Source organism: Pantoea sp. SM3 (assembly GCF_000963995.1).
In the GTDB taxonomy this organism is placed as follows: domain Bacteria; phylum Pseudomonadota; class Gammaproteobacteria; order Enterobacterales; family Enterobacteriaceae; genus Pantoea; species Pantoea rwandensis_B.
On the sequence record NZ_JZRD01000013.1, the window covers coordinates 173015 to 230685 of the forward strand.

Annotated in this window: 48 protein-coding genes, 1 tRNA gene and 1 pseudogene (2 of these 50 running past the window's edge); 18 read left to right on the forward strand and 32 right to left on the reverse strand. The window is 55.4% G+C overall.

All coding sequences use genetic code 11. The features are described from left to right. Together VI01_RS08255 and VI01_RS08260 are read left to right on the forward strand one after the other, a co-directional pair. Window positions 1-505: the 3' portion of a glutathione S-transferase family protein gene (locus VI01_RS08255; protein WP_369801869.1), read on the forward strand. It extends 116 nt beyond the left edge of the window; only the last 505 of its 621 coding nucleotides appear in the window; the start codon falls outside the window, past its left edge; the stop codon is at window positions 503-505. 10 nt (window positions 506-515) lie between these two features. Further along, the gene (locus VI01_RS08260; protein ID WP_045814761.1) at window positions 516-2558 is read left to right on the forward strand and encodes a pyridoxamine 5'-phosphate oxidase family protein; all 2043 of its coding nucleotides are present in this window, start codon (window positions 516-518) and stop codon (window positions 2556-2558) included. A gap of 216 nt (window positions 2559-2774) precedes the next feature. On the opposite strand, the gene VI01_RS24810 is transcribed toward VI01_RS08260, so the two are convergent. After that, window positions 2775-2987 carry a cold shock domain-containing protein gene (locus VI01_RS24810; protein ID WP_071845591.1) on the reverse strand — a complete coding sequence of 71 codons (213 nt, stop codon included), beginning with the start codon at window positions 2985-2987 and terminating at the stop codon, window positions 2775-2777. 359 nt (window positions 2988-3346) lie between these two features. After that, a complete protein-coding gene (locus tag VI01_RS24815; protein ID WP_071845640.1) occupies window positions 3347-3514 on the reverse strand; it encodes a YhfL family protein in 168 nt (55 codons plus the stop codon). An 890-nt stretch (window positions 3515-4404) separates the two neighbouring features. Here VI01_RS24815 and VI01_RS08270 point away from each other — a divergent pair. Then, a pseudogene (locus VI01_RS08270) lies at window positions 4405-4569 on the forward strand (type VI secretion system tube protein Hcp); the annotation flags it as partial. Window positions 4570-4716: 147 nt separating this feature from the next. Here VI01_RS08270 and VI01_RS08275 read toward each other — a convergent pair. After that, window positions 4717-4792 (reverse strand) — tRNA-Phe (locus VI01_RS08275). Between the two features lie 194 nt (window positions 4793-4986). Between VI01_RS08275 and VI01_RS08280 the strand changes: the two genes are divergently transcribed. From VI01_RS08280 to VI01_RS08300, 5 genes are all read left to right on the forward strand, one after another. Then, a complete protein-coding gene (locus tag VI01_RS08280) occupies window positions 4987-6309 on the forward strand; it encodes a PAS domain-containing methyl-accepting chemotaxis protein (protein WP_045814764.1) in 1323 nt (440 codons plus the stop codon). Between the two features lie 101 nt (window positions 6310-6410). Beyond that, window positions 6411-7634 (forward strand): SpoIIE family protein phosphatase, encoded by a 1224-nt coding sequence (locus tag VI01_RS08285; RefSeq protein ID WP_038644771.1) that lies wholly within the window; start codon window positions 6411-6413, stop codon window positions 7632-7634. 11 nt (window positions 7635-7645) lie between these two features. Beyond that, the gene (locus VI01_RS08290; protein WP_045814765.1) at window positions 7646-8197 is read left to right on the forward strand and encodes a SiaB family protein kinase; all 552 of its coding nucleotides are present in this window, start codon (window positions 7646-7648) and stop codon (window positions 8195-8197) included. A gap of 7 nt (window positions 8198-8204) precedes the next feature. Further along, a complete protein-coding gene (locus VI01_RS08295) occupies window positions 8205-8591 on the forward strand; it encodes a DUF1987 domain-containing protein (RefSeq protein WP_034828496.1) in 387 nt (128 codons plus the stop codon). After that, window positions 8588-9298: a GGDEF domain-containing protein gene (locus tag VI01_RS08300; protein ID WP_082082046.1), complete on the forward strand. Its 711-nt coding sequence runs from the start codon at window positions 8588-8590 to the stop codon at window positions 9296-9298. The genes VI01_RS08295 and VI01_RS08300 overlap by 4 nt, the downstream gene beginning before the upstream one ends. A gap of 101 nt (window positions 9299-9399) precedes the next feature. On the opposite strand, the gene mrdA is transcribed toward VI01_RS08300, so the two are convergent. The 11 genes from mrdA to VI01_RS08350 all read right to left on the reverse strand — a co-directional run bounded on the left by mrdA (window position 9400) and on the right by VI01_RS08350 (window position 22300). Then, the gene (gene mrdA, locus VI01_RS08305) at window positions 9400-11277 is read right to left on the reverse strand and encodes a penicillin-binding protein 2 (RefSeq protein WP_045814766.1); all 1878 of its coding nucleotides are present in this window, start codon (window positions 11275-11277) and stop codon (window positions 9400-9402) included. A gap of 272 nt (window positions 11278-11549) precedes the next feature. Then, window positions 11550-12263, reverse strand: coding sequence for a purine-nucleoside phosphorylase (deoD, locus tag VI01_RS25560; RefSeq protein WP_034828492.1), 714 nt, complete (start codon window positions 12261-12263; stop codon window positions 11550-11552). A gap of 33 nt (window positions 12264-12296) precedes the next feature. Then, a complete protein-coding gene (gene deoB / locus VI01_RS25565) occupies window positions 12297-13520 on the reverse strand; it encodes a phosphopentomutase (protein ID WP_045814767.1) in 1224 nt (407 codons plus the stop codon). A gap of 91 nt (window positions 13521-13611) precedes the next feature. Continuing rightward, the gene (deoA, locus tag VI01_RS08320; protein WP_045814768.1) at window positions 13612-14934 is read right to left on the reverse strand and encodes a thymidine phosphorylase; all 1323 of its coding nucleotides are present in this window, start codon (window positions 14932-14934) and stop codon (window positions 13612-13614) included. Window positions 14935-15013: 79 nt separating this feature from the next. After that, entirely contained in the window at window positions 15014-15793 is a 780-nt protein-coding gene (deoC, locus tag VI01_RS08325; RefSeq protein WP_045814853.1) for a deoxyribose-phosphate aldolase, read from the reverse strand. Window positions 15794-16084: 291 nt separating this feature from the next. Further along, the gene (locus VI01_RS08330) at window positions 16085-16861 is read right to left on the reverse strand and encodes a TatD family hydrolase (RefSeq protein ID WP_045814769.1); all 777 of its coding nucleotides are present in this window, start codon (window positions 16859-16861) and stop codon (window positions 16085-16087) included. After that, window positions 16858-17910 carry a patatin family protein gene (locus VI01_RS08335; RefSeq protein ID WP_045814770.1) on the reverse strand — a complete coding sequence of 351 codons (1053 nt, stop codon included), beginning with the start codon at window positions 17908-17910 and terminating at the stop codon, window positions 16858-16860. The genes VI01_RS08330 and VI01_RS08335 overlap by 4 nt, the downstream gene beginning before the upstream one ends. Before the next feature lie 178 nt (window positions 17911-18088). After that, entirely contained in the window at window positions 18089-18250 is a 162-nt protein-coding gene (locus tag VI01_RS24825) for a DUF1328 domain-containing protein (RefSeq protein WP_007893192.1), read from the reverse strand. Between the two features lie 95 nt (window positions 18251-18345). Beyond that, the gene (gene osmY, locus VI01_RS08340) at window positions 18346-18933 is read right to left on the reverse strand and encodes a molecular chaperone OsmY (RefSeq protein WP_045814771.1); all 588 of its coding nucleotides are present in this window, start codon (window positions 18931-18933) and stop codon (window positions 18346-18348) included. Between the two features lie 260 nt (window positions 18934-19193). Continuing rightward, window positions 19194-20783, reverse strand: coding sequence for a peptide chain release factor 3 (gene prfC / locus VI01_RS08345; protein WP_038644754.1), 1590 nt, complete (start codon window positions 20781-20783; stop codon window positions 19194-19196). A 413-nt stretch (window positions 20784-21196) separates the two neighbouring features. Then, complete coding sequence (locus tag VI01_RS08350; RefSeq protein WP_045814772.1) at window positions 21197-22300, reverse strand: M20 peptidase aminoacylase family protein; 1104 nt, start codon at window positions 22298-22300, stop codon at window positions 21197-21199. Window positions 22301-22538: 238 nt separating this feature from the next. Between VI01_RS08350 and ftnA the strand changes: the two genes are divergently transcribed. Beyond that, on the forward strand, window positions 22539-23048 hold the full coding sequence (gene ftnA, locus VI01_RS08355) for a non-heme ferritin (RefSeq protein ID WP_038644750.1): 510 nt from the start codon (window positions 22539-22541) through the stop codon (window positions 23046-23048). Between the two features lie 150 nt (window positions 23049-23198). Here ftnA and VI01_RS08360 read toward each other — a convergent pair whose 3' ends face one another. From VI01_RS08360 to VI01_RS08410, 11 genes are all read right to left on the reverse strand, one after another. Then, window positions 23199-26042, reverse strand: a complete 2844-nt coding sequence (locus VI01_RS08360; protein WP_045814773.1) for a bifunctional diguanylate cyclase/phosphodiesterase — start codon at window positions 26040-26042, stop codon at window positions 23199-23201. Window positions 26043-26208: 166 nt separating this feature from the next. Next, window positions 26209-27327 (reverse strand): MBL fold metallo-hydrolase, encoded by a 1119-nt coding sequence (locus VI01_RS08365; RefSeq protein WP_082082047.1) that lies wholly within the window; start codon window positions 27325-27327, stop codon window positions 26209-26211. Continuing rightward, window positions 27315-29057, reverse strand: coding sequence for an iron ABC transporter permease (locus VI01_RS08370; protein WP_045814774.1), 1743 nt, complete (start codon window positions 29055-29057; stop codon window positions 27315-27317). Before VI01_RS08370 ends, VI01_RS08365 begins: the two co-directional genes overlap by 13 nt. Before the next feature lie 2 nt (window positions 29058-29059). After that, complete coding sequence (locus tag VI01_RS08375; protein ID WP_045814775.1) at window positions 29060-30049, reverse strand: ABC transporter substrate-binding protein; 990 nt, start codon at window positions 30047-30049, stop codon at window positions 29060-29062. A gap of 25 nt (window positions 30050-30074) precedes the next feature. Further along, entirely contained in the window at window positions 30075-31142 is a 1068-nt protein-coding gene (locus tag VI01_RS08380) for an ABC transporter ATP-binding protein (protein ID WP_045814776.1), read from the reverse strand. Window positions 31143-31264: 122 nt separating this feature from the next. Next, window positions 31265-32983 (reverse strand): lysophospholipid acyltransferase family protein, encoded by a 1719-nt coding sequence (locus tag VI01_RS08385; RefSeq protein WP_034828463.1) that lies wholly within the window; start codon window positions 32981-32983, stop codon window positions 31265-31267. A gap of 270 nt (window positions 32984-33253) precedes the next feature. After that, window positions 33254-33958 (reverse strand): proteasome-type protease, encoded by a 705-nt coding sequence (locus VI01_RS08390; protein WP_038644739.1) that lies wholly within the window; start codon window positions 33956-33958, stop codon window positions 33254-33256. A gap of 21 nt (window positions 33959-33979) precedes the next feature. Beyond that, entirely contained in the window at window positions 33980-34780 is an 801-nt protein-coding gene (locus VI01_RS08395) for a transglutaminase family protein (protein WP_034828459.1), read from the reverse strand. Then, window positions 34777-35706 (reverse strand): alpha-E domain-containing protein, encoded by a 930-nt coding sequence (locus VI01_RS08400; RefSeq protein WP_045814777.1) that lies wholly within the window; start codon window positions 35704-35706, stop codon window positions 34777-34779. The genes VI01_RS08395 and VI01_RS08400 overlap by 4 nt, the downstream gene beginning before the upstream one ends. After that, window positions 35700-37139 (reverse strand): circularly permuted type 2 ATP-grasp protein, encoded by a 1440-nt coding sequence (locus tag VI01_RS08405; RefSeq protein ID WP_045814778.1) that lies wholly within the window; start codon window positions 37137-37139, stop codon window positions 35700-35702. The genes VI01_RS08400 and VI01_RS08405 overlap by 7 nt, the downstream gene beginning before the upstream one ends. Before the next feature lie 125 nt (window positions 37140-37264). Further along, window positions 37265-37879, reverse strand: coding sequence for a cupin domain-containing protein (locus VI01_RS08410; RefSeq protein WP_045814779.1), 615 nt, complete (start codon window positions 37877-37879; stop codon window positions 37265-37267). Between the two features lie 253 nt (window positions 37880-38132). On the opposite strand from VI01_RS08410, the gene VI01_RS08415 reads away from it, so the two are divergent. After that, the gene (locus tag VI01_RS08415; protein WP_045814780.1) at window positions 38133-38615 is read left to right on the forward strand and encodes a YlaC family protein; all 483 of its coding nucleotides are present in this window, start codon (window positions 38133-38135) and stop codon (window positions 38613-38615) included. Window positions 38616-38761: 146 nt separating this feature from the next. On the opposite strand, the gene VI01_RS08420 is transcribed toward VI01_RS08415, so the two are convergent. The 3 genes from VI01_RS08420 to VI01_RS08430 form a co-directional block, all read right to left on the reverse strand. After that, on the reverse strand, window positions 38762-40177 hold the full coding sequence (locus tag VI01_RS08420; RefSeq protein ID WP_045814781.1) for a PLP-dependent aminotransferase family protein: 1416 nt from the start codon (window positions 40175-40177) through the stop codon (window positions 38762-38764). Between the two features lie 269 nt (window positions 40178-40446). Then, on the reverse strand, window positions 40447-42537 hold the full coding sequence (locus VI01_RS08425; protein ID WP_045814782.1) for a bifunctional diguanylate cyclase/phosphodiesterase: 2091 nt from the start codon (window positions 42535-42537) through the stop codon (window positions 40447-40449). A 160-nt stretch (window positions 42538-42697) separates the two neighbouring features. Continuing rightward, entirely contained in the window at window positions 42698-44800 is a 2103-nt protein-coding gene (locus VI01_RS08430; RefSeq protein WP_045814783.1) for a bifunctional diguanylate cyclase/phosphodiesterase, read from the reverse strand. 548 nt (window positions 44801-45348) lie between these two features. On the opposite strand from VI01_RS08430, the gene VI01_RS08435 reads away from it, so the two are divergent. From VI01_RS08435 to VI01_RS08455, 5 genes are read left to right on the forward strand one after another with little or no spacing between them, the layout of a single operon-like run. Then, on the forward strand, window positions 45349-45918 hold the full coding sequence (locus VI01_RS08435) for a spore coat protein U domain-containing protein (protein WP_045814784.1): 570 nt from the start codon (window positions 45349-45351) through the stop codon (window positions 45916-45918). A 28-nt stretch (window positions 45919-45946) separates the two neighbouring features. Then, entirely contained in the window at window positions 45947-46456 is a 510-nt protein-coding gene (locus tag VI01_RS08440; RefSeq protein ID WP_369801871.1) for a spore coat U domain-containing protein, read from the forward strand. 25 nt (window positions 46457-46481) lie between these two features. Further along, the gene (locus VI01_RS08445; protein WP_197079578.1) at window positions 46482-47180 is read left to right on the forward strand and encodes a molecular chaperone; all 699 of its coding nucleotides are present in this window, start codon (window positions 46482-46484) and stop codon (window positions 47178-47180) included. Then, window positions 47177-49615: a fimbria/pilus outer membrane usher protein gene (locus tag VI01_RS08450; protein WP_197079575.1), complete on the forward strand. Its 2439-nt coding sequence runs from the start codon at window positions 47177-47179 to the stop codon at window positions 49613-49615. The genes VI01_RS08445 and VI01_RS08450 overlap by 4 nt, the downstream gene beginning before the upstream one ends. Continuing rightward, window positions 49612-50577, forward strand: coding sequence for a spore coat protein U domain-containing protein (locus VI01_RS08455; RefSeq protein WP_045814788.1), 966 nt, complete (start codon window positions 49612-49614; stop codon window positions 50575-50577). The genes VI01_RS08450 and VI01_RS08455 overlap by 4 nt, the downstream gene beginning before the upstream one ends. Before the next feature lie 150 nt (window positions 50578-50727). On the opposite strand, the gene VI01_RS08460 is transcribed toward VI01_RS08455, so the two are convergent. From VI01_RS08460 to exbB, 3 genes are all read right to left on the reverse strand, one after another. Beyond that, entirely contained in the window at window positions 50728-52050 is a 1323-nt protein-coding gene (locus VI01_RS08460) for an MFS transporter (RefSeq protein WP_045814789.1), read from the reverse strand. A 180-nt stretch (window positions 52051-52230) separates the two neighbouring features. Then, window positions 52231-52653 carry a TonB system transport protein ExbD gene (gene exbD, locus VI01_RS08465; RefSeq protein WP_034828432.1) on the reverse strand — a complete coding sequence of 141 codons (423 nt, stop codon included), beginning with the start codon at window positions 52651-52653 and terminating at the stop codon, window positions 52231-52233. A gap of 5 nt (window positions 52654-52658) precedes the next feature. Further along, the gene (gene exbB / locus VI01_RS08470; RefSeq protein WP_197079579.1) at window positions 52659-53387 is read right to left on the reverse strand and encodes a tol-pal system-associated acyl-CoA thioesterase; all 729 of its coding nucleotides are present in this window, start codon (window positions 53385-53387) and stop codon (window positions 52659-52661) included. A gap of 260 nt (window positions 53388-53647) precedes the next feature. Here exbB and metC point away from each other — a divergent pair, with 260 nt between their 5' ends. Beyond that, window positions 53648-54838, forward strand: coding sequence for a cystathionine beta-lyase (metC, locus tag VI01_RS08475; RefSeq protein ID WP_045814791.1), 1191 nt, complete (start codon window positions 53648-53650; stop codon window positions 54836-54838). Between the two features lie 105 nt (window positions 54839-54943). Beyond that, window positions 54944-55606, forward strand: coding sequence for a DedA family protein (locus tag VI01_RS08480; protein ID WP_038644709.1), 663 nt, complete (start codon window positions 54944-54946; stop codon window positions 55604-55606). A gap of 151 nt (window positions 55607-55757) precedes the next feature. Here VI01_RS08480 and VI01_RS08485 read toward each other — a convergent pair whose 3' ends face one another. Next, window positions 55758-56666: an AraC family transcriptional regulator gene (locus VI01_RS08485; RefSeq protein ID WP_038644707.1), complete on the reverse strand. Its 909-nt coding sequence runs from the start codon at window positions 56664-56666 to the stop codon at window positions 55758-55760. Between the two features lie 205 nt (window positions 56667-56871). Here VI01_RS08485 and dkgA point away from each other — a divergent pair, with 205 nt between their 5' ends. Continuing rightward, window positions 56872-57671 carry the 5' portion of a 2,5-didehydrogluconate reductase DkgA gene (gene dkgA, locus VI01_RS08490; RefSeq protein WP_045814792.1) on the forward strand. It continues 28 nt past the right edge of the window, so the window shows 800 of its 828 coding nt (coding positions 1-800); its start codon is at window positions 56872-56874; its stop codon lies beyond the right edge, outside the window.

The following is a 57671-nucleotide window of genomic DNA, read 5'->3' on the forward strand; positions in this document are numbered from 1 at the left end:
CAAATCCCCGGCGTTTCTCGCCATCAACCCGTTCGGCCAGGTGCCGGTGCTGGAAGATGAAGGCGCGTATATCTCCGACTCCAACGCCATTCTGGTTTATCTGGCGAAAAAATCAGGCCGCAGTGAGTGGTTACCTGAAGATGCGCTGGGTGCGGCGCAGATGCAGCGCTGGTTATCTGTCGCGGCAGGTGAACTGGCTTATGGCCCTTGCGCGGCACGCTTGATTACCGTGTTTGGCCGCTCGTTCAACCCTGACGAAGTGATCGCCCGTGCACACACCATTTTGGCGCTGATGGATCAACATCTTACCGGGCGTGAATGGCTGGTGGGCGATCGCCCGACCATCGCGGATATCGCGCAGTACAGCTACCTGATCGGCGCGCCGGAAGGCAATGTGGATCTCTCTGGCTATCCGGCGGTCAATGGGCTGTTGCGCCGTATCGAAGCGCTGCCGGGCTTTGTTCCCTTCCCGCAAACCGCTGCCGGTCTGCGCAGCATCGCGTGAGTTAACGATCATGGGCGAGAAACTTCCGGTATGGCATGCAGGTGAAATAGCCCTGCAACAACAGGCGGGCGTAGCCGAACGCATGGCGGAAGTCGGCCAGCGCGTGATTCGCGACTACATGCCCGATCAGCATCGTGACTTCTACGCGCAGCTGCCGTTTATCGTGGCAGGCAGCGTGGACGCGCAAGGCGATGTCTGGGCTACGCTGCTGGAAGGCCAACCCGGTTTTATTTTCTCGCCCAACGCCACCACGCTGGATATTGCCGCACAACCTGATCCCCGCGATCCAGCTGCTGCCGGGTTCACTGACGGCGCACCGGTTGGCCTGCTCGGCATCGAATTGCACACCCGCCGCCGTAACCGCATGAACGGCGTCCTGAGCGCAATTGGCGGTGGCTTTCGGGTACAGGTAGAGCAGAGTTTCGGCAACTGCCCGCGCTATATTCAGCTGCGCGACTTCCGCTTTGCTCGCTCGCCCGATGAGCCTGTGACAGGTGAGATTGAAGTACTCAGCACGCTGGATCAGTCGGCCCTCACCACAGTTACCAACGCAGATGCGTTTTACGTTGCCACCTACAATGAACAGCAGGTGGATGCCTCGCATCGCGGCGGCAAACCCGGCTTTGTGCGCGTGAATGACGATGGCCTGCTGACCATTCCCGATTTTAACGGCAACCTGTTTTTCTCCACGCTCGGCAACATCCACCAGAACGGTAAAGCCGGGCTGCTGTTTATCGATTACCGCAACGGCGATACGCTGCAAATGACCGGTGATGCCAGCGTGATCCTCGATTCGCCGGAGATCGCTGCATTCCAGGGTGCCGAACGGCTGTGGACCTTCCGCCCGCGCCGCATCGTGCGCCGTCATGCCGCCCTCGCCTTGCGCTGGGAAACGGAAGCGGGCGGTATCTCACCGGCTTCAGAAATGACCGGCGACTGGCAATCGGCTGCCGAACGCCTGCGCGCCAGCGAACTGGCCCAGCGCTGGCGGCCATTCAGAGTGACGAAGATTGTTGATGAGAGCGCGTCGATTCGCTCATTTCATCTGATGCCGGATGATGGAGCGGGTTTGCTGCCGCATAAGGCAGGACAACATCTGCCGATTCGTGTGCAGTTGCCCGATGATGAGAAACCACTTATTCGCCATTACACCCTGTCCGTCGCGCCGTCAGACGATTTTTATCGCATCAGCGTCAAACGCGATGGCGTGGTTTCGCGCTATCTGCACGATCATTTGCAGGTTGGCGATCGGCTTGAAACACGTGCACCAGCCGGTGATTTCACCATCGATGCACAAGAGACGCGCCCAGCCGTTTTGATGGCGGCGGGCGTCGGCATTACTCCGATGCTGGCGATGCTGCGTCATCTGGTTTATGAAGGACGCCGCAAACAGCGCATGCGCCCGACCTATTTTATTCAGTCCGCGCGCCATAAAGCTGAGCGCCCTTTTGTACGAGAGTTAGATTCGCTGCTGGCCGCTTCACAGGGCGCATTCAAGCTGGTGCGTGTGCTGAGCCAGACGGATGAGGCGGAACAGGATTTTGATTACGATATCGCCGGCCGCATCGATATGGCATTACTCTCCCAGGTGCTGCCGTTCAACGACTACGATTTTTACCTGTGCGGCCCGCCACAGTTTACGCAGGCAATATATGACGGTCTGTGCAGCTACAATATCGCCGACCAGCGCATTCACGCGGAGGCTTTTGGTCCCTCATCGCTGCAGCGCCACAAAGATGAAGCTGATCCCGAACTGGCGCTGCCAGCGGTTGCAACTCATGACGTGCCGATTAAATTTATGGCATCACTGAAAGAGGCGCGCTGGACACCGCAAAGTGGTTCACTGCTGGAACTGGCAGAAGCGCGTGGATTAAGCCCGGAGTACAGCTGTCGTGAAGGGCATTGTGGATCGTGCAAAACGCGGATTCTAAAGGGAGCAGTAACCTACACGACTGCGCCGAGTGCCAGTGTTGCAGAGGGGGAGATATTAATCTGCTGCGCGCAGCCGGCACAGCAGAATGGCGATATCGAGCCGATTCAGCTCGAGTTATAACGCGGGGTTATCGTTCAGATACAGCGTGAGGACGTTACACGAAAAGTTGTGCAAACCTGCGTTTATGCAGCGATATTTTTAAGCTCAATCATCGTGGACTTGCAGAAAATGCAAGTCGCACCGTGAGGATTTTTTTGGCTGACATCAAATACTGACTTACGGTATTGAGAGCCCTGACACTGAGGACATCTCATAAAATAGGTGAACAAATTAATATTAGAGACCTGTAACATTGATTGCTGAAGGGCCTTTCGGTCCATCTTGTACGGAGAATTCAACATGCTGACCCTCTTCAAGGGAGCGGAAATCACTACCATTGATAGCAGAGAAATGCACGAAGACATCTTTGCTACCATTTTCAGGGGTAATAAAACCGAAACCTTTTTCAGAATTAAACCACTTTACTGTACCGAGAATTTTATTAGACATAATTAATACCTTTTCTTTTGCCGTGAGGCTGAGTGAACTGAATCGCAGAGAAAAATCAGGACTGAGATAAAACTCAAAGAGAAAGGCTTATTTTCGGCACTGACGTAGATGAGAGATAAACTGTGAACTAACTTTGAAACTGTCTGCAAATCAGACTGGAGTTCATTTACGCATGTCTAATGCAACATTGCAAGACAAAAGAAGAATAAACTTTCCATCTTTAAAGTTAACACTCTCAAAAATAAAATAAAACCACTTTAAAACAACACGATAGGAATTTATCTTTCAGATTTTTCAGGGTTGTTAAAGGTGTTGCGACCAGTTAACTGGCGTGACTGGCCGCTAATCTTCAATACTGATTATTTATCTACTGGCCCACAACCGCCAATAATTTTCGAGATAGAAACAGCCGGATGAAGCAGGTAATCGTAATCACAGTTCTTTTCTTTGTTGTACACGCTTCCAGTACATCCAGACAGCAGAGTCACTACCGCAGCGGCAATTGAAAACTTAATGAGCTTATTCATAATAACGCGTCCATTTGTTAAAAGTGTTTTGAAGGAGTTTATCGCTATTTACGTGCACTTAAAAATCAAGTCATCACTGAGAATAGCGAGCAACAGAACATAAGAACCTTACAGCGCTTATGCGATAAATTATTAATTAAACACATAACTAAAGACAATATTACCAACCATCTTATAATTACCATGATTTGATGAAATCTTCGTAGTAAAAACCTGACAGGCTCCATTAATGTCAGGATATCCTTCAGGTTGACAATATCAATCGTCAGCTTAATAGTTAATTACCACCTCAGGAAAACGGCTACGCAAGTGTTTATTTTTTCGCGATTAAAAATTATTCGGTACTCATACCGAATCTGGCCTTCAGACGATTATAACGTGGGCGACTATGCAAAAATGAAAACACGTTATTATTCTCACTGACTCTAAAAATTCATCATATGTAACATTACCCACAGTTATTACATGATTGTTAATTAGGGACAGGTAATGGCACTTCAGGGAACATTGATCCCAAATAGCGCAGACTACGCTCGTATCCGCCAGGCGTTTATGAACACTGCAATGGTGTCCGTAACAAGCCAGCTTTCTTTTATGGCCCGAGGATTAATTGAGGTTGTGGCCAATGGCTCAATTACTTGCCCTTAGAATCGCAAAATGCGTTTTCTTTATACTTATAACGCTTGTTGTGGGCAGATCGATCGGTTGTGCTGATACGTATATCTCTCAAGATTTCGCCCATAAGGTCGCCGTTTTTATCAGTGGCGAATCCAACATTGAAACCCTCTACGACGCCTATTTCTATATTGATTTTTCCATCGTGATGTCCAGCTCTACAGCTGTTTACTTAACAATCATGAAGTTAATTAAAAAAACAAAGAGAAAGTAGAATGCTATTCCCTCCGTATATGTGGCTGAAAGACGATAGTGGAGAAGATATTCGAGGATCTGTTGATGTTCAAGATCGTGAAGGCAGCATTGACATTATCGGCATGAGCCACGGCATTAACCTGCCGGTCGATGGTTCTGGCGGTAGAATTATCGTCAGCCGCAAAGCGCTCTGTATCTGGTGAGCTACTGCTGTGCATACCGTTAAAGCGAAGGAATCAAGATTAACGCTTTTGATGGAGTGAGTACGTGAAGGTGTTTTAGAAACCCACAAAAGCAAAAACCCAGCCATAAAGGCTGGGTTTTCAGAATGTTGGTGCCCGGACGCGGAATCGAACCACGGACACGGGGATTTTCAATCCCCTGCTCTACCGACTGAGCTATCCGGGCAACGGGGCGCATTAAACCCTACTCAGGCCGCACCGTCAAACGCTTTTCAGCAAAAATCCGCTGACTGCTGGCTTTTACAGCAACCTTCAGACCATCCGGTAAAAAATTTCTGCAATTACCAACTTTAGTGGTGAATTTTTAACCGCACCCGCCGATAACCGATGTGACGACAAATACCAATAATAAGGTCCACCATGTTTAGCACAATTACATCGGGAATCCTGTCACGCCTGGCGTGGCAGAAGCGCGCTCGCAGCAATGCAACGCTCAGTTCGTTGCAGGATGCGATTGCGATGGTTGAATTTACGCCGGAAGGCCACATTCTCACCGCCAATGAACTGTTCCTTGAACGGATGGGATACACGCTGAAGGAGATTGTTGGCCAGCATCACAGCATGTTTTGCACGGCTGATTTAGTCCAGTCCCCGCAGTATCGCGATTTCTGGCGCCGCCTGAACCGTGGCGAAGGCTTTAGCGACAAATTCCTGCGCGTGGCAAAACACAGCCGTCCAATCTGGCTGGAAGCCAACTATGTGCCGGTGCAGGACCGCAGCGGCCGGGTGATCAAAATCGTTAAGCTGGCGAGCGATATCACCGCACGGATTATTGATGCGCAAGAGCAGCGCGCCATGACCACCGCCATTGAGCGTTCGATGGCGGTCATCGCCTTTAACCTCAAAGGCGAAGTGCTGATGACCAATGACAATTTCCTTAAAACCATGGGTTATCGCAGTGATGAGGTGATTGGCGTCCATCACAGTCAGTTCTGCCCGCCGCAGATGCGCAACAGTGACGAGTATCGCCGCTTCTGGCACAAGCTGAATCAGGGCGAATATATCTCCGGCCAGTTTGAGCGCGTCAACAAGCTGGGACGCACCGTGTGGCTGCGTGCCACCTATAACCCGGTGTTCAATGAAGCGGGCGAACTGTACAAAGTGGTGAAATTCGCCACCGATGTCACTGCACAGGTGGAGAAGAACCATCTGGAGCGCGAGGCGGCACAGCAGGCGTATCAAACGGCGCTGCAAACCAGCGAGAGTACACGCCTCGGTGCCACAGTGATCGAAAACAGTGTGCAAACCATCAATGAACTGGCGGGCGAACTGCACGGTATTTCCGGCGATATCAGCAACCTCAGCGAATCCTCAGACCGCATTGGTGCGATTGTCGAGAGCATTCGCCGCATCGCCGATCAGACCAATCTGCTGGCGCTCAACGCCGCGGTAGAAGCTGCACGCGCCGGGCAACATGGTCGCAGCTTTGCTGTGGTGGCTAACGAGGTCCGTACGCTGGCGGCGAACATCAACCGCGCCACCACCGAGATCGAGAATATGGTGCAACATAATCACACTCTCGCCGAAAAAGCGTTGAAAGGCATCGAATCTAACCTGAAACGTGCCGATCATGGCGTCGTGTTAGCCAAAGAAGCGGGTGGCGTGATCTCTGAGATTCGCGGCAGCTCCAGCGAAGTGGTGCGCGCCATCAGTCATGTGGCTGAAGCCTTGAAAGAAGAGTGATTTTTGTCTTATCTCTTCTTCTATTGCACTGCTGTGACATAAAACTGTCATGGCAGTGCAGTAATCTAGGATAAATCCTAATCAATGCCAGAATAATTCTTATGCAGCTGCCTGATTTACGCGCAGGATTAACCTCCCTGTCGAGCCGTTCCCGTGCGCGTTCGCTGTGCATTGAGGTACCGTTTGTGAGTCCCGCCATGGATAACACTGCGGTCATGGCTTTGTTTACCGAACACAAAGATTTGATCGGTTTGCCGGTCATCGAGAACGGCACGCCGTTTGGCATGATCAACCGCCATATCTTCCTGTCACAGATGACGCGCCCGTTCTTCCGCGAACTCTATGACCGTAAAAGCTGCATCGCTTTTATGGACAAAGAGCCGCTGGTGATTGATGCCGATACCGAGTTGGATCAGGTGGCGCATCAGGTGGTGGCAACCGGTGATAAATCGGTCACCGACGGATTTATTTTGACCGAACAAGGCCGCTATATCGGCATCGGTTTGGGGATCGATTTGATCCGCACCGTCTCCGATTTGCAGGCGCAACAGCATCAACAAATTTTGCAGAGTATCGATTATGCACGCGTGATTCAGGACGCGATGCTTGATCGCTCAAAACAGCAAATGGCCCAGCAACTCAATGACTGGTGCCTGCACTGGCAGCCGCGCGATGGCGTGGGCGGCGACTATTATGCATTCCATCAGGATGAACACGGCTGGCTGGCATTGATTGCCGACTGCACCGGCCATGGCATTCCGGGTGCCTTTATGACGGTGATCCTGCAATCCGCGCTGGAAAACGCGCTGCAGAAAAACCGTCGGGCACCGTCCGATCTGCTGCAATCACTTAATCGTCATATTAAACAAACTCTTGGGCAGCTCAATGCCACGCAGCAAACGTCGCTCTCCAATGACGGCTGTGATGCTATCGCGCTACGCCTTGATACTCACCAACATCAACTCAGCTGGGCCAGCGCACGTATGCATGCGCTGTTACATCCGGCTGCTGGCGAAGCGGAATCGCTAAAGGCCGATCGCGTCGGTGTGGGTTACACCGATACGCCGCAGGATTACATCTGGCCGGAACATCAACGCACGCTGCATCCCGGCGATATGTTGTTGGTGATGACCGATGGCGTGACCGATCAGCCCGGCGGTGAACGCCATATTATGTTTGGCAAAAAGCGCATTCAGACGCTGGTAACACAATATCAAACCCTGCCGATGGACGAGCTGTCAGCGACCTTTGAGCGGGAATTTCTCAACTGGCAAGGCAACCAGCCGCGACGCGATGACGTCACCTGGTTTGGCTTCCGTTATTGAATGAGCACCCTATGAACTCAGGTTCAACCCTTAGCCGCATACCGCCAGAAAGCGTTGCACTGCACTATACTGGCTTCTTCTCGCCGCAGAACATCACCGCCATGGGCGAGGTGATTAAGGTCTTTCTGGAGAACCAGCAGGCGCCGGTGAAAGTGCGCCGCCGCTTGTTCTCCAGCTTTGTTGAAATCGTACAGAATATCCTGCGTTATTCGCAGGATAGCCGCGTCATGAACCACGCCGAGCAGGATTTTCGCTTTGGCACCGTTACGCTGCGCGTAGATGGCGACAACTACGTGCTGGAAAGCAGCAATCAGGTCGATGAAGTCGCCTGTGAGCAGCTGCGTTACTGGCTGGATTTGCTGCGTACCATGAGCAATGAAGAGATCAAACAGGCCTACCGCGTAGGTCTGCGAGCTGAGAGCCCTGCCACAAGCAAAGGGGCCAACATAGGATTACTGACACTTGCCCGCGATGTCAGTGAACCGCTGGAGTATGAACTGCGTCCGCTGGAGTCCTGTGGTTACGCCACGTTTTGGCTCAAAGCCACCATTCACCAGGATTGAATTGTTTATGCAAAACCTTGTTATTGCTGCCACAGAAAGCACTCCCGAGGTCAATTTTGACTTCGAAAGCGGCCAGTTTTCCCTGCGCGGAGAGTCCTGGCCAGAAAACGCCGCCGCCTTCTACCGTCCGTTGCTGGATGCGCTGGAAAGCTGGCAGCCCGCACAAAGCGGCCAGATCGAAGCCAATATTGCCCTGCGCTATTTCAACAGCTCCAGCACCAAAATGCTGTTCAGCCTGTTTGATCTGTTCAATCAGCTGGCGCAGAAAGGCCAGAAGGTTGAACTCAACTGGTTCTTTGATGAAGAAGATGATGTGTCTGAAGAGTTCGGCCAGGAACTGGCGCTGGACTTTACCGATCTGCAGGTCAATCTGCGAGCGGAAATGGCCTCATGATGGACCTGAATGAGCTGTTTCGCGAAGAGAGCGAGGTGCTAACGCACGCTCAGGATGTTGCGGCTCAGACCTCGCTCAGTGCAGACGATTATCGTAATGCGTTGCTGAACGTTAATCGCCACTATCAGCGCCTGATGCGCGAGACCTATCGCATGATCTCGCGCAGTGACCGTGCTGAACGCGAGCTGAACCGCGTCAATGAGCAGCTGCATCAACTGGCTCAGGAGCTGGAATACAAAGCCAGCCACGATCCTCTCACCGCTGTCTGGAACCGCGGTGCCATCATTCAGCGTATTACGAATACGTTGAGCAATGGCCCGGCGGCGCTGATCATTCTCGATATCGACCACTTCAAGAAGATCAACGATGAGTTCGGTCATCCAATGGGTGATAAGGTGATTTGCGGCCTGGTGTCGCGTATTCAGACGCACTGTCCGGAAGATGCCAGCATTGGCCGTATTGGCGGTGAAGAGTTTACCGTGCTGCTGCCGCACTACCGTTTATCAGACGCGGTGATTGTCGCGGGCGCAATTCACGCCTCACTGAACGCCTCGCCATTGGCGGTGCTGCCGGCTCAATTAGTCACGGCCAGCCTCGGCGTGAGCTACGGCAAACCGGGTTCTGATTTCGAAACCCTGTATAACAATGCTGATGCCGCGCTATATGATGCGAAAAACCACGGTCGCAACCGGGTTTTCTTCCGCTAGACGAGCCTTGTCGCGGCAGCATTTATAGCGCAGAGATTAGCATTACCGCTCAGGTTCGCGCGATAAATCGCACCGCAACGTTGGGTGCGGTCTCGCGCAAATTAATTTTTCTGCGCTGTTTCCACCGGCGGCTCAGACGGTGGCGGCAGGAAGATGTGATCGAGAATATTGCGCATCAACGGCGCTGCCGTCACCCCTTCACTTCCCCCGTTTTCCAGAATCAACGCCACCGCCACTTTCGGATCATTAAAGGGTGCGAACGCGGTATAGAAGATGTGGTCACGCAGGCGCGTCGGGATCATTTTCGCGTTGTAGACCTGGTTCTGTTTCAGACTGAACACCTGAGACGTCCCCGACTTCGCCGCAATACCGTAAGGCGCGGTGTGGAAATACTTATAACCGGTGCCGTTTGGTGCATTGGCCATGCCGAACATCGCATGACGCACCAGCGACCAGTACGGTGATTTTGGATCGCCAATCTGCGGCTGCGGCTCTTTCGGCTGATACAGCTGCTGCTCAGTGCCACGCTGCGATTTCTCCAGCAGGTGCGGATTAATCACCCGGCCATTGTTGAGCAGTGCCACCAGCGCTTTCACCATCTGAATCGGCGTAGCAATCCAGTAACCCTGCCCAATTCCCACCGAAACCGTATCGCCCTGATACCACGCGTGTTTATGTACTTTCTGCTTCCACTCACGGCTTGGCAGCAGTCCGGCATACTCTTCATTGAGATCGATGCCGGTCGGTTTGCCGTAGCCAAACTGGCTCAGCATGGTGTGAATACGATCGATGCCCATCATAAACGCCACCTGATAGAAGAAGCTGTCCGCCGACTCCTCAATCGCCTTGGTGACATCCAGCGTGCCATGCCCCGATTTTTTCCAGTCACGATATTTACGATCGGTGCCTGGCAGTGTCCAGGTCGGTGCGCCGAAGATGGTAAAGCTGGGGGTGATCACCTTGGTCAGCAGCGCGGACATCGCCATATAAGGTTTGACCGTCGAAGCCGGTGGATACAGGCCTTGCGTGACGCGATTGATCAGTGGCAGGTTTTTGTCCGCCAGCAACGTTTTATAAGCTTTGTAGCTAATGCCCTTCACAAACGGATTGGGATCGTAGCTGGGCGCAGACACCATCGCTAACACGCTGCCATCGCGCGGATCTTCGATCAAGGCCGCTGCACGCTGGCCCACCAGCTGGCTCTCAACGTACTGTTGCAGATGCAGATCCAGCGTCAGATAGACGTTCTGCCCGGCAACCGGCGGCACTTCTTTCAGCACGCGCACAATACGACCGTGGTTATCCACTTCCACTTCCTGATAACCAGTTTTGCCGTGCAAAATTGACTCGTAATAGCCTTCAATGCCCTGCTTTCCGATGTTGTGGTCGGCAGCATAGTTTTCGCCGACACCTTCGGCATTCAGGCGTTTGAAATCGTTATCGTTGATCTTGGAAACATAGCCCACCACATGGGCTAAATCGGCGCCATAGGGATACTCGCGGTCCTCATAGGTATCGATGGCCACGCCGGTGAAACGGAACTGATTGACGGAGAAGCGCGCCACCTGCTCATCGGTGAGTTCTGCTTTTAACTCGACCGGCTTATAGCGGCTGTTCTGTTTGAGTTCGTGCTCGAAGGTTTCAATTTCTTCCGGCGTCAGGTCGACAATCGGCGTCAGCTGCTTCAGCGTTTCCTGCATATTGTCGATTTTGTAGGGCGTCACGAGGATGTCGTACCAGGTGACGTTACGCACCAGCGGAATACCGTTGCGATCGTAGATCAACCCTCGCGTCGGCGCGATGGGGATCATTTTGATGTCGTTTTCATTGGACCGCGTCTGGTAATAGCTGTGCTGATCCACCTGCAGACGATACAGGTTAACGCCAAGGATAATGAAACAGATGACGACCAGAGCAAAAGCGACAAGCGCACGGCGGACAAACAGTTTTTCTTCAGCTTCGAAATTACGGAAATTCATCAGGGGGGCTTAGTCTCTTTGTTATCACGCTAATGATAAGCAGAGATTGCTTTAGAGCCAGCACGAAGATGCACAAGCCTGGGTAAAAGTGTGTCAGATGTTTACGAGGAGAGGTTCAGGTCGCCCTGAGTGGTATCGCTGATTCCGAGCGGTGACTCACGAGGTCGTCATAAATGGCAGGGTGAAGAACAAGGTCGCCATCAATGACGACCCTGTGCGCTGGTGCGTTTCGTCAGGTGCGCCTTGCAGCGCACCGAACAAAACAGCCGGAATTAATCCCCCAGCAGCACCGACTCCAGCGCGATCTTGATCATATCGTTGAAGGTGGTCTGGCGCTCAGCAGCGGTGGTCTGCTCGTGCGTGCGGATATGATCCGACACGGTGCAGATGGTCAACGCTTTAGCCCCGAACTCCGCTGCCACACCGTAGATACCGGCGGCTTCCATTTCCACGCCCAGAATGCCGTACTTCTCCATCACATCGAACATCTGCGGATCTGGCGTATAGAACAGGTCAGCAGAGAAGATATTGCCGACGCGCGCGTCCACACCCAGCGCTTTGGCGGCATCAACCGCGTTACGCACCATGTCGAAGTCCGCAATCGCCGCGAAGTCGTGATCCTTGAAACGCATACGGTTCACTTTGGAATCGGTGCAAGCACCCAGACCAATCACCACATCACGCAGTTTCACATCGGCACGCACCGCGCCGCAGGAACCGACACGGATAATTTTCTTCACGCCGAAATCAGTGATCAGCTCTTTGGTGTAGATCGAGCAGGATGGAATACCCATACCGTGGCCCATGACCGAAATCTTACGGCCTTTGTACGTCCCGGTGTAACCCAGCATGCCGCGCACGTTGTTCACTTCAACCGCATCTTCCAGGAAGGTTTCTGCGATGTGCTTAGCGCGCAGCGGATCGCCCGGCATCAGCACCACGTCCGCGAAGTCACCCATTTCTGCATTAATATGAGGCGTTGCCATGGTTATTTTCCTTTTTAAAATTGGTGGGCTGTTTTACAGCAGGCTTTTGCCGTAGTCCATGCTGGACAGGCCAAAATACTTCGCAATGGTCTGGCCGATATCCGCAAAGGTATCGCGATAACCCAGCGATCCTGGCTTCACTTTTGGACCATAAATCAAAATCGGGATGTGCTCGCGCGTGTGCTCGGTGCCCTTCCAGCTTGGGTCACAACCGTGGTCGGCGGTGAGGATCAGAATATCCCCCTCTTTCACCAGCTCCATCAGCTCCGGCAAACGACGGTCGAAGAACTCTAAACCACCGGCATAACCGGCGATATCGCGACGATGGCCCCAGGTGGAGTCAAAATCAACGAAGTTGGTGAAGACGATGGAATTGTCCGGCGCCTTTTTCATCTGCTCGATGGTGGCGTTAAACAGTGCATCCAGCCCGGTAGCTTTCACTTTCTGGGTGATGCCCTGCTCGGCGTAGATATCCGCAATTTTACCCACGGAAATCACTTCGCCGCCCTTCTCGTCCACCAGCTTTTTCAGCATGGTTGGCGCAGGCGGTTCCACCGCGAGATCGTGGCGGTTGCCGGTACGCTCGAAGTTGCCCGCTTTGTCGCCGACAAACGGACGCGCAATCACACGGCCGATGTTGTAACCGCCGTTGGTCAGCTCTTCACGCGCGATTTCGCACAGTTCGTACAGTCGATCCAGACCAAAGGTCTCTTCGTGACAGGCAATCTGGAATACCGAGTCCGCCGAGGTGTAGAAAATCGGCTTGCCGGACTTCATGTGCTCTTCGCCCAGTTGGTCGAGGATCACCGTACCGGACGAATGGCAGTTACCAAGATAACCCGGCAAATCGGCGCGTTTTACCAGCACGTCGAGCAGCTCCTGCGGGAAGCTGTTCTCTTTGTCGCTGAAGTAGCCCCAGTCAAACAGCACCGGCACGCCGGCGATTTCCCAGTGGCCTGACGGCGTATCTTTACCGGATGACAGCTCACTGGCGTAAGCGTAGGCACCAATGATTTCAGCATTGGCGTCGAGGCCAGGCGGGAAGCGGCCTGTAGAGAGTTCAGCGGCTTTACCCAGACCGAGCGCGGTCAGGTTTGGCAGATGCAGCGGGCCTTCGCGACCTTCATTGGCGCGGCCTTCGAAGCACGCTTCGGCGATATGGCCGAGCGTATCCGATCCTTCATCACCGAATTTATCGGCGTCTTTGCTGGAGCCGATCCCGAAGGAGTCGAGAACCATAATAAAAGCACGTTTCATGCAAGTCTCCTGCGCAATGGCGCGATGACAAGTCAAAAAAAAGCGATCAGATCAGTATACCCGAATGGCCGCTCCCTGGCACGAAGAAGCGTTACTCGCTGACGCGGCGATAGACCACCGGCGTTTCCGCAGGCGCACTGTCACTCAACGTGATAGCCGCTTTGACCGCTTCCGCAGCCTGCTGCCACTGCGCTTCCGACGCGGCATGAATCACCGCCAGCGGGCGCTGTGCATCAACCTGCGTGCCGAGCGTGGTCATGTCACTTAAGCCCACGCTGTAATCAATGCTGTCGCTGGCACGCTGACGACCCCCACCCAACGACACCACCGCCATACCCAGCGCACGGGTATCCATGGCGCTGACAATCCCGGGGCGATCGGCATACACCGCTTTGCTCAGGGTCGGCGCAGGCAGATAGCTGTCCATACGCTCGATAAAATCAACCGGGCCGTTCTGCGCCGCCACCATGCGCGCGAACACTTCCGCCGCTTTACCGTTATCCAGCACGTTTTGCAGTTTCTGCCGCGCTTCGGCGTCGTTCTCTGCCAGTTTGCCGGAGATCAGCATTTCCGAGCACAGCGCCATGGTCACTTCCAACAGGCGTGGATTTCGCGCCTCACCCGTCAGGAACTGCACCGCTTCACGCACTTCCAGCGCGTTACCGGCGGTGGATGCCAGCACCTGATTCATATCGGTGAGCAGCGCGGTGGTTTTACAGCCCGCACCGTTCGCCACGCCAACTATCGCCTGCGCCAGATTTTCTGAAGCTTCAAAGGTCGGCATAAAGGCACCGGAACCGACTTTCACATCCATCACCAGCGCATCCAGTCCTTCCGCCAGTTTCTTGGCGAGGATCGAGGCGGTAATCAGCGGGATCGAGTCAACGGTAGCGGTGATATCACGCGTGGCGTAGAAACGCTTATCGGCAGGCGCCAGTGAGTTGGTCTGGCCAATGATGGCAATACCCACATCTTTGATGATCTGGCGGAAACGATCGTCACTCGGGAAGATATCGAAACCGGGGATCGCTTCCAGCTTATCCAGCGTACCGCCGGTGTGACCGAGGCCGCGCCCGGAGATCATCGGGACATAACCGCCACACGCGGCCACCATCGGGCCGAGCATCAGCGATGTTACGTCGCCCACGCCGCCAGTGGAGTGCTTATCTACAATCGGGCCGTTGAGGTTCAACGACTTCCAGTTGAGCACCGAGCCGGAATCGCGCATCGCCATGGTCAGCGCCACGCGCTCTTCCAGATTCATATCGTGGAAGTAGATGGTCATTGCCAGTGCGGCAATCTGGCCTTCTGATACGCTGTTGTCGCGCACGCCATTGATAAAGAAACGGATCTCCGCCTCGCTCAGTGGCTGGCCGTCGCGTTTTTTTCGAATAATTTCTTGTGGCAGGAACAAGGTTGCCTCCCCGGGGGATTGCTGTGAAATGCACCAAACATTCTTTGGGTCGCCATTGATGGCGACCCTGAGGCTGGGATCAGTAGCCCGCTTTGCTGGTCGCTGTCGCGTGGCCCAGGGTGTTCAGCAGGCTCGCCAGCAGGCTTGAAGCACCAAAGCGGAAGTGGCGCGCATCCGCCCAGCCTTCGCCCAGAATGTCATCCGCCAGCTTCAGATAGATCGCGGCATCTTCCGCCGTGCGCACGCCACCCGCAGGCTTAAAGCCCACCTGCTGCTGCACGCCTTTATCATGAATCACCTGCATCATGATGGCTGCCACCTCTGGCGTGGCGTTCACTGGCACTTTACCGGTTGAGGTTTTGATGAAATCCGCACCGGCATCGATAGCGATTTCAGAAGCGGCGCGAATCAGCGCTTCTTCTTTCAGTTCACCGGTTTCGATGATCACTTTCAGCAGCACGTTGGCAGCGGCGCAGGCTTCTTTACAGGCTTTCACCAGCGCAAAACCGATGTCGCGATTGCCGGCAATCAGCGCGCGATACGGGAAGACCACGTCCACTTCGTCTGCACCGTATGCAATCGCCGCACGGGTTTCTGCCAGCGCGATCTCAACGTCATCGTTGCCGTGCGGGAAGTTAGTGACCGTGGCGATGCGGATATCAGGCGTGCCCTGCTCGCGCAGTGCTTTACGTGCCGCAGGGATGAAACGCGGATAGATGCAAATGGCAGCCGTATTGCCCGCTGGCGATTTCGCCTGACGGCACAGTGCGATCACCTTCTCATCGGTGTCATCTTCATTCAGGGTGGTTAAATCCATCAGTTGCAGGGCGCGTTGTGCGGCAGCTTTAAGATCGGTCATGATGTTCTCCAAAAGGTAACCGGCAGGCCATGCCACCGGATAATGTGATAATTCTAACAAACCACACCTGAATGAATTGCGCTTCATGTCACATGAAAAAAGAAAATTCGTCATATGAATATAATTATTTAGTGATTTAAGTCACAAATAACCGCCAGCACACCCGTTTTCAGGCGCAATACAGGTTGTGAATATTATCACAAAGCAGGGCGAAAAAGGGTAATGCCGATTTTATTACTGTAGCCAATACCCGCCAAAACCGCGGGAAATCCAGATTGTGTCGGGAGGGGATCAGGCAGGCAGGGCAAACACGCGCAGGCTGTTTTGCCACAGCGTATCGGCAATGATATCGGGCGATTCACTGCGCAACTGACACAGCACATCAAACACGTTACGCGCGCGCTCAGGGCGGTTGGGCTGCCCCTGATAACCCTGCAACGGCATATCGGGCGCATCGGTTTCCAGCAACAGCGAGGTAAGCGGCAGGTTAGCAATGGTGTTGCGGGTTTTACTGGCGCGTTCATAGGTGATGGTGCCGCCCACGCCGATCGCATAGCCAAGCTGAATAAAACGTTCTGCCTGCTGCTGGCTGCCCGCAAAACCGTGTACCACACCACGGCGCGGTAAATCATGGCGACGCAAATGCAGCGCCAACTGATCGTGGGTGCGACGCGAATGCAGGATCACCGGCAAATCATACTGTTTCGCCAGTTTGAGCTGTGCATCCAGTAACCGCGTCTGCTTATCAAATTGCGCGTCTTGCATGTACAGATCGAGGCCGATCTCGCCGATCGCCACGCGTTTGCTATCCGGCGTTTTCAACCACTGTTCCAGCTGATCCAGATGCGCATCCTGATGCACGGCAATATTGATCGGATGCAGCCCTAATGCGGCATACAGCGCCTCGTGCTGTTGCGCCAGCTGGCTGACCAGTGCAAAGCGGCTGGCATCGACGCTCGGCACAATAATGCGTTCCACACCCGACTGCGCCGCACGGGCGATGCTGCCTGTGGCGTCATCGACAAATGGCGGGAAATCGAAATGGCAGTGAGTGTCGATAAATCTCATGCCAGCGATCCTGCATCAAAATCGGCATCATTATCCGCCAGCGGCGGCGTATGCACGGCACGATTGTCTGGCGCATTCGCCACGGCGGCCGGCGGTGTCACGGTAGTCTGGCGCAGGAACGGTTCGGCATCGCTCAGCCATTGACCCAGCGTCGCGAGGAAATAGCGGCCGCTGCGGCGCCCTAAATGGTAATCCTGATTCAGTGAAGCCAAACGACTGCCCAGCGCCATACTCGCCAGCGGTTTCGGCGGGTAAATTTCAATGATGCGCAGGTCGTCCGGCGGCTGTTCGATAAACTGCTGAATCTCACGATAGCTCTCTTCATGGTGATGCAGGATGTTGATCATCGGCTGCAGCGCGCTGTCACCCAGCCAGCGCTCCATGCGTTTGAACCATTTCGGCGTATAAGATATTTGTGACGGCACGGTGCGGATCACCACAATGGTATCGGCACCGCGTCGTGCCGCTTCACGCACCGGAATGGCATCGCTGATACCGCCATCCAGATAGTTCACCCCATCCATCAGCACGCCGCTGCGATAGAATCCCGGAATGGCGCTGGAAGCTTTGATCACGTCATGCCAGTTCAGGTTGGTGGGATTGAAATATTCGGCGCGGTAATCATCTCCCCGGCAGGCGCACATATAGAACTCGTTGCCTTTGGCAAACAGCCCTTCGGCGTTGCTGAGCGATAAGGGAAACTCTTGTTTGGTGATGTCAATCAGCCAGTCGAGATCGATCAGATGGCCGCCGCGCACAAAGCGCAACGGATCAAAAAATAGTTTGCTGGTGGTATAACGCGTGATGACGCGGCGCGCGTAGCCCGGTTGGGCGCAAACAAATGCAGACAGGTTTTGTGCTCCAGCGGAGGTGCCCAGCATCAATTGAAATGGGTTAAAACCGGCGCGTTGAAACTCATCAAGGACGCCTGCGGTGAAGATGCCGCGTTGACCGCCGCCTTCACAGACCAGGGCAATTTTTTTGGATTTAAATGGGGTGAGCGCCAGTGGCTCAAAGGTGTCCAGTGACACCGGGATGCGTATTCCCAATGGATGTCCCTCAGTTTTCCTGCTCTGAGGGAGCCGCTGACGGCAGCATCCCGGAGAACCAGTCATTGTCATTCCCTGACCTATTGCATCGTGCAATCGATGCGGCTGCCTATTATGCCGCAAATGACTGGTCTCCGCTTTAGTGACTCGCGGGTTAGCGTTGTGTTAACGCAATCGGTCAGGGTCGTTTACGCCCGGTAAACAGGCTTACGAGGAACAGAATAATACCGACAATGAAGACAATTTTAGCTGCCCATGCTGCCGTACCCGCCAGACCGCCGAAACCTAACGCTGCAGCAATCAGAGCGATGACCAGAAAGATAATACCCCAACGAAACATAAGCCTCTCCTTACCGTAGTGAAAATCGAACTGCTTATTCATACCACATTGTTTTTATTACGAAACGGTACCGAAACAGTACCGCTTCGCTCGCGTTAAGATTTCACCTTCAGGTCATTCTTCACGCTTTTCACGCCTTCAATGGCTTTGGCGATTTTCTCAGCACGATCGGACTGTGCCTGGTTCGCCACTTCTCCTGATAACTGCACCACGCCATCGGTGGTTTCCACCTTCACGTTGCGCGATGGCACAATGTCATCTGCTAATAGCTTAGCTTTGATTTCACTGGTGGTTGCGGTATCCCCCGCATAACCTTTCAGTGTGGTCTCTTTGCTGTCTCTAACGTGCAGTTTGTCACTGACGGATTTCACACCCTCAACTTTTTGCACCAGCGCAACGGCTTTTTCCGCCTGATCCTGCGAAGCGACAAAGCCGCTCAGCGTGACCACGCCCTGATGCGTTTTCACTGAGATATCCGTACTTTTAATCGCTTCATCATCCACCAGTGCCGCTTTGGCCTTGGCCGTGATGCCGCTGTCATCCATAAAACCATCGACTTTATTCATAGAACTATCGATTTTAGAACCCGTGCTGCTGGTGTCCGCAGCGTAGGCTGCGCCGCCCATCAGAGCAGTGGTAGCCAGAGCGGCGATCAGGGTTTTAGCAATCTTAGTCTTATTCATCGATATCATCCTTCTATCAGTTAACTCACTCGCAACCGCGAATGCGCCAGCAACAAACGGCGTCGCTGCATTTATAGACGTAATGAAACCCTTGGGTCTCTTTTCTCGTCCGACAGGATAATCATAGTAGGGATTACAGGTTTTGCTGGCTTTTGTGGTTGATATCTCGCCAAAAAGCGATAAACGCAGCGCAAATAGGAAGAGTCTGTAGGACAAAAACAGGGCCAGTGAAAATCACTGGCCCTGGTTGTGAGGCGGGATTAATGTTCGCGCGTTTTGCGGAACGTCACGTCAGGATAGCGTTCCTGCGTGATATTGAGGTTCACCATGGTCGGAGCGATGTAAGTGAGGTTATCACCGCCATCCAGCGCCAGGTTAACTTCGTTTTTGCGTTGGAAGTCGTCGAATTTCTTCGCATCACTGCACTCAACCCAACGAGCGGTTGCGACGTTGATAGCTTCATAAATCGCTTCAACGTTGTATTCGCTTTTCAGACGCGCCACAACCACTTCAAACTGCAGCACACCGACCGCACCCACGATCAGATCGTTGTTGTGCACCGGGCGGAACACCTGCACCGCGCCCTCTTCCGACAGCTGTACCAACCCTTTCAGCAGCTGTTTCTGCTTCAGCGGGTCGCGCAGACGAATACGACGGAACAGCTCCGGGGCGAAGTTCGGAATACCGGTGAACTTCATGGTTTCACCCTGGGTAAAGGTGTCGCCGATCTGAATGGTGCCGTGGTTGTGCAAACCAATGATGTCACCGGGGAAGGCTTCTTCTACGTGCGAACGGTCGCCGGCCATAAAGGTCAACGCATCCGAGATCACCACGTCTTTGCCAGTACGCACCTGGCGCAACTTCATGCCTTTCTCGTACTTGCCGGAAACCACACGCATGAAGGCAACACGGTCACGGTGTTTTGGATCCATATTCGCCTGGATCTTAAACACGAAGCCGCTGAATTTCTCCTCGCTGGATTCCACCAGACGCGCATCGGTTTTACGTGGCATCGGCGTCGGTGCCCAAGCCACTAAGCCATCGAGCATATGATCGACGCCGAAGTTACCCAGCGCGGTGCCGAAGAACACCGGTGTAATTTCACCGCTCAGGAACAGCTCTTGATCGAACTCGTGGGATGCGCCCTGCACCAGTTCCAGCTCATCGCGCAGTTGCTGTGCCAGGTCTTCACCGACCGCCGCGTCGAGATCCGGGTTCGCCAGACCTTTGACAATGCGCACTTCCTGAATGGTATGGCCCTTACCGGTTTGATACAGGTAAGTTTCATCTTTGTAGAGGTGATACACGCCTTTGAACAGCTTACCGCAGCCAATCGGCCAGGTGATTGGCGCGCAGGCGATCTTCAACTCGCTCTCAACTTCATCCAGCAGTTCCATCGGATCGCGGATGTCACGGTCAAGTTTGTTCATAAAGGTGATGATCGGCGTATCGCGCAGACGGGTCACTTCCATCAGCTTACGGGTACGATCTTCGACACCCTTAGCGGCATCGATCACCATCAAACAGCAGTCAACCGCCGTCAGCGTACGGTAGGTATCTTCAGAGAAGTCTTCGTGCCCTGGGGTATCCAGCAGGTTCACCAGACTGTCGCGATACGGGAATTGCATCACCGAGGTGGTGATGGAGATACCACGTTGTTTCTCCATCTCCATCCAGTCAGATTTAGCATGCTGGCTGGAGCCGCGGCCTTTGACGGTACCGGCGGTTTGGATCGCCTGCCCGAACAGCAGCACTTTTTCGGTAATGGTGGTTTTACCGGCATCCGGGTGCGAGATGATCGCAAACGTACGGCGGCGCGCCACTTCATCTAAAAAGGAAGCAATAGACATGTGTGAATTCTTCTTCAAGGGCAACGCGCGGGCGGCGCGCTGCGAATAAATCGTTCCGGGCATAGCCGGGGGATAACGGTACCAATGGTGACGCAGTGGCGTCAGTTCACAGCAAGATGTGCGCGATCTACATTGGCGGTAGTCCGGTTATCCAGTCAGCATTAAGGCGGCATAGCATACAATATTTCAGCAGGCGGGGAAATCGTGGGATGGGACCTGTATGCACCTTCGCCCTGCCAGTTTCCTGCAAATGAGAAGAAGGGACTGTTCGAGTGAGGCTTTCATTCCGGGTGACAGCCTCACTCGACCGCTGTCCTGCAAGTAAGGAGTAAGAAGGTCGAACGAGGCTTTCATTCAGGGTAACAGCCTCTCCCATGTGCGGGAGAGGCTGGATTGTGGGAAACGACACACGGCTAACCCAGCACGCGCACCACTGCCGCCTTAAAGATCTTCACCCCGATCTCCAGCGAACTCAGTTCAAAACGCATATCCGGATGATGCAGGCCCGGCACCAGATTGGTGCCCAAACCCCAGAAACCGGCTTTCACCTGCGTTTTTTTCACCGGGTAGTAGAAGAAGTCTTCACTGCCTGGCGTGGATTTGGTGTCGAGCAGCCCTTCTTCCCCCAGCACATCCACGATCGCAGCCCGGATCACCGCCGTGGCTTCCTCGTGGATTTCTGCGGCGGGCATCTCTTTCAGTACCACCACTTCAGCGCTCGCACCCAATGCAGCCACGCTGTGCTGAATCGCCTGCGTCACTTTCTGTTTCAGCACCTCCATCGGCGCGTTCTCCTGCGAACGCAGATCCCATACCACGCGCGCCTCATCCGGCACCGAATTGGTGACACCGGCATCACACAGGAAGCGGGTGGCTTTCACGCTCCATGTCAGGCCCGGCGCCAGATGGATACTGTTCACCGCCTGTACCGCTTGTACTGCGGCATCCAGCGCATTGACACCCAAATGTGGGCGCGCGGCATGAGCAGGCACACCTTTAATTGTCGCTTCCAGCGTGCTGCACGCCGAATAGAGCACGGCTGGCGTGGCTTGTCCGACATGGCACTCTTCCAGTGGACGCACATGGAAACCGAGGATCATCTCGACATCATCCAGCGCACCGCCCTCAATCATCGATAACGCACCCGCACCGAGTTCTTCCGCAGGCTGGAACAGCAGCTTTAGCTTGCCGCGCTTGATCGCGCCCTCTTTCAGCAACTCCTGTGCCGCCGTCAGCACCACCGAAGAGTGCCCATCATGGCCGCAGGTATGGCGTGCACAGGCGACGCCGTTAATGATGTGACCGAGTGCATCCATATCTGCACGTAGCGCCAGTACCGGCCCCGGCATGCCGCTGTCAATTTCCGCCACGATGCCGGTGGTGTGATTAATGCCGCGCGTCACGCTGATGCCAGCCTGCTCAAGCTGGTCGGCGATGTAGGCGGAAGTTTTGAATTCTTCGAATCCCAGTTCCGGGATTTCATGCAGGTAATGGTAATGATCTAATACGTTCGACACCGCTAAGCTCCTGACAAGTATAGGCTCGCCACAGCATCCGCCGATGTACGGCTATAATCAATCCAGCGTGAATGAAAATGAGTCAAAACTGAGAACTCTTCGCATTCAATAAATGAAATAATTCCATTTACAATCAATAAGATAATTTCAACTTTTTGACGAAAAAGCCTTCACAAAAAAGTATAGATTGATGCATAATTCACCGTACTTCACCTGACAAATTAAAAAGGACTCAGCCATGTTAACTGCTGAAATGACCTCTCGCCTGAACGATCAACTGAACCTCGAATTCTTCTCTGCCAACCTGTATCTGCAGATGAGCGCATGGTGCAGCGACAAAGGTTTTGAAGGTGCCGCTTCATTCCTGAAAATGCACTCTCGCGAAGAAATGGAACATATGCAGCGTCTGTTCGATTACGTTAGCGATGCCGGTTCTCTGCCAGTGCTGGGCAGCATTGCCGCCCCTGCCGTTAGCTGGAACTCACTGAATGACGTGCTGGAAGAAGCGCTGAAGCATGAGCAGCTGATCACGCAGCGCATCAACGATCTGGTACACACCGCGTTGATGTCTCAGGACTACTCAACCTTTAACTTCCTGCAGTGGTATGTGGCTGAGCAACACGAAGAAGAGAAGCTGTTCAAAACCGTACTGGATAAACTGGCGCTGGTCGGCAATAAAGGCGAAGGCCTGTTCCTGGTGGACAAAGACCTGGGCCGCATGAACGTCGAAGGCCACGGCCAGTCATAATAAAGATTTCACACAGCAAACAGCAAAACGCCCGGCAATGCCGGGCGTTTTTTTATGCTGAAATCTTACGCTTAGATTGCGACGAGCTTATCAACAACCAGGAGCGTATCAATGCGCCCCTGGGTTGTAACGTCGCCATTTATGGCGAGCTTATTCCAGCTCTTTCAGACGCAGTTCCGAAGGCTGCGGGCGGCCAAAGAAATAGCCCTGGAACAGCGTACAACCCTCTTCACGCAGCTTGGCGAATTGCTCGCTGCTCTCCACCCCTTCGGCGGTGATCTGAATATCCAGACTGCGGCTCATGCCGGTAATCGCCCGGATAATCGCCAGCGCTTCGCGACTGTCACCCATATCGTTGATAAACGACTTGTCGATTTTGATCTTGTCGAACGGGAAAGATCGCAGATAGCTGAGCGACGAGTAGCCCGTGCCGAAATCATCCAGCGCAATCTGCACGCCAATCGCCTTCAGGCTTTGCAGGGTGCGGATATTGCCCAGCGTGTCATCCAGCAGTACCGATTCAGTGATCTCCACTTCGAGGCGTTGTGGAGCCAATCCGGATTCGCGCAATGCGCCTTCTACCACCGACACCAGCGAGCTGTTCTTGAACTGCAGCGGCGACAGGTTAACCGACACTGACTGCTCGGTGCCCCAACTCTGTGCCTCGCGGCAGGCTTCATACAGCGCATAAGCGCCCAGCATGTGGATCAGCCCGGTCTCTTCGGCAATCGGGATAAAATCATTTGGCATGATCAAGCCCTTAACCGGATGGTGCCAGCGCATCAGCGCTTCATAACCAATGATTTCGTCCTCATTGGTAATCGGCTGATAGTAGAGTTTCAACTGACGCCCGGTGATCGCATCACGCAGATCGTTTTCAATCACGCGGCGACTGCGCGCCACATCATCCATTTCCATGGTGAAGTGTTCATAGCGGTTGCGCCCGTTGCGTTTGGCTTCGTACAGCGCCATATCCGCACAGCGCAGCATATGCTCTGGCGTGTTGGTGACCTGTGACGTCAACGCAATGCCCACGCTCAACCCAACGGAAAGGTTGTGCCCTTCAACATTGACAGGCGGACGGATCGCTTCAATCAGGCGCTGTGCCACCACCGCCGCTTCCTGCGCGTTATTGATGTTTGGCAGCACGATAGCAAATTCGTCGCCACCAATCCGCGCCAGCGTGTCATGGTCGCGCAGCGCACTGCGCAGGCGTTTTGCCACCACGCGCAGCAGATCGTCACCAATCTGATGGCCCAGCGCATCGTTAACGTTCTTGAAGTTATCGAGATCGAGACACAGCGTGGCGCTCAGCGCATGGTGTTGGTTATCCTGACGCAGCGCTTCACTCAGCTTCTGCCGGAACAGAATACGGTTTGGCAGGCTGGTGAGGTTATCGTGGTGCGCCATATGGTGAATACGCGCATCGGCTTCACGTTGGTCGGTCACGTCTTCGACAATCAGCATCACGTAGTTTTGACGCATATCTTTGCCACTGATAGTGGTGGCGCGGGTATGCAGAATACGGTCGCCGCCTGCGGTGAGCAGCAGCTGCTCGCGTGAATGGATGCCTTCGCTGCGCAGCGCGATATCCGCCAGGCTGTTGAAATAGTCACTCAGCTCCGCCGACATACATTCGTGCGGACGCTTGTGCATAATCAATGATTTACTGATACCAAACAGCTGTTCGGCTTTGTCATTGACCATCAGGATTTCGCGGCTGATGGCATCTTCCACAATGACGCATGAAGGGATATTGCTGATGATGGTGTCCAGGAAGCCAGACAGCTCGGACATTTTGGCACTCTGCGCCTGCGCCAGATCCCGCGCGCGCAGCAGTTGCTGTTCATTCTCACGACGTTCGGTGACATCACGGGTGATTTTAGCGAAGCCAATCATCTTGCCATCTTCATTGTGGATGGCATCGATCACCACATGCGCCCAGAACGCCGAGCCATCTTTACGATAGCGCCAGCCTTCATCCTCAAAGCGACCGGTCTTCAGCGCGATACCCAGGTTGGCTTCCGGCGTGTTGGCCAGCCGCTCCTGCGAACCATAGAACACCGAAAAGTGCTGGCCGACGATCTCGTCAGAAAGGTAACCCTTTGCACGCTGCGCACCGGCGTTCCAGTTCACTACCCGGCCCTGCAGATCCAGCATATAGATGGCGTAATCAGTCACGCCCTCCACCAGCAGCCGGAAGGTCTTCTCGTACTCCTGCTGCTTGCGCTGCAGCTCACGCTGTTCGGTGCAGTCACGGGTGATTTTGGCGTAGCCAATCAGCTTGCCCGCATCATCACGAATCGCATCAATAATCACATGTGCCCAGAACGCACTGCCATCTTTGCGATAGCGCCAGCCTTCATCTTCGAAGCGGCCGGTTTTGAAAGCGGTGCTGAGGTTCTTTTCCGGAATATGATTTTTACGATCCTGCGCGCTGTAGAAACGTGCAAAGTTCTGACCGACAATCTCTTCAGCCACATAGCCTTTGGCACGCTGCGCGCCGGCATTCCAGTTTTCGACGTTGCCGTCGAGATCAAGCATGTAGATGGCGTAGTCCGTTACGCCTTCAACTAATAAACGGAAACGTTGCTCCTGTTCCTGTTGCTTACGCTGCTGCTCCTGCTGAACCGTGCAGTCACGCGTGACTTTGGCGAAGCCGAGCAGTTCGCCGAAGTCGTCACGAATCGCATCAATCACCACATGTGCCCAGAAGGCGCTGCCATCTTTGCGATAGCGCCAGCCTTCCGTCTCGAAGCGCCCCACCGCTGTCGCGACGGAAAGTCCACGCTGTGGCGCACCGTTTTTACGATCTTCTTCGCTGTAGAACAGCGCAAAGTTTTTACCGACGATTTCGTCGGGCGTGTAACCTTTGGCGCGTTGTGCCCCTGCATTCCAGTTGGCGACGGTGCCATCGGGTTTGAGCATGTAAATGGCATAATCCACCACGCTCTGCACCAGCAGCCGGTACATGACGTCAGAGTTATTATTCATTGTTGTTCGCCTATTGCTGGCCTGGTAAAAATTGCTTCTTAAGAAAAATCCTAATTGCTGTGGAGACTTAAACGCAAAAGCACAGCGCTGACAAGCGTTAATCGTCCACAGACAAAAGTTGGTAGTCAGGTTATCGGCAATGGCGAAAAAACATTCAGCGGGATACTCAATTTATCCTGCTGCGTTGGCGCTGCTCGTGGGGGAAACGGGGGCTATCAAGATGGCATTGCAGGGGAAAATGCGCTTGCCAGCACAAAGGGGCACGCGCCGCTAAAATCGGGCACTCCGCCGCCGCAACAAAGGCTGGTATCACGCGCTGAGCAGCGGTTTTCTCGATCAACCACAGTTGATCGTCAATCGGCGGATGAACATTCCACGGCAGCCACTTTGCCTGCTGATCGGCCAGCAACCTGGCTGCGCGTGTGCCGGGCGCAACGTGACTGCTGAAGATCAGCTTAAAGCCTGGCTGAGCACTCAGCTGCGCGGCTAAGCCGCTGTCGGCCACCGCATCAGCCGCCACAATCACATCTGCAGGTTGCCATTGTTGCGGCTGCGGCTGTTTCAACAAGCGCACCAATCCCAGCGCCGTGGTGGCGGGCAGCTTGTCCATCGCCAGCAGTTGCGCGACCTCACTGCGAATTTGTGGGCAGAGCTGAACCGCCAGACCCCGCGCGGTGAGCTGTAAAGCCACTTCCGGCCCGCGTCCGTGTTCCGGCACGGCAATCACCGCGCCGTGAGCAGCGGCCATCGCCAGCGCATCCATTTGATCGCGCAACCGCTGCGTGCGGTCGCCGTAGGAAGCATCCGTGATCAATAGTTTTGCCGACGGCGGGCAGTCAAACGGCAACAGCAGCGCTTCACGGCTCCAGTCGCCCATGTAGGTGATGCCACCGGCGATGGGCAGATGAAACCACACCGAGCCCGGTGAATGGCCGCTGCGGCCAGTAAACAGATGCAACGGACCAATGGCCGTTTGCCCGCGCAGCGGTAACAAACGTCGCGCATACATCGGCACGGCGACGTTAGCCAGCTGTAACCAGGTTTGCTCGGTGGCGTACACCGGCGGCGAGCCGATTTGCGCCCAGCAGTCGAGCGAGGCCGCGTGGTCAATGTGCGAGTGGGTCAAACACAACGCATCAACGCGGCCAATGGCGCGGATATCCGGTCGCACGCCGGGTTGCGGACCGGCCCCGAGATCCCACAGCAGGCGATAACCTTCCATCTCGACCAAAAAAGCCGCGGGCAGCTTGCCACCCACACCGCTGATAACCGTTAAGCTTGCCATGGTAAAACCCCTTGCGGCAGACGCCGCGCCAGCCGCGTTGCCAGTCCCATCAGCAAACACACGACCAGAATCATCAGGCAGCCTACCGCGGCCGCCAGCGAGGCGGAGCCCCCTTCGTCAAGGAACACGATGGTGGGTCCGATGGTTTGGGTTTGCGAGGTCACCAGCAATACCGAAACCTGGATTTCATTCAGTGCGGTGAGGAACACCAGCACCGTGCCCGCCAGCGCAGAAGGCGCCGCCAGCGGCAGTAAAATATCGCGCATGCGGCGCATAAAGCTGGCACCACACAAGCGTGCCGCCTCATCCAGCGCCGGTTCCAGCTGCGCGAATCCGGCCAGCGTTGGGCGCAACACCAGCGCAAGGAAGTTCGCCAGATAAGCGGCGAGGATGATCCACACCGTGCCATACAGCGACACATTGATGATCGGTAGCGGGCGCAGGAAGAACAGCATCGCCGCTACGCCGGTGACAATCCCCGGCAAGGCATAAGTCAGTTCACTTGCCAGCCACAGGCCGCGCACCAGTTTGGTCCGGCGCCAGCTGAGGAAATACGCCAGGAACAGCGCGGTGGACGTCAGAATCATCGCCGCCAGCGTGGTCAGCCCGAGGCTGGTCATAAAGGCATGGCGCACTGCCGGATAGCCCCACAGCGCGCTGCGGAAGTTCTCCAGCGTCAGCGTTTGCCAGGTGAGCGCCTGACCATATCCGCTGGTGAGTGCAGTGATCAGCAGCGCACTGACCGGCAGCAGCAGCGTTAGCGCCATCCACAGCCAGGCCGCGCCTTCAATCGCCAACCGCCCGCGTCCTAATGGTTGCTGCCACAGACGCGGCGCACCGTTGACGCGCACATCGTGACGACCGCCAAGCCAGGCGCTGGCCGCCATACCCGCCAGCGTGATCACAGCAATCAGCAGCGCGTAAACGGCGGTATTGGGCAAGGCACTCGGGCCAATGCCGTTAAGCTGCTGATAAACCAGCGTAATCAGCGTTGGCACGCGGGCTGGAATACCCAACATCGCCTGAATACCGAAGTTACCGGCGGCCGCAACAAAGGTCAGTGCAGCCCCGGCAAAGATCGCCGGGCGCGCCAGCGGCAGAATGATGGTCAACAATACGCGCATCCGCGAGGCACCGCTGATCTGCGCCGCTTCGACTAAATCAGCCGGTAAACGACGCAAACCGGCACGCACAGTGAGAAACACCAGTGGCGCGTTGTGTGTACCGAGCAGCAGCACGATGCCGCTCAGCGAATAAAGCGGTTGCTCGCCGGGCGCAAACCATGGCAAGCCGAGTGAACCAAACAGCAGCGCTAACGGGCTGGACGGTGCCAGCGCCTGTAGCCATGCGAGCGCCGTGACCTGCGGCGGAATCATCAGCGGCAGGATAAAGGCAAACACCCAGGCGGTTTTGGCGCGCAGATCGCTCAGCGCCACCAGCCAGGCGGCGGCGGTGCCAAGCAGCACTGAAATCAGGGTCGAACTCAAGGCGATGAGCAACGTATTGCCGCTGGCAATCAGCACGCGGTCGCTGGCTATCAGGCGCGACAAGCGCGTCAGATCCGGCACGCCTTGCGGGGCAATCGCCGTCCACAACAGTCGCAGCAGTGGCGCCACCGACAATAAGCCAATCAGCAGCACCATCAGTGCCAGGATCAGCTTTTCACTGTTGAGACGCCAGCGTTGACCGCCACGCGTCGCGTTACGCCACTCGTTGCTCACCACGCTCATGCTTAGCCGCCAAACAGCGCGGTAAACTGATCGCGCACCGTGGCATCTTCCTTGATGGCTTTCGCGACGTCAGGCGTCAGCAGCTTGATTTTATTGATGGGTGTGAAGCCCGCCGGTGCAGAAACACGATCGTCCACCGGACGGTTACCCTGCTCGACCACCAGCTTCTGACCTTCCTCAGACAGCATAAAGTTCACGAAGGCTTTAGCGGCTGGCAGGTTGTGCACCGACTTCATGATCGCTACCGGCTCCGTCACGTAAGACACGCCCTCTTTCGGGTACACCAGATCGACGGGCGAGCCTTTTTTCTTCGCCAGAATCACGTCAGCGTCAGTGATGATGCCGTACTTATCCAGTCCGCTGGCAACAGCTTTCAGCGCCGGACCGTTGCCGCCCTGCGGAGCCACGCCAATCGCTGCCAGCTTCTTGTAGAAATTCCAGCCGATGGTTGGCGTGTTGATATCGGTGTGCAGTTTGTACAGCGCCGCACCAGAGTAGAGCGGGCTTGGCATGGCGATCTGACCTTTGTTGGCCTCCACCGCCAGTGCGTTCCAGCTGTCAATCGGCTGTGCGTGCTGGGTGTTGTAAGCAATCACCGTGGCGATGATTTTGGTACCAAAGAAGGTTTTGTCTTTGTCGTAGAACGACGGATTGATGTGACTCAACGGCGCATCGTTGTAGCTGTAGAGCTGGTTCTGATTTTTCAGGGCACCGAGGTTGATGGCATCGGCAATCAGCAGTACATCGGGCTTAGCGCCACCGCTCATCATCTCGGTCTGCAACACGTTCATCAGCTGCGTGGTGCCGTTACGCGTCCACTCCACCTGCACGTTCGGATAGGCAGCTTTAAACGCATCCACGGTTTGCTGCGCGATTTCCGGTGCCTGTGAGGTGTAAATCACCAGCTTGCCGGACGGGGCATCATCGGCGTGGCTGGTGGCGGCAAACACTAATCCACTGGCTAACATCAAAGCGTTAAAAGACGTGCGCATAGCAATTTCCCTAAGTATCTGAATGTTATGTAGGAAGGATCCAACCGTCGCGTAGCGCCACCCCAAGGGTCGCATCCACAACGGGTAAAGCGGTCTCCGCCAGCTGCAGCGTGATGCTGTGGTCTGGCGCATCAAGTGGCGCAACATCAATCTGGTAATGGCTGCCGCGATAGATCACCCGCTGCACGCGCACCGCAAACTGCGGTTCATCCGGTTCAGCGAGGCGGAAATCCACCGCATGAAAACTGGCTTTGCCGTGAGGCATCGGGCGTTGTTCGGCCGCACAGCGCAAGGTGACGCGCAGACCGCACAGCGTGGCGAGCGCTTTGCCCTCGCCTGTCGGTTCGATATCGCTGACCGGCAGTACTTTGCCGTCATCGATAAACCCCGCCACCATTGCATTCGCCGGTTCACGCCACAGGGTTTGCGGCGTGGCAAACTGCATCACGCGGCCGCCGTCCATCACCACAATGCGGTCGGCCAGCGCCATCGCTTCGTGCTGGTCGTGGGTGATGTAGAGTAAGGTGGCGTGGCTGTGGCGATGGAAGCGGCGGAACTCCTCTTCCATGGTGGCGCGCAGGTGCACATCAAGATTGGCCAATGGTTCATCGAGCAGCACCAGCGTGGGTTTGGCAACCAGACAGCGGGCTAACGCCACACGCTGACGTTGTCCACCGGAAAGATCGGCGGGGCGGCGTGAGGCGAAATTCTCTAACCCCACCAGTTCCAGTGCCTGCTGCGTGCGGCTGTCACGCTCATGGCGCGCTACCCCGTTCACTTTCAGGCTGTAGGCGACGTTTTCCGCCACCGTCATATGTGGCCACAGCGCATAGCTCTGGAACACCACGCCAAGTTGGCGATCTTCTGGCGGCAGGTGCACGCCCGGCGCAGCAAAGCAGCGCTCGCCGACGTGGATTTCACCGGCATCCGCGGTTTCAAAGCCCGCCAGCAGACGTAATAAGGTGGTTTTGCCGCAGCCCGAAGGACCCAGAACGGCGATGAACTCTCCCTGCGCAATCTGCAGCGAGATATCCTGAAGTACCGGCTGGGCAGCAAAGGCTTTGCTTAACCCGCGAAGTGTGATCGTTGCCATGTTTCTGGCCTTTATCTGACAGTCCGGCTAAGACCCTACGACAATCAGATGACGATCCCGTGACATCAACTTGACGTTTCCGTGCTCAAACAGAACGGGAGGCCCGAGAGCCTCCCTGTACCTTACTCGACGCTTTCAGCCTGCAAATGCATGCCGATATAGCGCTCATAGCGCGATGGCTTCACGCGTGACAGATCCACCAGCACCAACCCGTCGATACAGTTGTTGAAATCGGGATCGCTGCCGAAATCGATAAACTGCACCCCGCCCGGCTCACACACTTCGGAATACTGCTTGTAGAGCGTGGGAATCGCGGTGCCGAGGTTCGCCAGCAGATGCTTCAGGCGGCGCAAGTCTTCCGCGTAGTTATCACCGGTAAACTGCGCCAGCACTTCTGGCAGCGAGGCCGGATAGGGGCGACGCGACTTCGCCAGCGGCAACTCGGTTGGGAAGTACATGCGGTAGAACGCCACTAACAGATCGCGCGCCGCCAGTGGCATACCGCCAGAGATCGACACCGGCCCAAACAGATAGCGGGTCTCCGGGTATTTGGCGATATAGGCACCAATGCCCATCCACAGATAATCCAGACCTCGTTTGCCCCAGTAGGCGGGCTGGATAAAGCTGCGACCCAGTTCCAGACCCTGATTGATGATCGGCAGCATGCGCTCGTCGTAGTGGAACAGGCTATCGCTGTAGATGCCTTCCAGACCACGACGTTCCAGCTGCTCGGCACCCGGAATAAAGCGATAAGCGCCCACAATCTCCAGCGCATCGTCATCCCACAGAATCAGGTGATAGTAATCGTCATCGTATTTATCGAGGTCACGACGGCGACCGCTGCCCTCGCCCACGGCGCGGAAGGCGATTTCACGCAGCCGTCCGAGTTCACGCAGCAGCGGCACCCAGGTCGCGCCGTTACGACGCCACAGGTAGATCTGTTTGCCATCCGGCAGCGAGCCCAGACGCTCACTCTCCATCAGCGCTTTTTTCAGTTCGGCACGGTCTTCCGGACGCGCAATCGCCGCTTCAGTCTGGAACAGACCCCGACGGCCCTGACCAATGCGATACAAGTGCTTGCGCAGCCGTTTCGCCAGCTCTTTGCCCGGCGTGTGGCCGTCGTGCCAGTTGGCAAACGGGATCTGCTCGCCAATGTGCAGCTTGATGCGCGATCCACGCTGGCGGAACATTTCGCGCACCAGCATCAGCAGCGCCAGTGGTGAGGCGATTTTGGCGGCGGCATAGAACGCCAGGCTATTACGCCCGACGACGTGTGCCGGAACAATCGGCGCACGAGCACGGGCGGCCAGGCGCAGGAAGCTGTGATGCCAGCGGTTATCGCGCACACCACGGCTGGAGAGACGAGACACTTCACCTGCCGGGAAGATAATCAGCGCCCCCTGATTGTCGAGATGCTGCTGCATGCGCGTCAGCTGTTCGCGACTGGTGCGGTTGCCCATGTTATCCACGGGCAACATCAGGTTGTTAATCGGCTCCAGCATCATCAACATGCGGTTCGCCACGATTTTCACATCACGACGTACCTGAGAAACGGCCGCCAGCAGCGCCAGGCCGTCGAGCGCACCGAGCGGATGGTTGGCGACAATCACCACCGGGCCGCTGGTCGGGATCTGCTCCAAATCGCGTTCACTTAATTCACAGCGCACATCCAGGTGCTCCAGCACTTGCTCGACCATATCCACCCCTTTCAGGTGGCGATAACGGTCAGCAAAAGATTGGAATTCATGTTCGCGAACGGCCCATTTCAACAGGCTTTTTTGCCAGTTCGCGGGGTGATGGCCTGGCCAGTAAGTATCGAGAAGCTGATCAACAGAAAACATCATTCACCTTTTGTGCGCAGAGGTTTATGGCACCGAAGTTAAACAGGCTTGTTTTCAGATTTATGACCAGTACCGAAGCGGAACGGAAAAAGCAGGAGCGGAAAGGAGAAGCACTACAGTGCGCCGCGCTGAATTGATCAATTCATTGCAGCAGCGCGGTTTATCACGCGGGACTGACGCGGCGTTATTGCGGGAAAATGTGCAAGAAGTGACGCCGCTACCGAATGGGGCGCTTTAGGGTAGCGGCGTGATGTCTCGCGCGGATTTGCTCTAAAGTTTTAACGGCGGCAGTTGTGAGAACACGCTCAACAAGCCTTTGCTCCACAGCTGACGAATCTGCGAAAAGTAAGGGTGCTGTTCGGTAATATGATGCTGTTCGTTATCTTTGAAGCTGTCGGTATGATAGACCATCACATCCAGCGGCAGGCCTACCGAAATGTTACTCGCCAGCGTTGAATCCATGGAAATCAGCGCGCACTGCATTGCCTGGCTAAGCGGGGTTTCATAACGCAATACGCGATCAATAATCGGCTTGCCGTACTTGCTTTCACCAATCTGGAAATAAGGCGTATCCACGCTGGCTTCAATGAAGTTGCCCTGCGGATAGATCTGGAACAGGCGCGGCTCTTCACCGCGAATCTGTCCGCCTAACAGCAGCGTGCCACCAAACTCTTCGCCATCACGCTTGATCACTTCACGCAGGGTTTCCCCCACCAATAGCGCAATGTCATACAGCGAGCGCCCATTCAGCAGATTGGGCTGATCGCTGTCGTGGTTATTACGCCGTAGCAAACTCATCACGCTTTGCGTGGTCGCCAGATTACCGGCGCTTTGCAGCACCAGCGTGCGTTCATCATCCACCTGAAACACGTGTAATTTACGGAACGAGGAAATATGATCGACGCCCGCGTTGGTGCGTGAATCCGATACAAAAATCATCCCTGACGATAAACGCATTGCCACACAATAAGTCATAGTCACGCCTGCAAAAAAATATCACTGCTGCGCATGCACCTGCTGCACCGCGGCCATCGCCAGCATATCCTCACCGCCGCCGCCCAGCCGCATACCGCGCACCGGACAAGCATCGAGATAATCCACACCCACCGCCAGACGTAAATGCTGGCGCGTACTGCGCGTATTGTTGGTGATATCAAAGCTGTGCCAACTGCCATCCAGCCAGGCTTCAACCCAGGCGTGAGTAGCAACGTGTTCGACATTGTCCGTATAAAGATAGCCGCTGACATAGCGCGCCGGGATCCCGAGACTGCGACAACAAGCCAGAAACACATGGCTGTGATCCTGGCAAACGCCGCTGCCCGCCGCAAATACTTTCGCTGCGGTATCACTCACCTGCGTGCTGCCAGGCTGGTACGGCATTTTCAACAGCAGCTCATCCATCAGTTTTTCCAGGCTGGCGAGCGGTTTTTCTGCGTGCCAGTAGCGCTGTGCGAAATCGCGAATCGCCGCATCGGGCAGGGTTAATGGCGTGGCGCGCAGAAACACCAATGGCGAAAGGATCGATTCAGGATCGGGGGAATACTCCCCTTCATCCAGAATTTCCACCACCCCGCGCGCGGCAATCTCCAGTTGCTGATGTGGCGTATCCAGCGTCAGCACATGCAACACGTTGCCGTAAGCATCCAGGGTGCGCGTGGCTTCGCACGGTAAATCGAGATCCCATGACAGAATCTGCTGGTGCACCGAGTTCTGCGGCGTCAGGCGCAGATACTGGGTGCTGAGTTTGACCTGATGCTCATAGGCATACCAGGTTTTGTGCTCGATGTTCAGTCTCATTTCGCCTCCAGATAGGTCTGATTGATGCTTTCTGCCAGCGCGTTGGTCTGCGAGAGAAAGTGATTAAGCCAGCTATACAACCCGTCACGCGTCAGACTTTCCCAGGTGCTGAAGCGCATTTCAGCCAACAGCACCGTCACCAGATAGCGTGGACGATCCTCACCGCTGCTGCCGATCTGTTCCAGCTGGTTGGCGATCTCCTCAATGCAGGAGTGCAGCGAACGCGGGCTTTCGTTACGCAGGATCAGCATCTCATTCACCAGATCCGGCATCAGCTGCTGCTTAAAGATGGCGTTATAGGCTTCACGCGCCGACACTGCACGCAGCAAGGTATCGAGGCAGTAATATTCCCGCACCGAATCGGGGTTCTGCTCCAGCAGTTGCTGGTTGACGCTCAACAAGCGCGCGGTGCCGTCGCTGCGCTCCATCAGCGTGCCGATACGGATAAAACACATCGCATCGCCACGCAGCAAAGTGCCGAACATCGCGCCGCGAAACAGGTGTGAGCGCTCTTTAACCCAGTCAAAAAAGCTGTCAGCGTTGGCGCTGGTGATGCCGCGTCGCCGCATGCTACGCATCTCAATCCACGTCGAGTTGATGCTCTCCCACACCTCAGACGACAGACTGCCGCGCACCGCGTGCGCATTGTTCCACGCCTCCTGCCAGCAGCTAAAAATGCTGCTGGGGTTACGATCGTCGAGGGCGAAAAAGTTAAACAGTTGCGGCATGGTGAAACGCCCGTTGAGGGTTTCAAACAGCTGGCGCGTGCCGGTGAGATTGAGCGGCAACAGCAGCTCATCGGTTTGGCTGTTACGCACCGGCATCAGCGAAAGCCGATTGGTGACATCCAGCACCCGGGCAAGTTGTTCTGCGCGCTCCAGATAGCGCGCCATCCAATAGAGGCCACTGGCCGTGCGGCTTAGCATGATGCGTCATCCTCCAGAACCCAGGTGTCCTTGGTGCCACCGCCCTGCGACGAGTTCACCACCAGCGAACCTTCGGTCAGCGCCACGCGGGTTAAGCCACCCGGTACTAAACGAATATCCGCTCCGCATAAGGCAAAGGGACGTAAATCGATATGACGCGGTGCCAGGCCGTTGTCGATAAAAGTCGGACAGGTGGAGAGCGATAGCGTGTCCTGGGCGATGTAGTTTTCCGGGCGTGCTTTCAGCCGTTCGCGGAAATCACTCAATTCTTGCTGGCTGGCCACCGGGCCAATCAACATGCCGTAACCGCCGGCGCCGTGCACCTCTTTCACCACCATTTTACTGAGATTGGCGAGGACGTAAGTTAGATCCTGCGGCTTACGGCACTGCCAGGTCGGCACGTTGTTGAGGATCGGATCTTCATCCAGATAGAAGCGGATCATGTCGGGCACGTAGGGATAGATCGATTTGTCATCGGCCACGCCGGTGCCAATCGCATTGGCCAGCACCACGTTGCCGGATCGATACACCGACAGCAGGCCCGGCACGCCGAGCATCGAATCGGGACGGAACGCCAGCGGATCGAGGAACGCATCATCAACACGGCGATAGATAACATCAATTTTGCAGGGGCCGGCGGTGGTGCGCATCATCACCGCACCGTCTTTGACAAACAGATCGGCACTTTCCACCAGCTCGACGCCCATCTGCTGCGCCAGGAAACTGTGTTCGAAGTAGGCGCTGTTGAAGCGGCCCGGTGTCAGCACCACCACCACCGGATCGTTGACCGGTGAGCTTTCGCGCAGGGTTTGCAGCAGATGCGAAGGATAGCGTTCTACCGGTGCCACATGCTGCTCGACAAACAACTCGGGATAGAGGCGCATCATCATCTTGCGGTTCTCCAGCATGTAAGAGACGCCAGATGGCGTGCGCAGATTGTCCTCCAGTACGTAGTACTCGCCGTCGTTGTTGCGCACCATATCGACACCGGTAATGTGCGCATAGATGTTGCGGTGCAGATCGACACCTTGCATGCAGGGCTGATATTGATCGTTTACCAGCACTTGCTCGGCAGGCACGATCCCCGCCTTGAGGATGTGTTGTTGATGGTAGATGTCATGCAGGAAGGCATTCAGCGCCTGCACGCGCTGGCGGATGCCGCGATCGAGCATCGCCCATTCACCCGCCGGAATAATACGCGGTACGCTGTCGAACGGGATGAGCCGTTCCGCGCCGCCATCGTCACCATAGACATTGAAGGTGATGCCCACACGATGAAACAACAGTTCCGCTTCTTCGCGCTTACGCGCCACGGCCTCTTTGTCCGCCTGTTGTAACCACTCCCAGTAATGCTGATAGTGCGCACGGTGTTCGCCGTTGCTCAATAACATCTCATCATAGAAGTGTGACGCTATCTGGTAGCTTTCTTTCATGATTTACCCGGCGCTTGTCAGAGGACCTGAATCCTCTCCTGCACAAAGTGTGCCAGAGGCTCACGCCCCAAACGGCACACGCGCCCCGATTGCGGAGCAGCGCCGGATAACCCTCAGATTGCACCTTACTGGTGCATCAACTGCTGCGCAATTGGCAGCCAGATATCCGTCATCGCCCCATCGCCCCCCGTGAAAGGATCGCGATGCGGTAAAGGTACGCGCGCGATTTGATCTTTCGCCGCGCGTAAGCGAGAAGGTTCATCACGCACGGTTTCCGGGGACATGCCTTCAGGATAGGCGCCAACGGCGAAAAAGTCGTCTGAGGCGAACACCTGTTTATGGCCGACACCGGCGGGGATCAGCACCGCATCGCCCTCGCGCAGCGTCACCATGCGGCCGCTATCGCCACCAAACAGCACTTCCGCCCAACCGGACGCCACACCCAGCACTTCATGGGTATTCGGATGGTAATGAGTGTAAGGAAAGATCGGTGCGCGCCACGCGGCCGGCCAGCCGTTGGCAGTGAAGGTTTTTTCAAACCATTCGGCGCTGTTGCTTTGCAGCTCTTCATCATAGTCAGGCGCGATGCCCGGCCAGATGATCAGCGGTAGCAGATTATTAGGCACGCCGCCTGAGGGCTGTGACAGCATCAAATGCTGCGGATTATTGGATGAACCTGCAGAAAAGGTACCGGCGGCGAAAGACATCAGTAACAGCAGGCTGGAAGTGTTGGCAGTCATACGCTTTCTCCGGGAAGCCACGTTGCTTAATTGTGGCAAACCCCGACGGCATTGCAATGTGCGCCCGCCGACAAAATTCACATAAAAGAATGATTTACCTTACTAAAGCCAAATTAGTTAGCAACATATTTAACATTTTGTGGGGCCGATAAAACCGTCAGCAAACTGTTATAAAAAAACACTCAGGATCTGTGTCTGATTCGCTTCACTGTTATGTGATTAACTGGCAGGCAGTAACATTTAGAGGTGAACTATGGAAGCGATCAAACAAATTCTGCTCGATGAAATCGCCACGCTGAACCGTGAAGGCCAGCGCGATAATCTGCCACGCTTTAGCTTTTCATTCCTCAAAACCCATCCGGGGCTGTGGGCGATCATGTACCTGTGCTACGCGCTGTGCGTGGCGCTGATCTTCTCCACTGAGATGCTCGGCTGGCCCGCGTTCTGGTTCGCCACCGCCTTTGTATTGGTGATGAGCTTCCTGATGCTGATGGATATCAACCCCAAATACCGCTTTGAGGATATCGACACGCTGGATCTGCGCGTGTGCTACAACGGTGAGTGGTATTACGTGCAGCCGGTGTCCCAGCAGGCGCTGGATAAAATCGTGGAAAATCCCGGCACGCCCGACCGCGTGCGCAGCGGCATCGATCGCCTGATGAAGCAGAAAGGCGAAGTGGATTTTTATGATGTTTATTACCTGACATGGGGAAATAAGCAGGCGGCATCCATCTGATTCATTGCCATTTATTGGAGGTGCGCATTAATGCGCACCCTACAAAATTCTCGCGATTGTGCTGGTTCGCCTAATACGGCAGCGGCATTTATCGGGCCGCTTCTGTATGCCGCGATTAAAGTCAGCCGCATTTATAGCGTCGCCATTTAGGGCGATTCCAGCTGAGCAATCAATTTCCCTAACGTCTCCACCGCCGCCTCGGCGCGGGCATCCCACGGCCAGGCGGTGTTGAAGCGGAAGCAGTGGCTGAACCCTTCACTGCCCGAGAACAGCTGGCCAGGGGCGATGCTGATGCCCTCTTTTAGCGCCAGATGATAGAGCTGCGTGGTGTTGATCTGCTGCGGCAGCGTAATCCACAGGAAATAGCCGCCCGGTGTATCGCTGATCTGCGCGTCAGCAGGCAGCACGCGACGTAAAGCCTGCTGCGCCAGCTGCTTACGTTTTGCCAGCGTCTGGCGCAGTTTCTTTAAGTGCGTGTCGTAACTGCGAGTGCTGAGGAAGTCAGCCAATGCCAGCTGCATCGGCGCGCTGGTGGAGAGTGTGCTCATGAGCTGAATACGCTGTACGCGCTGTGCGTAGCGCCCGGCAGCCACCCAACCTACGCGAAATCCCGCCACCAGATTCTTCGAAAAACTGCCGCAGTGCAGCACATTCCCCTCGCGATCAAAGGCTTTGGCGGGCAGAGGCTTGTCATGGCCGCTGTAGAGATCGCTGTAAACATCATCCTCAATCATCGCGACCTGATAGCGCGCCAGCAAAGACACCAACTGCTGTTTTCGTTCAGCGCTCAGGGTAAAGCCCAGCGGATTTTGCCGGTTGGTCATCAGCCAGCAGGCTTTGACCGGCCAGCGTTGCAGCGCCTGCTCTAGCTCGTCGAGATCGATGCCCTGCTCGACATCGCTGGCGATAGCAATCGCATTCAGTTTCAGCCGCTCAATCACCTGCAAGGCACCGTAAAACGAAGGATTTTCAATCACTACCCAATCGCCGGGTTCAGTCACCGCTTGCAGGCTGAGGTTCAGCGCTTCCATCGCACCGTTGGTGATGACGATATCGTCCGGCGACAGGGTGATGCCCTGTTGGGCATAACGTTGCGCCAGAATTTTCCGTAGCGCTTCGTTGCCAGGCGGCAGGTTATTCAGGGCATCGCTGGGTTTCAGATTGTGTGAGACCTTAACCAGCGAGCGCATCAGCTGACGCTGTGGAAAGAGTTCGGGATCGGGAAAGGCAGAGCCAAACGGCATGATGCCCGGATCACGCGTGGCTTGCAGCACATCAAAAACGAAACTGTTGGTGTCCGCCTGCTCGGTTTTGGCAATCGCCTGTGTGGGCAAACGTGGACGGCTTTCGGCAGCACGCGGCGCTACGTAGTATCCGGATTGCGGTTTTGACAGGATCCATCCCTGACTTTCCAGCACTTCGTAGGCGTGCATCACCGTCATCAGGCTGAGGCCGCTCTGTTCCGCCTGCTGGCGCAACGACGGCAGCTTTTCGCCCGGCGGCCAGATGCGCGCTTCGATCTGCGTCCGAAGCTGATCAACCAACTGCTGATATTTCGCCACCCTGGCTCCGATATGGGGGATAGAGGCGACCATTTTCCCTCACCCTGGGCCTGTCCCGCAAGCGAGAGAGAGCATCGTTGGGCAGGGAATCTACTCTGTACTCAGGTTTTACCGCCCATCCCCTGCTGACAGAAGAAGGGGTATTGAGTTGAGAGACTCATACAGGAAAGGGAATCACACTCAGGCACTCACTTTCTGCCGCGCACAGGCGTGCACCTTCCCCGGCTTGCAGGAGAGGTTGCCATGGGGGCAATCACTGCCCCCTCGCCTTAGGGGAGCTGCACCAGCTGCTGCTCGTTTTCGACAAAATTCGGCAACTCATGGATGCGTTCCGGCGGCACCGGTTTACCCAGCAGATAACCCTGCAACGTATCGCAACCCAGGCCGGTAAGAAACGCTTGCTGATCCTGAGTTTCCACCCCTTCTGCGACCACTTTGAGATCCAGTGACTGCGCCAATGCCACAATGGCAGAGACGATGGTGGCATCTTCTGATTTCGCCTGCAGCTCATTGACGAAGGCACGGTCGATCTTCAACTCACTGGCGGGCAAACGTTTCAAATAGAGCAGGCTGGAGTAACCCGTACCAAAATCATCGATCGAGGCTTTCACGCCCATATCCGTCAGTTGTGTCAGGATACGCACACTCTCTTCCGGATCACGCATCGCGGTGGTTTCCGTCACTTCCAGCGTCAGCAATTCGGCCGGGATCTGGTGCTTCGCCAGCGCCTGCGTCACGGTTTCCACCAGGTTGCTCTGTTCAAACTGCAGCGCGGAGAGATTCACCGCTACCGACCAGTGTGGATGGCCCTGCAGATGCCAGCTATGCAACTGACGACAGGCTTCGTTGATCACCCAATTGCCGATGTTGATGATCATGCCAGTCTTCTCGGCAATCGGCAGGAATTTGTCCGGTGCCAGCAAACCGCGCGAAGGATGTTCCCACCGCAACAGGGCTTCAAAACCAAGAATCGGACCGCTCGGCGCACAGTATTTTGGCTGGTAAAACAGACGTAACTCGCCGTTATCTAATGCTTGCCACAGGTCGTTGTTCAGCTGCAGCTGCGACTGCGCGAGGGTGTTCATCGATGGCTGGAAGAAGTTGTAGCCGTTACGGCCGTTGTTCTTGGTGTGGTACATCGCGGCATCGGCGTTAAACATCAGCTCGCGCTCATCTTTCCCGTCGCCAGGGTAGACCGCGATGCCGATACTCAGTGACACCATCAGTTCATAGCGCGAAATATCGAACGGGCGATCGACCGCTTTCACCAGCGCATCCGCTACCGCAGCGGCATCATTGGGCTCATCGATTTCGATCAGCAGCACAAACTCGTCGCCGCCCATGCGCGCCAGCGTGTGGTGACCTTTCATCTGGCCGATCATACGCTCGGCAACCGCAATCAGCAGGTTGTCACCGACATGGTGACCAAAAGCATCGTTGACCGCTTTGAAGCCATCCAAATCCATAAACATCAGCGCAAACTGCGACTTTTCGCGGTTGGCCTTGTTCATGGATTGCTCCAGACGGTCCTCGAGCAAAATACGGTTTGGCAGGCGTGTCAGGTTGTCGTGCAGGGCCAGTTGCGCCAGTTCACGGTTGGCTTCCGCCAGCGAGTGCGCAAGGATGGAGGTGCGCGCTTGCAGCCGAGCATCCAGCATCGAAACCAGCAAGGTGATACCAAGGATCGCCAGCGTCACCACGGTGACCACTATCGCCAGCCAGTTGCTGTTGACGCCCATGTGCGTGGCATGACTCATCATCGGGAAACTGGCAGCGGCCATACCGGTGTAGTGCATGCCGGCAATGGCGCAGCCCATCACCACCGAAGCGCCGAGACGCAGCATCGTCACGCGACCATGTCCTTCACGCAGGTTAAAGGCGAGCCACAGTGCCGCGCCCGATGCCACCAGCGCAATCACCACCGAAGCGGCAACCCAGCCCCAATTCCAGACGATGCCGGGCGCAAACATCAGTGCGGCCATGCCCATGTAGTGCATGGCGACCACGCCCGAACCGAGTACCAAAGCCCCGCCCGCTAAGCGCCGCCAGGATAAATCATGGGATGAGCACACCAGCCACAAGGCAAAAATCGATGCCAGAATCGCCACCGCCATCGACGTCGCCGTTAGCAGCGGATCGTAACTCATCACCATATCCAGGCTCATCGATAGCATGCCGATGAAATGCATCGCCCAGACGCCCACGCCCATGGCGAATCCACCGCCTAATAACCAAACCAGCGCCACCTTGCCGGTTGAAGAAGCTACGCGGCCCGCCATATCCAGCGCGGTAAACGAAGCCAGCATCGCCACCAGAATGGAAACGATGACGGTAAACGAATCGTACGAAGTCACTAACATAGTGATTTCCCAAGTTAAAGCCGTTGTCACTCAGCTGTGGTGTTATAAAGAAAAAGTCAATGTCATTGGTTTTATTGTGTGATTTATCGGCAGATAACCTGCCGATTTGAGTCTTTGAACGATGAAACCTTCCGATGCGGAAGAAAATAAAAATTGTTTATCAGGCGCTGGTTAAAGGCAGCGGGTGCTCAGCAAACAGCGGCGGTGCATTAAACGCAGCGGTGAATTCACCGATACGCTCCGCTGGTGTCGGCTTGCCGAGCAGATAGCCCTGCAGCGTGTCAAAACCGAGTCCGGTCAGCAAACGCTGCTGCTCCTCAGTTTCCACCCCTTCGGCGACCATGCGCAGATTGAGACTTTGGGCGAGCGTCAGCATCGCGCTCACGACGGTGGCGTCCTCGCTGTCGGCACGCAGGCTGTTAATAAAGGCGCGGTCGATTTTCAGTTCGGTGGCTTCCAGATGTTTCAGATGCAGCAAATTGGCATAACCGATACCGAAGTTATCGATCGCCACTTTCACGCCCAATTGGTGCAGTTCAGCAATGCGCTGCTGGCTGAACTGCGGGTCGCGCATCGCGATATTCTCGGTGATCTCCAGCATCAGCGCGCCCTCCGGCAGCTGATAACGTTGCAGTGCATGACGTAAGCTGTCGATAAGATCACGCTGATGGAATTGCAACGCCGAAAGGTTGACGGACACGCTCCAGTCGCGGTGACCTTCATCGTGCCACTGCTTCAACTGGCGGCACGCCTCGTTGATCACCCAATTGCCCAGCGCCACGATTTGCCCGGTTTTCTCCGCGCGCGGCAGGAACATATCTGGCATTAGCAATCCCCGACGTGGATGCTGCCAGCGCAATAACGCTTCGAAGCCCATCAGCACCGTGCCGCCCGCGCGGAATTTTGGCTGATAGAACAGGCACATTTCCTGATACTCCAGCGCATTCCACAGATCATTCGCCAGCGCCAGCTGATGCTGCGCCACCGCGCTCATCACCGGTTCAAACAAGCACCAGCCGTTACGGCCACTGTGTTTGGTGTGGTACATGGCGGAATCGGCGTTGAACATCATCTCCTGCTGGCTACGACCGTGCAGTGGGAACACTACGATGCCAATACTGAGTGACACCCGCAGCGAATAACGATCCAGTTCAAACGGTGCATCGATGGCATTGACCAACCGTTGCGCCAGCGCCGAGGCCTGCAAATCATTGTACTGCGGACACAGCAACACAAACTCATCGCCTCCAAGTCGCGCCAGTAACACGCCTTCGCCCAGTTGTACGCGCAGTCGCTCAGCTACCGCGATGAGCAGACGATCGCCCACATGATGGCCCCAGGTATCGTTGACCGCCTTGAAGCCGTCGAGATCCATAAACATCAGCGCAAAGGTTTCATCCTGCAAAGTGGCTTGCTTGATCTGTGCCGTCAGTTGCTGCTCCAGCAGCACGCGGTTGGGCAGCGAGGTGAGATTGTCATGCATCGCCAACTGGCGCAGTTCACTGTTGGCGAGTTTGAGTTTGGCGGCCAGACGTGCCGCGCGTAGCTGGGCATCCAGCATGGAAACTAATAGCGTGAGGCCAAGAATGGACAGCGTGATAACGGTCACCCACACCGCCAATCCATCTTCACTGATGCCATGGTGCTGCTGCATGGTGCTCGGCATGCTGTACTCCGCCGCAGCCATGCCGGTGTAGTGCATCCCGGCGATGGCAATGCCCATCACCAGCGCAGCACAAACGCGCATGATCCACACGCTCTCGCCCTGGCGCAGATGAAACGCCAGCCACAGGGCCGCACCTGAGGCGGCATAGGCAATCACCACGGAGAGCGCGACCAGCGGCATGTCCCAGCGAATCGCCGGTTCGATCATCAGGGCATTCATGCCGATGTAATGCATCGCCACGACACCGCTGCCAAGTATCAGTGCGCCACGTACCAGCCGACGTGGAGTTAAATGGCTGCCCTGCACGCCCTGCGCGAAAGCAAAGATGGCAGAGAGGATCGCTACCAGCAGAGAAACCGTGGTGAGGGTAATATCATAACGCATGGTCATTGGCATCATCATCGCCAGCATGCCAATGAAGTGCATCGCCCAGATGCCAATGCCCATCGCGGTGCCACCGCCAATCAGCCACATTTTCGCCAGGCAGCCGCGTGAAACCGCGACGCGTCCCGCCGTATCCAGTGCGGTAAACGCAGCAATGAAGGCCACGATCAATGAAACCGTGACCAGAACGCTATCCCAGGTAACCAGCAGCATGTGCGCTCCTAAACTCAGCCCGCTGCGGAGCAGGTGCTGTATCGTCAAAAAAGTTCAAAGTGTTCGAGAACATTGATTAAGGGTGAGTCATGACCGCACGTAGTGAGGCAGAGGGAGTAACCGATCCAGACAATTCTGGAAACACCGCGCTATGTTTTTGGTTTTTCATGGTCAGTCGCAGTAAGAAAAATTAATAATATCTGATTAATGCACGAACATAGCATTGAACGGTTAATCGCGGTAGAGGGTTAAATCACTCGCTGTTTAGTTTTTTTAACCGGTTGTCATCCCTTGCGATTACTGCGTTATCGGCGAAAAGTGTGAATTGATTAATGAAAAATCTAAGCGCAACGCTCCCAGTGGTGATTTGCTGATCTATAGTAAAGAAAACTGATATAAATCCTAAACCCACCATCTAAGAATATTCCTAGATGTCGGGCACTTACGCGGTAAAGCCGATCGTGGCTCTTGTTTGACTTCAGATTCGTTACATAAATGAATCACCAGGTGAAAAAGCACTGACCTTGGATAATCAGTAAGGAATGATTATGAAACTCAAGCTTTTTCTTTTGGCGTCCAGCCTGAGCGTCGTGCTCGCCCCTCACGCGGCATTTGCCGCCACCACAACGGGAACCATTAATGCGACCCTGACCCTGACCACCGGGTGCCTGGTGAATGGTCAGTCTGCCACCACGGGAGTCAACTTCGGTACCCTGAACTTTGGTAGCAGCGCCGCAACCTTTGATACCCTGAACGCCACGTTGGTCGGTGCATCGGGCAACGGTATTTATGTTCGCTGCACCACCGGCCAGACTTTCAACGTGCAGGTCACCAGCAGTAATGCTGCACCGGCGACCATTTACGGCACCGTTAGCGGCCAGCCGCGCTATCTGATCCTCGGTTCCAATAACACCCAAGGCATTGCCTATACCCTGTATAGCGATGCGGCATTCACCACCGCCATCGCCAATAACACCAACATTGCCGCCAGCGGCACCACGGACCCGACCTTAGGCACTAACTACGCCATTTACGGTCGTGTCGTGGGGGGCGGGTTTAACCCACTGATCCCGGCAGGGACTTATACCGACACCATTAACGTTGCGGTGAACTACTGAGGTCAGTTGTGGGGTAATCAGGGTGGCCGTGGTGCAGCGTTGGGCGCACAATGCAGGCGGCGTTGCCCTGCTGATAGGGAGTGTCTCTGCCTGGGGGTTGCCAACCGCAACCTTCCAGGTCTCTGCATCAGTAGTGGCAGGCTGTGTGGTCTCCGGTACCAATACCGGGGTCTTTGGCACGCTTAATTTCGGCACGCAATCGGGTGTGTCCTCCAGCAGCGTGAGCGCCAGCTATGTGCAAAGCACCACCATCATCCTTGCCTGCACGCCAGGCACCGCCGTTAGCATGAGTATCAATGGCGGCTCCAATTACTCCACGACCCGTAATCTCAAGGTCTCGGGCAACACCAATACCGTGCCCTATACCCTTTACACCAACGCGGCACACACCTCGGCTATCCCAGTGAATAGCGCCGTGGCGCTGAGTTACAGCAACGCCAATAACATTACTTTGCCGATTTATGGCCTGTTAACGCTGCCCGGCCCCACGCGCGCCGGCACTTATACCGACACCTTAACCGTTACGCTTAGCTGGTGACGGCAGTGATAAAGAAGGATGAATAATCATGAACCTGCGCGCCTTGCTACTGTTGTTTATTATGGCCCTAATGCCTGCTGCCCACGCCGCCAATTCGCTGATGATTTGGCCCATCGATCCCGCCATCAATCCCAATGATAAAGCCAGTGAGCTGTGGCTGGAAAACCGTGGGAATACCACCACCATGATGCAGGTGCGCATCTTTAGCTGGCTGCAAGTGGGCGGCCAGGAACAGTATCAGACCCAGCAGCAAGTGGTCGCCAGCCCACCAATGGTGCGCCTCGAACCGGGTCAGAAACAGCTGGTGCGACTCATTAAGCAGGGCGCGCCGCAAGCGGGACGCGAAATGTCCTACCGCGTGGTGCTGGATGAAATCCCTACGCCACGCACACCCGGCGAAAATCAGGCGGGATTAACTTTCCAGATGCGCTATTCGGTACCGCTGTTTGTTTATGGTAACGGCGTTACCAGCGACAGTGCGAAGCCGCAACTCAGCTGGCAACAGGTGGACAGTGGTGGCAAGCGCTGGCTGGAGCTCACCAACCGTGGCAACGGCCATGCGCGGCTGAGTAACGTCACCATTGGTGGTCGCCGCCTGGGCAATGGTCTGTTTGGCTATGTACTGGCAAACAGCAGCAATCGCTGGCCATTAACCAGCAGCGTGAGCGGAGAGTTGTCAGCGGAGGTGAATAAAGGGCACTGGAGCAGCGCGGCCGCGCGTTGATGACGTTTTCGCTGCATCCCTGCACGCTGGCAGTGGCTAGCGTGCTATGCCTGTTACCTCAAATCAGTAGCGCGGAGACCTTCTCCGAGCTACCACCGCCCCCTGCGCTGGAGAACAACGCCAGCGGTCAGCAGTACATGCTGGAGCTGGTGGTGAATCAGAACGCTCGCGGCGATATCGTGCCGGTGGAGCGTAAAAACGGGGACTTTTGGCTGCGCAGTGGCGATTTACAGCGTGCCGGTATCCCTGCGGAGAAACTTCAGGGCGAGCAAATCGATGTGAATCAACTGGCGGAGGTGAAAGCCGAATATGACGAGCGCCGTCAGCGCCTGTTGCTCACCGTTCCGCCCGCCTGGCTGCCCGGCCAGGTGATCGGTAAAGATCAGCGCGGCCCACGCTATCCGGGGCGCGCCAGTAACGGTGCGCTGCTCAATTACGACTTTTACGCCACCCGTACCGATAATGCCGGTTCCCGCCTGTCGAGCTGGAATGAGCTGCGCGTGTTTGGCCCCATCGGACAGTTCTCCACCAATGGCGTCTACACCCAACAACTTGAAGGCGGCGTAAGCGGTCAGCAAGAGGGATATATTCGCTACGACACCTGGTTTAGCAATGAAGATGAGAACGATGCGATCAGCTGGCGTGCCGGAGACCTGGTGACCGATGCGCTGAGCTGGAGTAACAGCGTGCGTCTGGGTGGCGTGCAGATTGCGCGTGATTTCAGCGTGCGACCGGATTTGGTCACTTACCCTCTGCCGGCGTTTTCCGGCCAGGCCGCGGTGCCCTCTTCCGTCGATCTGTTTATTAACGGTTATCGCAGTACGCAAGCCAATGTGCAGCCGGGTCCGTGGTCGCTGACCAATGTGCCGTTCGTCAATGGCGCGGGCGATGCGGTGATCACCACCACCGATGCCGTGGGGCGTCAGGTCACCACCACGCTGCCGTTTTATGTATCGAGCAGCCTGCTGCGACAGGGTTTGTCGGATTACTCCTTCTCTGCCGGTGCCCTGCGTGAAAACTACGGACTGGAAAACTTTGACTATGGCGCAGCGGCAGCCAGCGGATCTTATCGTTACGGGTTAACCGACTGGCTGACGCTGGAGAGCCATGCGGAAGGCAGCGACAACGTGGCCACCGGCGGCGCAGGAGGCTTAGTGAAGCTCGGCAGTTGGGGGGTAGTGAATGGTGCCCTGGCACAAAGCCAGATGGAGGGAAAACCCGGCACGCAATACAGTTGGGGTTATCAATATAACAACAGCTGGTTCAGCCTCGGCACGCAGCATATTTTACGCACTGCAGATTACGGCAATCTGGCGCTGGTTGGCAGCCGGGGCGACAGCGCTAACACCAGTTATTCACTGGCGCGACGCAGTGCACAATACACCGCCAGCGTGTCACTTAATCAATATGGCAGTCTGGGTCTGGCCTATTTTGATATTGCCGGAGGATCAGGCGATCGCACCCGTTTATGGAACCTGTCCTGGAGTAAAAACCTGTGGGGTAACAGTAGCTTGTATATCTCCGCCAGCCGCGATCAGGAACAGGGCGACTGGAGCGGTGCTATCTCTCTGGTGATCCCGTTCGGCGAACAGAGCAGCGCTTCGGTGAGCTACGAGCGCGATCAGCAGGGCAACAACAATCAGCGTCTCTATGTGTCACGCGCCATGCCGACCGATGGTGGCTTTGCTTACGATGCGGCCTGGGCCAATCAGGGCAGCGACAGCGGTAATTATCGTCAGGCGAGCCTGCGCTATCGCAATAACAAAATTGACACCTCCGCCGGATTCTACGGCGATAACGATAACACCACGCAGTGGGCCGATTTCACCGGTTCGCTGGTGCTGATGGATAACCGCGTGTTTGCCGCCAACGATATTAATGATGCGTTTGTGGTGGTGAAAACCGACTACCCCGATGTCACGGTGCGCTATGAAAACCAGGCAATGGGACGCACCGATAATCAGGGCTATTTGCTGGTGCCCTCGATCAGCAGTTACTACGGCGCGAAATATGACATCGATACCCTGGATTTACCGGCTGACCGCACCGCGCCAAAGGTGGAACAGCGTTTTGCAGTGAAACGGAAAAGTGGTTACCTGCTGAACTTCCCGGTAGAGCGCCTGCGTGCCGCCAGCGTGGTGCTGCATGATAAACAGGGGCAACCGTTGCCAATCTCCAGCCAGGTGTTGCGTCCGAATCAGGGTACGGAATATATCGGATGGGATGGCATTATCTGGATGGAGAACCTGAGCGCTGAAAACCCAATTCATGTCGTGACGCCTGATGGGCGCAGTTGTGATACCACGCTGACCATTGCAGACGGCCAGCCAAAAGCGCTGGAAACCTACGGTCCGCTGACGTGCGATCTGCCACCGCCTGCACCAGGTTCGGCGGTCAGCACGGCCAATAATTCACAGTCAGGAATCTCACCATGAGAAAGATTTTTTTGCTGCTGGCGCTGTTTATCTTGCCGGGCACCAGCTATGCGCTTTGTAGTTTATCGGCTCCAGCGGCGACCTTCGGCTCCGTGACCACCTTCGCGGTTGGCTCTACCGTGCAGAACACTTCCAGCACCACCAACGTCAACTGTGGTTCCGGCACGCTTTCGCTGTTGGGCACCGATAACGTCACTTACGCCTTCACCACTGCGACCTATCTCAGCGGCACACGCGCGGTGTTGAAAAGTTCGAGCACCGGCACCGACAGCATTCCGATTCAGATGTGCATCGACAGCGCCTGCGCCACGGAATTGCAGCAGGGCGGCAGCTATCGCTGGAGCTCGGCCTTGCTGCTGGCGCTTGGGAACAGCCTTAACTTTAATATTCCGCTCTATTTCCGCACCCTAACGGGACAGGTGATTGCAGCCGGCACTTACACCACGACGATAACCATAACGGTGAGTTATACGGTATGTGCCGGGTTGAACGTTGCAGGTGCGTGCGTAGGTACGGTGCAAACCAGTACCGGCACCGCGATGCCGATTACCGTTAACCTGATAGTGACGAATGACTGCACCACCATCACCGCCCCTAACGTGAGTTTTGGCAGCGCGCCGCTGGTGGGGAGTTTCTCCACGGTGCAGCAGACCATCAACGTGGTGTGTTCAAAAGGCAGCACCTTCACTGTGGGGTTGAGCAATGGCAGTTACTACAGCGGCACCACGCGCCAGATGGCGAGCGGCACTAACCGACTGGCGTACGACATCTACAAAGGCACCACCACCACAACGCGCTGGGGACCGACCGGCACCGACCGCTGGAGCAGCGCCAGCGCCACCTCTCTGAACGCGGATCTGGTGACGCGCAATTTCACCTATACCGCGCAGATTCTGACGACGCAGAATACGCCAGCGGCAGGGAGTTATACGGATAGCGTGGTGGTGGACCTGTCGTTTTAGGCAGGGCATTGGCGACGCTCTAGTCTGTTAACAAGGACTCGATGAATGAGTCCCCCCACACAAACAAAAAAGCAGCCCCTTCAGAAAGAGGCTGCTTTATTCGAATAGCTTCTTAACGGGCTGTCATGAGACCCGCTGTCAGCCAGGACGTTACAGTGAAGCCCCCACCGGCGTGCCGCCATGGCGCGCCTGATATTGTTTCACCATGCGGCCAATCAGCAGCGTGCCGATCAATCCACACACCGCAGCGAATGACAACCATACGCCGGGCATCGCTTTATCGCCCGTGGCATGGATCAGGTAGCTTGAAACCGCTGGCGTGAAGCCACCAAACAGCGCGGTCGCCAGGCTGTACGCCAGTGAGAAGCCGGTGGCGCGCACTTCAGCCGGCATAATTTCCGCCAGGTAAACCACCATCGCCCCGTTATAGCTGGCATACAGGAACGATAACCACAGCTCCGCTTCCACCAGATGCGCAAACGTAGGTGATCCCACCAGCCAGTGCAGCACCGGCCAGGTGGTCAGAATCATCAGGATGGTGAAGGTGATCAGCAGCGGACGGCGTCCAATCCGGTCTGACAGCGAGCCCATCACCGGCAACCAAATCAGGTTAGAGATACCGACGAACAGGGTCACCATAAAACTCTGCTCATCGCTCATCATCAGCACGGTTTTACCGAAGGTCGGCGTGAAAGCGGTGATCATGTAGAACATCACCGTGGTAGTCACCACCATCAGCATACCCGCCAGCACCAATGCCCAGTTCTCACCGACCGAGCGCATAATCTGTCCCATAGTTGGATGCTGCTTGCGCTTGCTGAACGCTTCTGTTTCTTCCAGCATGCGGCGGATCCAGAACAGGAACGGCACAATCATACAACCGACCACGAACGGAATACGCCAGCCCCACTCGGTGACCGCTTCCTTCGCCAGTAGATGATTAAGACCGAGGCCAAGCAGCGCAGCGAAGATCACCGCGACCTGCTGGCTACCGGACTGCCAGCTAACATAGAAACCTTTGCGTCCTTTTGGCGCCACTTCAGACAGATAAACCGACACACCGCCTAACTCCACGCCCGCAGAGAAGCCCTGCAGCAAACGACCCAGCAGAATCAGAATCGGCGCGGCAGCCCCCAGCGTGGCATAGCCCGGCACCAGAGCGATGGTGAGTGTGCCCAACGCCATCAAGCCTAATGTCAGTAACAGCCCTTTACGGCGTCCGTGATGGTCAATGTAGGCACCCAGAATAATCGCGCCAAGTGGACGCATCAGGAAGCCCGCGCCAAAGGTCATCAGCGTGAGCATCAGTGAAGCAAAGGGATCATCTCCGGGGAAAAAGGTTTTGGCGATCGCCGTAGCGTAATAGCCAAACACCATAAAATCGTACATCTCAAGAAAGTTACCGCTGGTAACGCTAAAGATGGTCTTGGCACCGCCTTGCGATGTTTTTTGTAAAGATTGACTTGCGCTCATATTGTCCTTCCTGGGTTTTTCTTCCGTTGTAGCGGGTTGTGCCAGGAATAGATGTGATCCGCTTCACCATTGCAGTTTACAAAAGTAAGACCAAAAGTAACAAGAAATTAACATTGGCGGCGGAAGCAAACAAAAAGGGCCGCTATGGATAGCGGCCCTTGTGAGCGATCAGAGGGGGAATTACTTCTTCACCGTCTCCATGCCCATCAAACCAATCTTCAGATAACCCGCTTCACGCAATTGATCCATCACGCTCATCAGCGTTTCATAATCCACTGACTTATCCGCCTGGAAGAAGATGGTGGTGTCTTTCTTGCCTTCGGTCTGCGCCGTCAGCGCATTCACCAGCGTCTCTTTGGTCACCGCATCGTTGCCGATATAGATCTGCTTATCTTCTTTAATCGACAGATAAACCGGTTTTTCCGGACGCGGTTGCGGTGCGCTGGTGGACGCAGGCAGATTAACGCGCACATCCACCGTGGCTAATGGCGCGGCGACCATAAAGATGATCAGCAGAACCAGCATAACGTCGATAAACGGCGTCACGTTGATTTCATGCATTTCGCCATCGCCTACCGAGTCATCGTTTAAACGCATCGCCATAATACTTATCCTACGCGCAGTTTCTGTGCCGCCGCCGGACGGGTCGCTTCATTCGCGGTATCCACGTTGCCGAGATCCAGATCGCGGCTCTGCAGCAGCATCACCTGCGCCGCAACATCACCCAATGAGGCTTTGTAGCTGGCAATCATGCGCGCGAAGACGTTGTAGATAACAACAGCAGGAATAGCGGCAACCAGACCAATCGCGGTCGCCAGCAACGCTTCTGCGATGCCCGGCGCCACAACAGCGAGGTTGGTGGTCTGAGTTTTAGCGATACCGATAAAGCTGTTCATGATGCCCCACACGGTACCAAACAGGCCGATGAAGGGAGCAACAGAACCGATGGTAGCGAGGAAGCCGTTACCGCGACCGGCATGACGGCTGAAAGCCGCAACGCGACGATCAAGGCGGAAGCTGGTACGTTCCTTAATGCCATCAAGGTCTTCGGTACCCGCAGAGAGTTCCAACTCGTTCTGCGCATCGCTCAGCAACACCGCACTGTGGCTGTTGCTGTTGAAGCTTTCAGCGGCGCGGTAAGCATCATTAAGCGAACGTGCTTCGCCCAGCGCCTGCTGTTCGCGTTTCAGGCGACGTTTCGCCCCGCTCAGCTCAGCAAACTTGCCGAAGAAAATCGCCCAGGTGACAACCGAGGCCAGTAACAGGCCAATCATCACCACTTTTACCACGATATCGGCATGCTGATACATGCCCCAAACGGAGAGGTCCGTTTGCATCAAATCACTGGCTACCACGCTGCGTCTCCAACTTCTGTTGCACAGTTCACGATTGAAGCGCGGATCATAGCAAAAAAATTGACCGAAGTGATAGTAGTTCTCATTACTATTTACAATCCAAAAGTGTCTTGTATTTCCACAATTTGGCAAATGATTTACAGAATACTGGCGTCACTCTGATAATCCGCAATCAGGCGCAACCCACTGCGGTGTTTCGTGGTAACGTGGATGTTTTGTGGTAAGTGTCAGGAAAGGCAGTGATGGCAACGAATAAAATTGATACCACGCTGGTTAGCGCGGGACGAAGCAAACGTTACACTCAGGGCTCAGTTAACAGCGTCATTCAACGCGCATCTTCACTGGTTTTTGACACGGTTGCTGACAAAAAACGGGCGACTGCGGGTCGTGCATCGGGCGAGCTTTTTTATGGCCGCCGTGGCACCCTTACCCACTTCTCGCTGCAAGATGCCATGACCGAACTGGAAGGCGGCGCGGGTTGCGCGCTTTATCCGTGCGGTGCGGCTGCAGTATCCAATGCGATTATCTCCTTTGTCGAAGCGGGCGATCACATTCTGGTGAGCGGCGCGGTCTATGAGCCAACGCAGGATTTCTGCACCAAAATTCTCAGTAAGCTGAATGTCTCCACCACCTTCTTTAATCACTGCATCGGCAGTGAAATCGGTGAACTGATTCAGCCAAATACTCGCGTGGTGTTCCTCGAATCCCCCGCGTCCATCACTATGGAAGTGCAGGATATTCCTGCCATCGTGGCCGCCGTGCGCGCCAAAGCACCAGATGCGATTATCATGATCGATAATACCTGGGCGGCGGGCGTGTTGTTTAACGCGCTGGAGCATGGCATCGATATTTCGATTCAGGCAGGCACCAAATACATTATTGGCCACAGCGATGCGATGATTGGCACCGCCGTCGCCAATGAACGTTGCTGGCCGCAGCTGCGAGAGAATTCGTACCTGATGGGCCAGATGGTGGATGCCGATACGGCGTACATGGCCAGCCGCGGCTTGCGCACACTCGGTACGCGTTTGCGCCAGCATGAAGAGAGCGGTTTGCAGGTCGCGGAATGGCTGGCAGGCCAACCGGAAGTGGCGCGCGTCAACCATCCGGCGCTGGCACAGAGTAAAGGCCATGAATTCTGGCAGCGTGATTTCAACGGCAGCAGTGGACTGTTTTCCTTCATCCTGCATGAAAAATTGAGCCGTGAGCAGCTGGCTAATTATCTCGATCACTTCCACCATTTCAGCATGGCTTATTCATGGGGTGGCTATGAATCCCTGATTCTGGCCAACCAGCCGGAAGAGCTAGCGGAGATTCGCCCGGCAGGCGGCGTCGATTTCGACGGTACGCTGGTGCGTTTGCACATTGGTCTTGAACACGTTGATGACCTGCTGAACGACCTGAAAGCGGGCTTTGCGCGCTTAAAACAGTAAATATTTAAACAAAACCTAAACCATTTCGTGCCGCATCGGTGAGATCAACGTCTGCGATGCCACAGATGGTTAAAATAGAATCCTTGTGACTCGATGGGATAGCAGATGGGTGTTTTACATGAGATTGTCCACGCGCTCTGGCATCAGGATTTTGCCGCGCTGGCTAATCCGGATGTCGTGTGGATTGTCTACGGCGTGATGTTTTTAACGCTGTTTCTGGAAAACGGTTTGTTGCCTGCCTCTTTTCTGCCGGGTGACAGCCTGTTGCTGCTCGCAGGTGCCATGATTGCCAAAGGCGTGATGGATTTCGTGCCCACCATGGTGATCCTGACCACTGCCGCCAGCCTGGGCTGCTGGTTGAGTTATTTACAGGGGCGATGGCTGGGCAATACGCGGATGGTGAAAAGCTGGTTGATGCATTTGCCGGCGCAATATCATCAGCGCGCCTGGAATCTGTTTAACCGCCACGGTTTGATGGCGCTGCTGGTCGGTCGTTTTCTGGCGTTTGTTCGCACATTGCTGCCGACCATGGCAGGTATTTCGGGTTTACAGAATGGGCGTTTCCAGCTGTTTAACTGGCTGAGCGGCGCGCTGTGGGTCGGGATTGTGGTCGCCATGGGCTATGGCATCAGTCAGGTGCCGTTTATCAAGCGTCACGAAGATCAGGTGATGGCAGTGCTGATGGTGCTGCCGATGGTGTTGCTGTTTGTCGGTCTGACCGGCAGCATCGTGGTGATCTGGAAAAAACGCCGCCAGAAAACGAGCTAATTCGGTTCGGGTTGCCATTAATGGCAACCCTTCAATGGTTCAGTGCCGTTTCGTCGCGCGCGCATTCATGCACATTTGGCCGTTCAGATGGCGTCAAACAGCAACCCATAGCGCAGTGCCATTTCTTCAATGCACATTGATCTGTATTTGTTCAGGCAGCGTCAAACGGCAACGTTTGGCGCACGCGGCTGGCTTCCTCTCCCGGCGTCACGCCGAAATAGCGCTTAAACTCCCGCGAAAATTGCGAAGGGCTTTCATAGCCCACGCGCACCGCTGCCGCACTGGCTTTCATCCCATCCTGCAACATCATCAAGCGTGCCTGATGCAGACGATAGCGCTTCAGATATTGTAGCGGCGAGGTCTGGGTGACGGCTTTGAAGTTGTGATGGAACGCCGAAACGCTCATGTTCACTTCAGCAGCCAGCATATCGACGCTAAGGCTTTCGGCGAAATGGCTTTCGATGCGGCGTAAGGCGCGCGCAATCTGACTGAACTGGGTCTGACGATTCACCAGCGACAGCAGCGCACCGCCAATCGGGCCGGTGAGCACATAGTAGATAATCTCCCGCACCAGCTGTGGTCCCAGCACGCGCGCATCACGCGGATGGCTCATCGCATCCAGCAAACGCTCGGCAGCGCACAGCATCTCTTCACTCATAAACGCCGAATGGATACCAGAAGTATGCAACTGCGGCTGAAATTGTTCGTCGTCGCCGATATCCATCAACAGATCCTGCAAGCTGGCGATATCCACGCTCAGGCACATGCCGGCCAGCGGCTCTTCCGGGGTGGCTTCGGTTTCGCATTCCACCGGCAGCGGTACGGTCAGCATCAAATACTTCGTGGCGTCGTAATGAAACACCGTGCTGCCGAGATAACCGGTTTTACGCCCCTGAAAAAGAATCACAATGCCGGGTTGATACATCATCGGCGTGCGTGGAAGTGTTTCGCAGGCGTAGATGAGCTTGACGTTTTCCACGGCGCATAGCGGCTTACGCGCATCATTCATTAGCGCGGTCACGCGCTGCGCCAGCTGGCGGCAAAGGGCATCGTTCGGCATGGATCACTCTCAGGCAGCAAAAAAATCAGTGTGCCGTAATGCTGCTCAAAGCTCCACCCTTCAGCAGAATCAGGCAAGATTCTGGCAGAAATGACCAGGGTAAAAGGGCGAGGTGATTGCCACAATGATCCTGCGGTTGAGTTTGTTGACTAGACTTAACCTCAGCGCTTTTACGGTAAGTCACTGCGACAGATAAGGAGCAACTATGGCAGAGCAACCTATTATCAAACTGCACGACGGCAATATGATGCCGCAACTCGGACTCGGTGTCTGGCAAGCGAGTATCGAGGATGCCCGGGCGGCGATTGTTGAGGCCTTAAAAGTAGGCTATCGCTCGATTGATACCGCCGCCATCTACAAAAATGAGGAAGCCGTCGGTCAGGCACTGCAGGACACCGATGTCGCACGCGAAGACATTTTCATTACCACCAAACTGTGGAATGACGACCAGCAGAACGGCCAGCAGGCGATAGAGACCAGCCTGAATAAGCTGCAACTGGAGAGTGTCGATCTCTATTTGATGCACTGGCCGTGCCCGGAAAAAGATCACTACGTTGAAGCCTGGAAAAAGATGATTGAGCTGCAGCAGCAGGGCTTAACCAAAAGCATTGGCGTCTGTAACTTCCATGAAGCCCATCTCAAACGCCTGATCGATGAAACAGGCGTCTCGCCGGTGGTGAATCAGATTGAGCTGCATCCAATGCTGCAACAGCGCACGCTGCATGCCTGGAACGCACTGCATCAGATTCAGACCGAATCCTGGAGCCCGCTGGCGCAAGGCGGTAAAGGGGTATTCGATCAGGAGATCATTCGCGAGTTGGCGAAGAAATACAGTAAGACGCCAGCGCAGATTGTGATTCGCTGGCATCTGGATAGCGGATTAGTGGTGATTCCAAAATCGGTGACGCCGGAACGTATTCGTGAAAACTTCCAGGTGTTCGACTTCAGACTGGAAAAACCCGAGATCAGCGAGATGACTAAGCTCGATAAAGGAAATCGTTTGGG

Excerpts from the sequence above, each read along its gene's own strand:
- VI01_RS08260 (WP_045814761.1), top strand. The coding sequence starts at position 516 with ATGGGCGAGAAACTTCCGGTATGGCATGCAGGTGAAATAGCCCTGCAA.
- VI01_RS24810 (WP_071845591.1), bottom strand. The coding sequence starts at position 2,987 with ATGTCTAATAAAATTCTCGGTACAGTAAAGTGGTTTAATTCTGAAAAA.
- VI01_RS24815 (WP_071845640.1), bottom strand. The coding sequence starts at position 3,514 with ATGAATAAGCTCATTAAGTTTTCAATTGCCGCTGCGGTAGTGACTCTG.
- VI01_RS08280 (WP_045814764.1), top strand. The coding sequence starts at position 4,987 with ATGTTTAGCACAATTACATCGGGAATCCTGTCACGCCTGGCGTGGCAG.
- VI01_RS08285 (WP_038644771.1), top strand. The coding sequence starts at position 6,411 with ATGCAGCTGCCTGATTTACGCGCAGGATTAACCTCCCTGTCGAGCCGT.
- VI01_RS08290 (WP_045814765.1), top strand. The coding sequence starts at position 7,646 with ATGAACTCAGGTTCAACCCTTAGCCGCATACCGCCAGAAAGCGTTGCA.
- VI01_RS08295 (WP_034828496.1), top strand. The coding sequence starts at position 8,205 with ATGCAAAACCTTGTTATTGCTGCCACAGAAAGCACTCCCGAGGTCAAT.
- VI01_RS08300 (WP_082082046.1), top strand. The coding sequence starts at position 8,588 with ATGATGGACCTGAATGAGCTGTTTCGCGAAGAGAGCGAGGTGCTAACG.
- mrdA (WP_045814766.1), bottom strand. The coding sequence starts at position 11,277 with ATGAATTTCCGTAATTTCGAAGCTGAAGAAAAACTGTTTGTCCGCCGT.
- deoD (WP_034828492.1), bottom strand. The coding sequence starts at position 12,263 with ATGGCAACGCCTCATATTAATGCAGAAATGGGTGACTTCGCGGACGTG.
- deoB (WP_045814767.1), bottom strand. The coding sequence starts at position 13,520 with ATGAAACGTGCTTTTATTATGGTTCTCGACTCCTTCGGGATCGGCTCC.
- deoC (WP_045814853.1), bottom strand. The coding sequence starts at position 15,793 with ATGACCGATCTTAAAGCTGCCGCACAACGCGCCCTGCAACTGATGGAT.
- VI01_RS08330 (WP_045814769.1), bottom strand. The coding sequence starts at position 16,861 with ATGAGATTTATCGACACTCACTGCCATTTCGATTTCCCGCCATTTGTC.
- VI01_RS24825 (WP_007893192.1), bottom strand. The coding sequence starts at position 18,250 with ATGTTTCGTTGGGGTATTATCTTTCTGGTCATCGCTCTGATTGCTGCA.
- osmY (WP_045814771.1), bottom strand. The coding sequence starts at position 18,933 with ATGAATAAGACTAAGATTGCTAAAACCCTGATCGCCGCTCTGGCTACC.
- prfC (WP_038644754.1), bottom strand. The coding sequence starts at position 20,783 with ATGTCTATTGCTTCCTTTTTAGATGAAGTGGCGCGCCGCCGTACGTTT.
- ftnA (WP_038644750.1), top strand. The coding sequence starts at position 22,539 with ATGTTAACTGCTGAAATGACCTCTCGCCTGAACGATCAACTGAACCTC.
- VI01_RS08360 (WP_045814773.1), bottom strand. The coding sequence starts at position 26,042 with ATGAATAATAACTCTGACGTCATGTACCGGCTGCTGGTGCAGAGCGTG.
- VI01_RS08365 (WP_082082047.1), bottom strand. The coding sequence starts at position 27,327 with ATGGCAAGCTTAACGGTTATCAGCGGTGTGGGTGGCAAGCTGCCCGCG.
- VI01_RS08370 (WP_045814774.1), bottom strand. The coding sequence starts at position 29,057 with ATGAGCGTGGTGAGCAACGAGTGGCGTAACGCGACGCGTGGCGGTCAA.
- VI01_RS08375 (WP_045814775.1), bottom strand. The coding sequence starts at position 30,049 with ATGCGCACGTCTTTTAACGCTTTGATGTTAGCCAGTGGATTAGTGTTT.
- VI01_RS08380 (WP_045814776.1), bottom strand. The coding sequence starts at position 31,142 with ATGGCAACGATCACACTTCGCGGGTTAAGCAAAGCCTTTGCTGCCCAG.
- VI01_RS08385 (WP_034828463.1), bottom strand. The coding sequence starts at position 32,983 with ATGTTTTCTGTTGATCAGCTTCTCGATACTTACTGGCCAGGCCATCAC.
- VI01_RS08390 (WP_038644739.1), bottom strand. The coding sequence starts at position 33,958 with ATGACTTATTGTGTGGCAATGCGTTTATCGTCAGGGATGATTTTTGTA.
- VI01_RS08395 (WP_034828459.1), bottom strand. The coding sequence starts at position 34,780 with ATGAGACTGAACATCGAGCACAAAACCTGGTATGCCTATGAGCATCAG.
- VI01_RS08400 (WP_045814777.1), bottom strand. The coding sequence starts at position 35,706 with ATGCTAAGCCGCACGGCCAGTGGCCTCTATTGGATGGCGCGCTATCTG.
- VI01_RS08405 (WP_045814778.1), bottom strand. The coding sequence starts at position 37,139 with ATGAAAGAAAGCTACCAGATAGCGTCACACTTCTATGATGAGATGTTA.
- VI01_RS08410 (WP_045814779.1), bottom strand. The coding sequence starts at position 37,879 with ATGACTGCCAACACTTCCAGCCTGCTGTTACTGATGTCTTTCGCCGCC.
- VI01_RS08415 (WP_045814780.1), top strand. The coding sequence starts at position 38,133 with ATGGAAGCGATCAAACAAATTCTGCTCGATGAAATCGCCACGCTGAAC.
- VI01_RS08425 (WP_045814782.1), bottom strand. The coding sequence starts at position 42,537 with ATGTTAGTGACTTCGTACGATTCGTTTACCGTCATCGTTTCCATTCTG.
- VI01_RS08430 (WP_045814783.1), bottom strand. The coding sequence starts at position 44,800 with ATGCTGCTGGTTACCTGGGATAGCGTTCTGGTCACGGTTTCATTGATC.
- VI01_RS08435 (WP_045814784.1), top strand. The coding sequence starts at position 45,349 with ATGAAACTCAAGCTTTTTCTTTTGGCGTCCAGCCTGAGCGTCGTGCTC.
- VI01_RS08455 (WP_045814788.1), top strand. The coding sequence starts at position 49,612 with ATGAGAAAGATTTTTTTGCTGCTGGCGCTGTTTATCTTGCCGGGCACC.
- VI01_RS08460 (WP_045814789.1), bottom strand. The coding sequence starts at position 52,050 with ATGAGCGCAAGTCAATCTTTACAAAAAACATCGCAAGGCGGTGCCAAG.
- exbD (WP_034828432.1), bottom strand. The coding sequence starts at position 52,653 with ATGGCGATGCGTTTAAACGATGACTCGGTAGGCGATGGCGAAATGCAT.
- exbB (WP_197079579.1), bottom strand. The coding sequence starts at position 53,387 with ATGCAAACGGACCTCTCCGTTTGGGGCATGTATCAGCATGCCGATATC.
- metC (WP_045814791.1), top strand. The coding sequence starts at position 53,648 with ATGGCAACGAATAAAATTGATACCACGCTGGTTAGCGCGGGACGAAGC.
- VI01_RS08480 (WP_038644709.1), top strand. The coding sequence starts at position 54,944 with ATGGGTGTTTTACATGAGATTGTCCACGCGCTCTGGCATCAGGATTTT.
- VI01_RS08485 (WP_038644707.1), bottom strand. The coding sequence starts at position 56,666 with ATGCCGAACGATGCCCTTTGCCGCCAGCTGGCGCAGCGCGTGACCGCG.